55 protein-coding genes and 1 pseudogene (2 of these 56 cut by a window edge) are annotated in these 57671 nt (G+C 40.9%); 16 read left to right on the plus strand and 40 right to left on the minus strand.

Features of this window, described 5'->3' with window-relative positions:
• Both ACWF5P_RS07890 and ald read left to right on the plus strand, forming a co-directional pair.
• Positions 1-132, plus strand: partial view of an EcsC family protein gene (locus tag ACWF5P_RS07890; protein WP_434168710.1) — the end only. It extends 690 nt beyond the left edge of the window; only the last 132 of its 822 coding nucleotides appear in the window; its start codon lies beyond the left edge, outside the window; it ends in the stop codon at positions 130-132.
• A 171-nt stretch (positions 133-303) separates the two neighbouring features.
• Positions 304-1437, plus strand: a complete 1134-nt coding sequence (gene ald, locus ACWF5P_RS07895) for an alanine dehydrogenase (protein WP_053533925.1) — start codon at positions 304-306, stop codon at positions 1435-1437.
• 174 nt (positions 1438-1611) lie between these two features.
• Here the strand turns inward: ald and ACWF5P_RS07900 are convergent, their stop codons facing one another.
• Both ACWF5P_RS07900 and proC read right to left on the minus strand, forming a co-directional pair.
• A complete protein-coding gene (locus ACWF5P_RS07900; protein ID WP_452444762.1) occupies positions 1612-2979 on the minus strand; it encodes an FAD-binding oxidoreductase in 1368 nt (455 codons plus the stop codon).
• An 83-nt stretch (positions 2980-3062) separates the two neighbouring features.
• On the minus strand, positions 3063-3869 hold the full coding sequence (gene proC / locus ACWF5P_RS07905; protein ID WP_452444763.1) for a pyrroline-5-carboxylate reductase: 807 nt from the start codon (positions 3867-3869) through the stop codon (positions 3063-3065).
• A 291-nt stretch (positions 3870-4160) separates the two neighbouring features.
• Here proC and ACWF5P_RS07910 point away from each other — a divergent pair, with 291 nt between their 5' ends.
• The 4 genes from ACWF5P_RS07910 to ACWF5P_RS07925 all read left to right on the plus strand — a co-directional run bounded on the left by ACWF5P_RS07910 (position 4161) and on the right by ACWF5P_RS07925 (position 8727).
• On the plus strand, positions 4161-5726 hold the full coding sequence (locus tag ACWF5P_RS07910) for an MDR family MFS transporter (protein WP_101224331.1): 1566 nt from the start codon (positions 4161-4163) through the stop codon (positions 5724-5726).
• Positions 5727-5828: 102 nt separating this feature from the next.
• The gene (locus ACWF5P_RS07915; protein ID WP_434168708.1) at positions 5829-6458 is read left to right on the plus strand and encodes a DNA-3-methyladenine glycosylase; all 630 of its coding nucleotides are present in this window, start codon (positions 5829-5831) and stop codon (positions 6456-6458) included.
• Positions 6459-6588: 130 nt separating this feature from the next.
• The gene (locus ACWF5P_RS07920) at positions 6589-7305 is read left to right on the plus strand and encodes a TIGR03943 family putative permease subunit (RefSeq protein ID WP_434168707.1); all 717 of its coding nucleotides are present in this window, start codon (positions 6589-6591) and stop codon (positions 7303-7305) included.
• A 264-nt stretch (positions 7306-7569) separates the two neighbouring features.
• Positions 7570-8727: a LysM peptidoglycan-binding domain-containing protein gene (locus tag ACWF5P_RS07925; protein WP_434168706.1), complete on the plus strand. Its 1158-nt coding sequence runs from the start codon at positions 7570-7572 to the stop codon at positions 8725-8727.
• Between the two features lie 664 nt (positions 8728-9391).
• On the opposite strand, the gene ACWF5P_RS07930 is transcribed toward ACWF5P_RS07925, so the two are convergent.
• The gene (locus tag ACWF5P_RS07930) at positions 9392-9595 is read right to left on the minus strand and encodes a hypothetical protein (protein WP_434168705.1); all 204 of its coding nucleotides are present in this window, start codon (positions 9593-9595) and stop codon (positions 9392-9394) included.
• A 950-nt stretch (positions 9596-10545) separates the two neighbouring features.
• Positions 10546-12219, minus strand: a complete 1674-nt coding sequence (locus tag ACWF5P_RS07935) for a thiamine pyrophosphate-binding protein (RefSeq protein WP_434168704.1) — start codon at positions 12217-12219, stop codon at positions 10546-10548.
• A gap of 244 nt (positions 12220-12463) precedes the next feature.
• Between ACWF5P_RS07935 and ACWF5P_RS07940 the strand changes: the two genes are divergently transcribed.
• On the plus strand, positions 12464-13864 hold the full coding sequence (locus ACWF5P_RS07940; protein ID WP_434168703.1) for a sigma 54-interacting transcriptional regulator: 1401 nt from the start codon (positions 12464-12466) through the stop codon (positions 13862-13864).
• Positions 13865-13951: 87 nt separating this feature from the next.
• Here ACWF5P_RS07940 and cobT read toward each other — a convergent pair whose 3' ends face one another.
• The 4 genes from cobT to ACWF5P_RS07960 all read right to left on the minus strand — a co-directional run bounded on the left by cobT (position 13952) and on the right by ACWF5P_RS07960 (position 17165).
• Positions 13952-14998 (minus strand): nicotinate-nucleotide--dimethylbenzimidazole phosphoribosyltransferase, encoded by a 1047-nt coding sequence (gene cobT, locus ACWF5P_RS07945; protein WP_402940870.1) that lies wholly within the window; start codon positions 14996-14998, stop codon positions 13952-13954.
• A 131-nt stretch (positions 14999-15129) separates the two neighbouring features.
• The gene (gene lepB, locus ACWF5P_RS07950; RefSeq protein ID WP_434168702.1) at positions 15130-15675 is read right to left on the minus strand and encodes a signal peptidase I; all 546 of its coding nucleotides are present in this window, start codon (positions 15673-15675) and stop codon (positions 15130-15132) included.
• 251 nt (positions 15676-15926) lie between these two features.
• Positions 15927-16634, minus strand: a complete 708-nt coding sequence (locus tag ACWF5P_RS07955; protein ID WP_434168701.1) for a nitroreductase family protein — start codon at positions 16632-16634, stop codon at positions 15927-15929.
• A 114-nt stretch (positions 16635-16748) separates the two neighbouring features.
• Complete coding sequence (locus ACWF5P_RS07960) at positions 16749-17165, minus strand: Rrf2 family transcriptional regulator (protein ID WP_434168700.1); 417 nt, start codon at positions 17163-17165, stop codon at positions 16749-16751.
• 278 nt (positions 17166-17443) lie between these two features.
• On the opposite strand from ACWF5P_RS07960, the gene ACWF5P_RS07965 reads away from it, so the two are divergent.
• Entirely contained in the window at positions 17444-18397 is a 954-nt protein-coding gene (locus ACWF5P_RS07965; protein ID WP_101224343.1) for a bile acid:sodium symporter family protein, read from the plus strand.
• 51 nt (positions 18398-18448) lie between these two features.
• On the opposite strand, the gene ACWF5P_RS07970 is transcribed toward ACWF5P_RS07965, so the two are convergent.
• The 17 genes from ACWF5P_RS07970 to ACWF5P_RS08050 form a co-directional block, all read right to left on the minus strand.
• Complete coding sequence (locus ACWF5P_RS07970) at positions 18449-18715, minus strand: hypothetical protein (RefSeq protein ID WP_230177182.1); 267 nt, start codon at positions 18713-18715, stop codon at positions 18449-18451.
• Positions 18716-18853: 138 nt separating this feature from the next.
• Positions 18854-20164, minus strand: a complete 1311-nt coding sequence (locus ACWF5P_RS07975) for an amidohydrolase family protein (RefSeq protein ID WP_434168699.1) — start codon at positions 20162-20164, stop codon at positions 18854-18856.
• 189 nt (positions 20165-20353) lie between these two features.
• Positions 20354-21331 carry a zinc-dependent alcohol dehydrogenase family protein gene (locus ACWF5P_RS07980; RefSeq protein ID WP_434168698.1) on the minus strand — a complete coding sequence of 326 codons (978 nt, stop codon included), beginning with the start codon at positions 21329-21331 and terminating at the stop codon, positions 20354-20356.
• Between the two features lie 170 nt (positions 21332-21501).
• Positions 21502-22293 (minus strand): ATP-binding cassette domain-containing protein, encoded by a 792-nt coding sequence (locus ACWF5P_RS07985; RefSeq protein WP_434168697.1) that lies wholly within the window; start codon positions 22291-22293, stop codon positions 21502-21504.
• A gap of 15 nt (positions 22294-22308) precedes the next feature.
• Positions 22309-23322 (minus strand): iron chelate uptake ABC transporter family permease subunit, encoded by a 1014-nt coding sequence (locus tag ACWF5P_RS07990; protein ID WP_434168696.1) that lies wholly within the window; start codon positions 23320-23322, stop codon positions 22309-22311.
• A complete protein-coding gene (locus ACWF5P_RS07995) occupies positions 23319-24323 on the minus strand; it encodes an iron chelate uptake ABC transporter family permease subunit (RefSeq protein WP_434168695.1) in 1005 nt (334 codons plus the stop codon). The genes ACWF5P_RS07990 and ACWF5P_RS07995 overlap by 4 nt, the downstream gene beginning before the upstream one ends.
• An 85-nt stretch (positions 24324-24408) precedes the next feature.
• Entirely contained in the window at positions 24409-25377 is a 969-nt protein-coding gene (locus ACWF5P_RS08000; protein ID WP_101224349.1) for an ABC transporter substrate-binding protein, read from the minus strand.
• 534 nt (positions 25378-25911) lie between these two features.
• Positions 25912-27135 (minus strand): MFS transporter, encoded by a 1224-nt coding sequence (locus ACWF5P_RS08005; RefSeq protein ID WP_434168694.1) that lies wholly within the window; start codon positions 27133-27135, stop codon positions 25912-25914.
• A gap of 221 nt (positions 27136-27356) precedes the next feature.
• Positions 27357-28625: a histidinol dehydrogenase gene (gene hisD / locus ACWF5P_RS08010; RefSeq protein WP_434168693.1), complete on the minus strand. Its 1269-nt coding sequence runs from the start codon at positions 28623-28625 to the stop codon at positions 27357-27359.
• Positions 28626-28689: 64 nt separating this feature from the next.
• A complete protein-coding gene (locus ACWF5P_RS08015; protein ID WP_434168692.1) occupies positions 28690-29928 on the minus strand; it encodes an ester cyclase in 1239 nt (412 codons plus the stop codon).
• Between the two features lie 56 nt (positions 29929-29984).
• Positions 29985-30761 (minus strand): aldolase/citrate lyase family protein, encoded by a 777-nt coding sequence (locus ACWF5P_RS08020; protein WP_434168691.1) that lies wholly within the window; start codon positions 30759-30761, stop codon positions 29985-29987.
• Between the two features lie 54 nt (positions 30762-30815).
• Positions 30816-31514, minus strand: coding sequence for an alpha/beta fold hydrolase (locus ACWF5P_RS08025; protein ID WP_434168690.1), 699 nt, complete (start codon positions 31512-31514; stop codon positions 30816-30818).
• A 2-nt stretch (positions 31515-31516) separates the two neighbouring features.
• A complete protein-coding gene (locus ACWF5P_RS08030; protein ID WP_063594732.1) occupies positions 31517-32140 on the minus strand; it encodes a cupin domain-containing protein in 624 nt (207 codons plus the stop codon).
• 62 nt (positions 32141-32202) lie between these two features.
• On the minus strand, positions 32203-33636 hold the full coding sequence (locus ACWF5P_RS08035; protein WP_434169613.1) for an aldehyde dehydrogenase family protein: 1434 nt from the start codon (positions 33634-33636) through the stop codon (positions 32203-32205).
• A gap of 4 nt (positions 33637-33640) precedes the next feature.
• A complete protein-coding gene (locus tag ACWF5P_RS08040) occupies positions 33641-34828 on the minus strand; it encodes an iron-containing alcohol dehydrogenase (RefSeq protein ID WP_101224354.1) in 1188 nt (395 codons plus the stop codon).
• A gap of 34 nt (positions 34829-34862) precedes the next feature.
• Positions 34863-35630, minus strand: a complete 768-nt coding sequence (locus ACWF5P_RS08045; RefSeq protein WP_434168689.1) for a glucose 1-dehydrogenase — start codon at positions 35628-35630, stop codon at positions 34863-34865.
• A 254-nt stretch (positions 35631-35884) separates the two neighbouring features.
• A complete protein-coding gene (locus ACWF5P_RS08050) occupies positions 35885-36910 on the minus strand; it encodes a LacI family DNA-binding transcriptional regulator (RefSeq protein WP_101224356.1) in 1026 nt (341 codons plus the stop codon).
• Between the two features lie 620 nt (positions 36911-37530).
• On the opposite strand from ACWF5P_RS08050, the gene ACWF5P_RS08055 reads away from it, so the two are divergent.
• Complete coding sequence (locus ACWF5P_RS08055; RefSeq protein WP_452444764.1) at positions 37531-37950, plus strand: hypothetical protein; 420 nt, start codon at positions 37531-37533, stop codon at positions 37948-37950.
• A gap of 296 nt (positions 37951-38246) precedes the next feature.
• On the opposite strand, the gene ACWF5P_RS08060 is transcribed toward ACWF5P_RS08055, so the two are convergent.
• The 8 genes from ACWF5P_RS08060 to ACWF5P_RS08095 all read right to left on the minus strand — a co-directional run bounded on the left by ACWF5P_RS08060 (position 38247) and on the right by ACWF5P_RS08095 (position 46045).
• Positions 38247-39092 carry a Cof-type HAD-IIB family hydrolase gene (locus ACWF5P_RS08060; protein WP_434168688.1) on the minus strand — a complete coding sequence of 282 codons (846 nt, stop codon included), beginning with the start codon at positions 39090-39092 and terminating at the stop codon, positions 38247-38249.
• 119 nt (positions 39093-39211) lie between these two features.
• Positions 39212-40480, minus strand: coding sequence for a PTS ascorbate transporter subunit IIC (locus ACWF5P_RS08065; protein ID WP_434168687.1), 1269 nt, complete (start codon positions 40478-40480; stop codon positions 39212-39214).
• A 31-nt stretch (positions 40481-40511) separates the two neighbouring features.
• A complete protein-coding gene (locus tag ACWF5P_RS08070) occupies positions 40512-40778 on the minus strand; it encodes a PTS sugar transporter subunit IIB (RefSeq protein ID WP_133350448.1) in 267 nt (88 codons plus the stop codon).
• 17 nt (positions 40779-40795) lie between these two features.
• Positions 40796-41062: a PTS sugar transporter subunit IIB gene (locus tag ACWF5P_RS08075; protein WP_048883162.1), complete on the minus strand. Its 267-nt coding sequence runs from the start codon at positions 41060-41062 to the stop codon at positions 40796-40798.
• Positions 41059-43125 carry a PTS sugar transporter subunit IIA gene (locus ACWF5P_RS08080; protein ID WP_434168686.1) on the minus strand — a complete coding sequence of 689 codons (2067 nt, stop codon included), beginning with the start codon at positions 43123-43125 and terminating at the stop codon, positions 41059-41061. The genes ACWF5P_RS08075 and ACWF5P_RS08080 overlap by 4 nt, the downstream gene beginning before the upstream one ends.
• 625 nt (positions 43126-43750) lie before the next feature.
• Positions 43751-44152 carry a hypothetical protein gene (locus ACWF5P_RS08085; protein WP_434168685.1) on the minus strand — a complete coding sequence of 134 codons (402 nt, stop codon included), beginning with the start codon at positions 44150-44152 and terminating at the stop codon, positions 43751-43753.
• Between the two features lie 520 nt (positions 44153-44672).
• Positions 44673-45314 carry an isochorismate family cysteine hydrolase YcaC gene (ycaC, locus tag ACWF5P_RS08090; protein ID WP_101224362.1) on the minus strand — a complete coding sequence of 214 codons (642 nt, stop codon included), beginning with the start codon at positions 45312-45314 and terminating at the stop codon, positions 44673-44675.
• Between the two features lie 170 nt (positions 45315-45484).
• Positions 45485-46045 (minus strand): NADPH-dependent FMN reductase, encoded by a 561-nt coding sequence (locus ACWF5P_RS08095; protein ID WP_101224363.1) that lies wholly within the window; start codon positions 46043-46045, stop codon positions 45485-45487.
• 245 nt (positions 46046-46290) lie between these two features.
• Between ACWF5P_RS08095 and ACWF5P_RS08100 the strand changes: the two are divergent.
• Positions 46291-47382, plus strand: a pseudogene (locus tag ACWF5P_RS08100) (low temperature requirement protein A).
• Positions 47383-47515: 133 nt separating this feature from the next.
• Positions 47516-47944: a MarR family winged helix-turn-helix transcriptional regulator gene (locus ACWF5P_RS08105; RefSeq protein WP_101224365.1), complete on the plus strand. Its 429-nt coding sequence runs from the start codon at positions 47516-47518 to the stop codon at positions 47942-47944.
• Between the two features lie 61 nt (positions 47945-48005).
• Here ACWF5P_RS08105 and ACWF5P_RS08110 read toward each other — a convergent pair whose 3' ends face one another.
• Entirely contained in the window at positions 48006-48152 is a 147-nt protein-coding gene (locus ACWF5P_RS08110; protein ID WP_434168682.1) for a hypothetical protein, read from the minus strand.
• Between the two features lie 224 nt (positions 48153-48376).
• On the opposite strand from ACWF5P_RS08110, the gene ACWF5P_RS08115 reads away from it, so the two are divergent.
• Positions 48377-48712 (plus strand): hypothetical protein, encoded by a 336-nt coding sequence (locus tag ACWF5P_RS08115; protein ID WP_452444765.1) that lies wholly within the window; start codon positions 48377-48379, stop codon positions 48710-48712.
• A complete protein-coding gene (locus ACWF5P_RS08120) occupies positions 48709-49350 on the plus strand; it encodes a class I SAM-dependent methyltransferase (protein ID WP_434168681.1) in 642 nt (213 codons plus the stop codon). Before ACWF5P_RS08115 ends, ACWF5P_RS08120 begins: the two co-directional genes overlap by 4 nt.
• 330 nt (positions 49351-49680) lie before the next feature.
• Here ACWF5P_RS08120 and ACWF5P_RS08125 read toward each other — a convergent pair whose 3' ends face one another.
• The 4 genes from ACWF5P_RS08125 to ACWF5P_RS08140 form a co-directional block, all read right to left on the minus strand.
• Positions 49681-49836, minus strand: coding sequence for a DUF1540 domain-containing protein (locus ACWF5P_RS08125; protein WP_065310844.1), 156 nt, complete (start codon positions 49834-49836; stop codon positions 49681-49683).
• Between the two features lie 165 nt (positions 49837-50001).
• Complete coding sequence (gene cstA / locus ACWF5P_RS08130; RefSeq protein WP_402940799.1) at positions 50002-51795, minus strand: carbon starvation protein CstA; 1794 nt, start codon at positions 51793-51795, stop codon at positions 50002-50004.
• Positions 51796-51936: 141 nt separating this feature from the next.
• A complete protein-coding gene (locus ACWF5P_RS08135) occupies positions 51937-52683 on the minus strand; it encodes a LytTR family transcriptional regulator DNA-binding domain-containing protein (RefSeq protein WP_434168680.1) in 747 nt (248 codons plus the stop codon).
• A complete protein-coding gene (locus tag ACWF5P_RS08140; protein ID WP_452444766.1) occupies positions 52680-54467 on the minus strand; it encodes a LytS/YhcK type 5TM receptor domain-containing protein in 1788 nt (595 codons plus the stop codon). Before ACWF5P_RS08140 ends, ACWF5P_RS08135 begins: the two co-directional genes overlap by 4 nt.
• A gap of 255 nt (positions 54468-54722) precedes the next feature.
• Here ACWF5P_RS08140 and ACWF5P_RS08145 point away from each other — a divergent pair, with 255 nt between their 5' ends.
• The 3 genes from ACWF5P_RS08145 to ACWF5P_RS08155 all read left to right on the plus strand — a co-directional run bounded on the left by ACWF5P_RS08145 (position 54723) and on the right by ACWF5P_RS08155 (position 56592).
• On the plus strand, positions 54723-55412 hold the full coding sequence (locus ACWF5P_RS08145; protein ID WP_452444767.1) for a response regulator transcription factor: 690 nt from the start codon (positions 54723-54725) through the stop codon (positions 55410-55412).
• A 632-nt stretch (positions 55413-56044) separates the two neighbouring features.
• Positions 56045-56365, plus strand: a complete 321-nt coding sequence (locus ACWF5P_RS08150) for a YbjQ family protein (RefSeq protein ID WP_034304199.1) — start codon at positions 56045-56047, stop codon at positions 56363-56365.
• Complete coding sequence (locus ACWF5P_RS08155; protein WP_034304201.1) at positions 56365-56592, plus strand: hypothetical protein; 228 nt, start codon at positions 56365-56367, stop codon at positions 56590-56592. Before ACWF5P_RS08150 ends, ACWF5P_RS08155 begins: the two co-directional genes overlap by 1 nt.
• A gap of 64 nt (positions 56593-56656) precedes the next feature.
• Here ACWF5P_RS08155 and ACWF5P_RS08160 read toward each other — a convergent pair whose 3' ends face one another.
• Together ACWF5P_RS08160 and ACWF5P_RS08165 are read right to left on the minus strand one after the other, a co-directional pair.
• The gene (locus tag ACWF5P_RS08160) at positions 56657-57118 is read right to left on the minus strand and encodes a carboxymuconolactone decarboxylase family protein (protein WP_434168677.1); all 462 of its coding nucleotides are present in this window, start codon (positions 57116-57118) and stop codon (positions 56657-56659) included.
• Positions 57119-57201: 83 nt separating this feature from the next.
• On the minus strand, positions 57202-57671 hold the 3' portion of the coding sequence (locus tag ACWF5P_RS08165; protein WP_434168676.1) for an RNA polymerase sigma-70 factor. 400 nt of this gene lie beyond the right edge of the window; the window shows 470 of its 870 coding nt (coding positions 401-870); the start codon falls outside the window, past its right edge; its stop codon occupies positions 57202-57204.

The following is a 57671-nucleotide window of genomic DNA, read 5'->3' on the forward strand; positions in this document are numbered from 1 at the left end:
CCTGTTGCCGGAATAATATTTGGCGCCCTTACAAATCGTTCCATGATTGCCGACATAGCCGATACGGGAATCATGCTTTATAAGAAAAGAAGGATTCTAGAGCGCATTCAAGAACCAATTGCAAAGAATTGAATTCAGCTTTAATTAGGTTTTGATCCTGGCAAGCCCATGTTTTTTGAAACTGCGTTTGTGGAATTCCACAAATACACCTTTTTCATTTTTCTGATTTCCACATACTAACTGTTTCTTTTTCCAACTATACTTGTGATACAAATAGTAAAACATATTATTGGAGGGATTAAGATGAGAATAGGAATTCCAAAAGAGATTAAGAACAATGAAAATCGTGTAGCTATCACTCCAGCTGGGGTCGTAGCATTAGTCAATGCAGGACATGAAGTATTAATCGAAATGAACGCAGGTCTAGGAAGCAGTTTTACAAATGAAGCATATCAAGAAGCTGGAGCTGTTATAGTCGAGGACGCTGCTAGCGTTTGGGCAAGCACAGAAATGATCATGAAAGTAAAAGAACCTATCTCATCTGAATATAAATATTTCCGAAAAGATTTAATCCTTTTCACATATTTACATCTTGCGGCAGAACCGGCACTAGCTCAGGCCCTAAAAGAAAGCGGTGTCTTGGCCATTGCTTATGAAACGGTTGCAGTAAACCGCACACTTCCTTTATTGACACCAATGAGTGAAGTTGCAGGACGCATGGCTGCACAAATCGGTGCTCAGTTCCTTGAAAAAAATAACGGCGGTAAAGGAATACTCTTAAGCGGAGTTCCTGGAGTTAAACGCGGTAAAGTCGCTGTTATCGGCGGAGGCATGGTTGGAACGAATGCTGCTAAAATCGCTATTGGATTAGGCGCAGATGTTACCATTCTTGACTTAAGCCCAGACCGCCTTCGTCAACTTGATGATATTTTCGGAAATGAACTGACTACACTCATCTCCAACCCTTATAATATTGCAGAAGCAGTCAAAGATGCCGATTTGGTTATCGGTGCTGTATTGATTCCAGGTGCTAAAGCTCCTAAGCTCGTTACTGAAGAAATGGTTAAATCGATGTCTCCAGGTTCAGTCATTGTCGATGTTGCAATCGACCAAGGCGGTATCTTTGAAACGGTCGACCACATAACAACACATGATAACCCTACTTATGTTAAACATGGAGTAGTGCATTATGCAGTGGCGAATATGCCAGGAGCAGTGCCTCAAACTTCTACAGTTGCTTTAACTAACGTAACTGTACCATTTGCACTTCAAATTGCAAACAAAGGTGCCATCAAAGCAATCCTTGAAAATGATGCCCTTGCAAAAGGCGTCAATGTGGCGAACGGTGAAATCACGTTCGAAGCAGTTGCCACAGACCTTGGCTACAACTACGTAAGTGTTGAAAACGCCTTAAACCCAAATAACATTAACGCTTAATAAAAAATAAGACTCCAGAATCTTGTCTGGAGTCTTATTTTTTTTGAACGAGAATCTCGATGAAGCTGTTAGATTGAATTATCTGCTATGACGAACTATTTTTCCGGAAAGGCCACTACTCTGCCCTTTCCCCAGTTGGTGTTATTACTAATCTATCAAAATAGAATATTCCTCTTAATCTATGAAGATCTTCCCGGGATTCATTATTCCTTTCGGATCCAATGCCTGTTTGATCGTTTTCATCACTTCGTAAGCTCCTCCATGCTCCCTTCGCTGATACTTCGATTTTCCAAGGCCCACTCCATGTTCACCCGTACATGTACCGCCTCTGGTTAATGCATATTCAACGATTTCTTCATTCAACCTTTTCGCTTCTTTAACTTCTTCAGGATTTTTCAGATCGATCATGAACAATACGTGATAATTCCCGTCACCTACATGACCTACAATCGCCCCCTCCACTTTGGATTGTTCGACTTTCTTCCTTGTATCCAGTATGGCATTCGATAATTCTTGAAGGGGCACACTAACGTCGGTCACCATCAGCTTCTTCCCCGGAGCGCTGTGAATGAATGCGTACGCGAGATTATGGCGCGCTTCCCATAAGGCATTCCGTGCTCTTGAATCGGTTTCAAACTGGATATCTCCACAGCTAAAATCACTTACGATTTCCTTGGCAAATTTGACGTCCTGTTCCAGTCCGGCAAAGTTCCCATGAAACTCGAGGAATAAAGTTGGTTTGACTTCATAGGATTTGTCCATGAATTGATTAACTTTTCTTATGGACTCGGCATCAACCAATTCAATTCGTGCAATCGGAATACCAGCAAGCATAATCCCATTAACCGCAGATACTGCCTGTTCGACGGTTGGAAATGATGCTCTCCCGGCCATTGTGACTTCAGGAATGCCATACACCTTTAATGTCAGTTCAGTAAATACACCCAGCGTACCTTCAGAGCCAACAAACAAGCCATTCAAATGGATGCCTGAAGATGATTTTGTCGCTAAGCTTCCGGAATGAATCACTTCACCGTTTGCTAAAACTATTTCCAAATCCCTTACTTGATCGCGCATTATCCCATATTTGACCGAGGTCGTCCCACTTGCATTCGTAGCTGCCATCCCTCCCAATGTAGCATCGGCACCAGGGTCGACGGAAAAGAACAAACCGTGTTTTTTTAATTCTTTATTGAGCTGCGTCCTAGTCACACCTGGTTGCACCTTCACAAGGAAGTCATTTTCCCTGACTTCCAATACTCGATTCATCAAGGACAGATCCAGGGAAATTCCCCCTTTGACTGGAACGACATGCCCCTCCAAACTTGATCCTAATCCAAAAGGAATGACCGGTATTTCATGCTCATTCGCATATCGCATGACTGAGCTTACTTCCGCAGTATCCCTTGGATATATGACCATATCCGGAAGGTGCGGAGTGTGATATGATTCATCATGGCTGTGCTGCTCCAATAATGTTTCATTCACCGTTACTTGTTCTTCCGTCAGAATCTTCCTTAATTCTTCTATATAACCATTCATTATGCATCCCCCTCTTTTTTCACAGAACATTCTGAAAATGGAAAACGGACAAGATTGCCCTCTAAAAGGCAATCCATCTTTCTTCATTTACTTAAACCTTTCGTTTTATCCGTGCATGCCTTCATTGCTTGCAGAATGCTGGATCTTAGCTGATTCTCTTCTAAAGACGCTACCGCAGCTATCGTTGAACCGCCCGGCGTGCAGACATCATCCTTTAAAGCAGCAGGATGTCTTTCCGTTTCCAGTACCATTTTAGCAGCTCCCATTACAGCTTGTGCTGCCATTCGGTATGCTTGTTTTCGTGGAATGCCGTCACGGACCCCTCCATCAGCCAGCGCCTCGATGAACATATATACATAAGCAGGCGACGAACCGCTGATGGCAGGTACTGCGTCCATCAAATCTTCATGCAGGATTTCCGTTTTACCGAAACTATTCAGCAGTGCAGTCACATCCTCTATATCAGCATCGGTAATTTGATCATTAATGCTCATGGCAGTCATGCCTTCACCGACAAGCGAAGGAGTGTTTGGCATCGTCCGGACAACCTTCACTTTTTTTCCGAAGCTGTTCTCAACTAGTGATACAGTGATGCCTGCTGCCATAGTAATGATCACAGCGTCTTCTTTAACATGATTCTTCACTTCTTCTAGCACTTGCTTATGCATGGCAGGTTGGATTCCTAGAAAGAGAAAATCAGCAAAACCGGCAACCTCTTTATTATCCAAAGTACCTTTAACCTTATATTTCGTGGTGATTTTAGTTTTGGTCTCCACACTCGCAGTACTGACCATGATCCCTTCAGGTGAAATGACCTCTGTAAGCAGCATGCCCTCAAGCATCGCCTCACCCATTTTGCCGCATCCAATAAATCCTATTTTTTTATTCATATCTTACACTTCCAATCATAAGTTTCATCTATATTCCTTCTTATTATATCGGATATGATAAATGGAAACACGTTGGAGACATTAATAAGGAAGGATTTGGTGGATTCTGGTCGAATTACTTTAGTTATATGGATGTATCTTTAAATCCACCTTTACGCAATATAGTCAGGCAATTGAATTTTTTTTCAAAAAAAAAAAAATTGTTGACTAAATGGTCATTAGGGATTTATAATTTTGACCTATTAGTCAAAAAGCGAATAAGGAATACAGTTATAGGAATGGAGAAATGCTATGCAAATGGAAAAAAAAGCGGTCAATACCAAGCTTGTCTTAACAGGATTGATCATTGGAATGTTTTTCAGTTCATTGGAACAGACGATCGTCGGTACGGCCATGCCGACAATTATCGGGGAATTGAATGGATTTACCATCTTTGCATGGGTAACGACTGCCTATTTAATAGCCTCAACGACTGTTGTACCCATTGTTGGAAAGCTATCTGATTTATATGGCAGACGTTCCCTTTATCTGCTTGGCACGATCATATTTACGATCGGTTCGTTTTTATGTGCCACAGCCACTTCGATGGAGCAATTGATCATCTACAGGGGCCTGCAGGGAATCGGCGGCGGGATGATCATGCCTTTATCCCAAACGATAATCGGTGATATATTCTCTGCGGAACAAAGAGCCAAATGGCAGGGTGTATTCGGAGCCCTTTTTGGTTTAAGTTCTGTCATCGGCCCTTTTCTGGGCGGCCTGATCGTTGACCATATCAGCTGGCATTGGATCTTTTTGATCAATGTACCGACGGGCTTACTATCTGCCATTTTGATTTATGTAGGATTGAAACATGAAGCGATAAGGAAAACAGAGAAAGTGAATATCGATTATCTAGGGATTTTCACCTTGATTCCTGGTATTGTCCTGTTACTGCTTGGCTTGACCTTCGGTGGTGATAAATTCGAATGGTTATCATTAGAATCTTTCTTGATTTTCGGCAGCACCATTGTCTTCATTGCCCTATTCATCTTTTTTGAAAGAAGAGCGGTCGAACCGATCCTTGATTTATCCCTTTTTAAAAATAGAGTTTTTTCCACAACGAATATTTTGGGATTCTTGCTTGGCCTTGGCATGTTCGGGGCAATCATGTTTGTCCCGCTGTTCATGCAAGGCGTATTGGGAGTTTCACCAACAAAAGCAGGGTCGACCATGACTCCGATGATGATCGGTATGATTCTTTCCAGCATCATTGGCGGGCGGTTACTTTTGAAATTCCGTTTTCGTACCGTGCTTACCTTTGGAATGGTCTTTGCGACGCTTGGCTTTTTCCTAATGAGCATGATGGACGGCAGTACGACTATATTCACTGCGTACTCATTCATGGCCATCCTTGGGATAGGCATGGGTCTTGTCATGCCGACATTGATGATTGCCGTTCAAAACGAATTTCCAAAATCGCAGCTCGGGTCGGTTACAGCGGCTTCGACATTCTTCAGATCAATAGGAGGAACGATGGGCATCACGATTTTGAATGCTGTCATGAATCACAATCTCCAGCAAAATATGGATGATGCGGTCGTAAGTCAAAAGGACCCTATATTGCATGAGGCACTGAAAGCATTAGCAGATAAAACGGATGCGTTATTCAACATCATGCTTTATCCTGAAAACCTTAAAATGCCCGCAGAAGTCAGCACTGTCCTTGTAAAAACGATTGAAAATGCTTGGATCGATGCATTCTCCAGTGTTTTCATCACCGGTATCTTTTTTGTTTCCGCGGGGATATTAGTGGCACTTTCCGTGGGTTCGGGCCGAATCAAAAAAGATCAAGAAACGGAGAAGGAATTAGGCTAAAAAAAGGTCGGCTGATATAATCAGCCGGTCTTTTTTTCCCTTCATGTTTCTTTTTCATCGATATGGGAATTTTACCTGTATGAGACTAAATGGAGTGATATCATGAAGATATACGATTCAATTTTACCTGCGGATTTTTATCAGCAGCCTACCCTTGAACTGGCAAAATCCCTTCTTGGCTGCCTGATTATAAAAGAAACAGCGGATGGAACCGCTTCTGGATTCATTGTTGAAACAGAGGCCTATATTGGACCTGGAGACAGGGCCGCACATAGCTTTGGAAATAGAAGGACAAAACGGACGGAAGTGATGTTCGGAAATTCAGGTTTGATCTATACATACGTCATGCACACACATACACTGGTCAATATCGTAAGCGGAGGGCCTGAAAATCCGGAAGCCATTTTAATCCGTGCGGTTGAACCCTATTCGGGGCTCGAGTTAATGCATGAAAGACGAGGAATTGCCGATATTCGTAAATGGACCGATGGACCAGGGAAGCTAACAAAGGCACTGGGCATCACCATGGATGATTATGGTCGATCTTTTACGGATCCCCCGCTATATCTAGCTGTCGGAAAACAGCCTGAACACATATCCAGCGGCCCCCGCGTCGGAATCGACAACTCCGGGGTAGCAAAAGATTACCCTTGGCGCTTCTGGGTTACCGACAATCAGTTTGTATCACGTAAAAACCTAATTAATAAAGCTGTACCGAAAAATAAACCATGATTTTATCCCCTCTATGTTGAATAGTGTAAATCCTTTGGATGTTACACAACTTTGAGGGGAGTTTACTTTATTCAATTTTCTTAATCCCCCTCCCTATTTAACTTCCAGCCTATACCCCAGTAATATTAAATTGACTTCCTTCCATTATTTTAAAGAAGATAATCAAGAAGAATGTGTTGATTGTCAGTGCGGACATGATCACTCCCAGGAAAACAAGAAATGGAAAAAGAACCTTACTTACTTCCTTTACGTCATTCCCATTTTAACCGGTCTCTTTTTGCCTGTTGCCACTATGGACTCGAATATCGTAGAAAAAAAAGGATTTCATTTCCCGGTATATGATGACTCAGATGATTATAGCCAGCATCAATTTCTGCAGCCGGATACGAGTCTTTATTATGGCAAGGATGACTATTTAACTTTAATGGATCACTCGCTCAAATACTTAGTTGAACGTGATAGTCTTCATTTAACCGATGAAAACTATCTAAACGACTTAGAGGCCATCTATTACTCTCCTGGAAAATTCACGGGCAAACAAATTACGTTAACCGGGTTTTCGTACAATTCAGATGAGCTAGCCAAAAACCAGGTATTCCTGTTTCGCTTTGGCGTCATTCACTGTGTCGCAGACTCTGGGGTATTCGGTATACTGATCGAATTTCCCGAAGGTATGCATCCAAAAAATGATGAGTGGTATTCCGTGACAGGAGAATTGGAATCCATTTATTATCAGCCATTCAAGAAAACCTTTCCCTGCTCAGAGTATCATCACATAGTAAAATCGCAGAACCTGACGATCCCTATGTTTATAGACAATATTAAAAAATTTATCATGGAAAGGTAAGGATATTATATTATTCTTACCTTTCTTTTTAATTACCTCAAAGCTTCCATTTATGAAATCTCTTTTAGCCTAGTTATCTCTTTATGCGATATTAAGGATCCTGCCCATCCACTTGAATCCACTCAATATGACAGATCTGCAAAATATCCTGATAAATGACGAAAAAGTTGAATTTTATTTAAATGGGTCATGTTTTTTATATGCCTTACCTTTATAATATAAATGCTACATATTTTTTTACCACATCAGGAGGAACTTTCCTAAATGAACAATTCGAAAAACTCTTTCATTCTTGCAGGAACCATTATAGGTACCCTTATCGCCGGCACTTCTGCCTATGCTGGTTCTTATCAAGTTAAATCAGGGGACACCCTTGATAAAATCTCTAAAGCTAATAATACAACTGTCCAACAATTAAAATCTCAAAACCATTTGACTAGTAACCTTATTTTTCCCGGCCAAATCTTGAAATTTAATACTCTTAACACTAAGAATATAGATAAAACCGAAAAACATGTAGTTAAACTGGGGGATACTTTATCTAAAATTGCTAAAAGATACAACCTTTCACTTAGTGCCCTGCTTAAATTAAACACTAATATTTCTAATTCGGATCGCATTTATATTGGCCAATCCATCCGTGTTTCCGGACAAGCTCCTGCATCCAGCTCTACGGCTAAAACAAATGCTACATATACAGTCAAATCCGGGGACACCCTGGACAAAATTGCAAGAGCCAACAATATGACTGTCCAACAATTAAAGTCTAAAAACCATTTGACTGGTAGCCTTATTTTTCCCGGTCAGGTCCTGAAGGTTAATACCCTTACCAGCACTCCGGATAATAATAAAAATACAACAGACGTTTATGTGGTTAAATTAGGGGATTCCTTATCAACCATCGCTAAAAGATATAACCTTTCCCTTAGTGCCTTACTTAAAATAAACCCTAATATTTCTAATTCAGATCGTATTCGTATAGGCCAAACCATCCGTGTTTCAGGGAAAGCCTCGGCTTCTTCAATTAATAAACCGTCCAAATCGACCAAAGCGGATCAAGTTCTGGCAGCTGGTGCTAAATACATGGGAGCCAAGTATGTTTACGGTGCGAGCACTTCGCGGACTGACATTTTTGATTGCTCTTCGTTCACATTAAGGGCATTCAAAAGTGCAGGTATTTCCTTGCCTAGAAATTCAGTGGCACAATCACACGTTGGTACAGCTGTATCTTCAAAAGCCCTTCAAAAAGGGGATTTAGTATTTTTTGATACCAATAATGATGGAGTAATCAACCATGTAGGAATTTATGCCGGTAATGGTCAAATGCTGAATGCTTCTACATCTAAAGGAGTATCCTACGCTAACATTAACAATTCTTACTGGGGACCTAGCTTTGTGAAGGCAGTCCGAGTTCTTAACTAAATGTGATGGCAGTAAACGATAAAGAGCAAAAAGCGTGTTTTGATAAAAAAGATCAAACACGCTTTTTTGTGTATGATAATGTCAAATAGCCGCCAACTGGTGTTATGGCTTATAACCCTTCTCATCCTCACTAGCGCATTAACCTTTGCATCGCATAATTAAATTGTTTATTGATACGGACTCCTTCCAAGCTGGATAATCCAAATGTGGTTTGTTATTTATAACTGGAAATGAAATGTTATTATTTTTTATTCGTTAAAGTATTAAGTCTTTTTTTATAATTGATTTTACGATTAAAAATACTCAACACACTTAAAAGTTATTGCAAGACATACAAAAACCTTCACTAGTAAACCCAAATTTATAAATAATTACAGCAATGATAAACACACCAGTTAAAAGCATTTTATAAGACCAATACTTACTAATTATCATCACCTCTTTTTTCATTTTAATAATCTGAATAGGTAGTTTTAGTTAAACCATTAAAATTCTTCACTTAATAATATACAAATTTAAGCTAACCTTTTTTATCCCCCTCTTTCCTCATACCTCGCGCATTAACCTTTGCATTTCCACAATCGCATAATTAAGTTGATTACTGATACGGACGCCTTCAAAGCTTGATAATTCCTTTCGTTGTGCTATTTCATCCTTCTTTTTTCTATGAAAGGTAATCGTTTGTTGTAATAACCAAGCCTTTCTTAATAACATTTTCCTCACCTGCCTGTTTTGTTAAATGCCTTTCCTGCATTTCAACTTGCTTTCTATGGACTTTTTCTTCTATAAGATCTATGAACGGCTGATTATTGTTGAGATTTTCTTTATTCGACTCTATTAACCGCGCTAATGATACACTTTTACGCATTTTTTGTGCCTCCTTCTCTACAGAAATTGCTAAAAAGAATGGTTTTCTCTACTTAGGAAAAATATTTTCCCTATTACTTAGTGACATTTTCATAATACTATTAGTTTAAAAATTCTTGGTTTCAATTTTGAAATGACAGGTACCATTACTGGTATTGTCACTCTGGAACTTGCCATTCTTGTCCTTGATCGGGCCGTGCAGTATCTAGATTACCAACAAAAAAAGGCCTTCATCACAGAAGACCTTTCAGACTGTATATTAATAAGAAGAGCAAGTTCTCCTACAGTTTCTACTAAAAAAACGTTCCAGCTTCATTTCAGAATCCGCTCCCTTTCCGCTGACTGTCTGCCAAGCTACATCTAAGCAAGCGCCTGTGGTGTCTCGACCAGTCATTTATTCGGCAGGAGTGTCGCATAATTCTTCTATCCAATAACGGTTACAGTAAAAACCATCAAGGCCGAAGCAAGGTATTCGAACAGCTGCACTGTCTTGGGCCGTTGACACAGTTTATCGACCTAAGCCTCACTGTATTCGGTCGTTCATGCACTGGATTCGACCTATCCCGGACAGCATTCGACCGTTGAGGCACTTTATTCGACCTACCCCGCACTTTATTCGACCGTTGAGGCACTTTATTCGACCGTTCACGAATTTTTTTCGACTTTCACCTCATTATTCGGACTCCGAAACCCATTTTGTCTCCACACTCGATGAAGAGCAAGTTCGCCTACAGTTTCTACTAAAAAAACGTTCCAGCTTCATTTCAGAAATCCGCTCCCTTTCCGCCGGCTGTCTGCCAAGCTACATCTAAGCAAACGCCTGTGGTGTCTCGGCCAGCAGTTATTCGGCAGGAGTGTCGCATAATTCTTCTATCTAGTGAGGTTCATAAACAAAACATAAAGTATATATTCTAGTGTTTTAATCAGGAGTGAGGGAATTTCGTACATGAATTACTTTAGTTTCTCTTGCTCTTCAAGGTACTGCCTTATTTTTTTCAAATAATCCGGTGCATCCATTTGATCTTTCACGACCAGCTCTATAAGGCAAAGTTTATCGGCGTTCATGTCCTGAGCATTTGTAATGGCATCATCCAGTTCACCATTAGTCTCGACTCTTGCTGTAAATGCCTCTTGACCAAACGCTTCAGCCAGTTTTGTATAATCCCACTCTGGTATTTCGTTGTATTTCTGTTTTTCTATATCGACTTTTACGTTTAAGAATTTTTCAATCGTATAGCCGTTATTGTTGAGGATGAACACGATGGGCTTGCAGCCGTTCTCCAGCATCGAGCTTATTTCCTGTACTGTCAGCTGAATCGAGCCGTCCCCGGTAAACAAAAGAACACGCCGGTTTCTATCCGCTATACAAGCTCCGAAAGCTGCGGGCGTCGCATAACCGATGCTTTGCCAGCCTCCCTGAGCAATATAAGTCGCCCCTTTCGGCAATCTGACCTGTGACATGCCATAAGAGAATGTTCCTGTTTCCGTGACCACAATGTCATTTTCCTTCAACATTTTCTGAATTCGAGGATAATAGGAAGCCGCTTTCAGTGGTGCTGACGGGTCTTCCACCATTGTGTCATACGGAAACGAGATGTTTCCGACAGATTCGTTCTGCCGGTAGCCAATGTCCTGGAGCGCACTTAGAATTTCCTCCGCCATGACATTCATATAACTGGCTTCCCCAACTTTTAAAGTGTCAGGTTGAATTTCCACCATTTTCAACGGGTTAAGCTTTGCTGTACCTTTGGAAGTATTGACGTCTGACCAAACAGCACCAACGGCTATGATGAAATCCGCTTCTTCAACAGTCTGAGTTACATCCTTACTTCCGAAAGCTCCACCGTATACACCAATATACTGGGGGTGGCTCTCATCAAACCCGCTTTTCCCCTGCATTAATGAAGCAACTGGAACATTTAATCTCTCAGCGAGCTGAAGTACAGGTTTCTGCAAGTTATAGCGAAGTGTTTTTACGTCGACAAGCAGAACCGCTTTATTTACATGTTCTAACATACCCTTTATATGCTTTACTGCTGACTGCAACGCATCGACATTCGGTTTGGCCGCATTCTCATAAGCCTCACTGTGGGAAATCAACGGTTTTTCAACGAGATCGATAGCCACTACCAAATAAACCGGCTTTTTCTTTTCTTTCGCAATTCGGATTGCAGCCGGTATCTCCCTAGCCGCGTTTTCCGGTGTAAGGATCGCCGTATAACCGGTGATATGCTCATAAACCTTACGGAAAACATCAAAATCTCCGTCCATTAACGTATGATGGGCAAGCTCCTTCTCCTGTTGCATCATGGACTTTGGCGAGCCGACAATATGTATGAGCGGCACATTTTCACTGTACGCACCAGCGATTGCATTACATGCGCTCATTTCACCGACACCAAAGGTGGTGATCAGTGCCGACATGCCCTTCACCCGGGCATAAGCGTCCGCTGCATATCCAGCATTGAGTTCATTTCGTCCATTAATAAACTCAATCCCATCGTAATCTTCCAAAGTATCTAGCAATGAGAAATTATAGTCTCCAGGCACACCAAAAATCTCTGTAATGCCTTCTGCTTTTAAGCAGTCGTATAAAAATTGTCCCAAGGTTCTGTTCAAAGTCAATCACTCCTTCAAATCGAATACTCTATACTTTATTTATACCCAAACATATGTAGGTTAACCGTAAGTAAAGCAGTTCGCTACTCTATTACTCTAGTTTTAGCTTTGATGTATGAAATGAGTGAGATTATCGCAGGCATGCTTTCATAAATGATTCAATTCCAAATCAAAATATCTGAAAATTCTTGATTCACCTCTGATTTTGATTTATATTTGAATCACTGGAAAGTGGATAAGGGGGAAAATGATGAGTGATAACAATGTTAAAAGAGTTTTGGAATGCATCATCAACACTTCCAATAACAATATTACCGTGACCGATGAAAAAGGATTCATTTTATTCACGAATCCTAACCATTGGTGGATATATGGAATCGAACCAGAACATTATCTTGGGAAATCCGTTTACCAGCTCGAAACGGAAGGAATCCTTTCACCGTCGATTTCCGCCATGGTATTGAAAGAGAAAACACCTGTCCAGATCATGCAGCAAACGAAGACGGGAAAAATCGTCATGTCGACTGCCTACCCCATCTTTGATGAGGATGGTGAATTGATTCGTGTCGTCAGCTATGCCCAAGATCAAACTGAAATAAGGAACCTCCAGGATCAGTACGGTCAATTGGAGAAAAAGATTCAAGAATACCAATCGGAGGTCGAGGAACTTAGGGAACAGGAGGAGCTGATCTATCGCAGTAAGGAAATGCGGCAAATCGCCAAAACGATACACCGTGTTTCCAAAACGGATGCGACAGTCATGCTTCTTGGGGAATCCGGTGTGGGAAAAAGCGTATTTGCCCGGCGGCTGCACAATCAGAGTTACCGCAGCAAAGAGCCATTCATCGAAGTCAACTGCAGTACCATCCCAGAAAGTCTCTTTGAATCCGAAATGTTTGGATATGAAGCGGGATCTTTCACCGGTGCGCAGAAGCAGGGGAAGCAGGGGCTGGTGGAACAAGCAGATAACGGAACCTTATTTCTGGATGAAATCGGGGAGCTTCCCCTGGATATGCAAGTGAAATTATTAAATGTCCTGCAAGAGAAGACCTTTAAAAGAGTGGGCGGGAAAAAAGAGTATAGGATAGATTTTCGGCTTGTGACTGCAACCAATCAAAACCTTGAAGAAATGGTGGAAAAGGGAACATTCAGGCTAGATTTGTATTACCGCTTAAATGTGATTCCGATCCAAATACCTCCATTACGCGAAAGAAAAGAAGACATTGCCATCTTAATCAATCATAATCTCGAAATTATCAACAATAAATACAAGACAGATAAGAAGTTGCACCCTTCCACTTATGAAATACTGATTCAGCATAAATGGTCAGGAAACGTTCGTGAATTGGAAAACCTGATTGAACGGCTCATTTTGACCTCGGAAGACTCCATCATTTTCCCAGGCTTTCTCCCCTCCCATTTCCATGGACAAGAATCTTTGGAGAAAATAGATGATACCCTAATGATCGACAATATGATGGTTGATGATAGTGATCTCAATACCGCCCTCGAACAAGTCGAAAAATGGATGATGATGAAAGCGAGTAAACAATGCAAGTCCACATATGAAATGGCTAAATTCTTAGGAATCAGCCAGCCTTCCGTCGTCAGGAAAATGAAGAAATATAAAGAACACCTGCCCATTAAGTAACAGCGGGATGAGTGTATATTTCAATGCAGTATCCACCTTTTTAACCTGTATAAATAGGAGACCAGCGTATCGAAGGTCTCCTGTTTCTTATTTATTTGACACGCCTGCAGATTCAAATGTTGCCATTTCTTTAATGACCAATGTCGCTGCCTTAAGGATGGGGTATGACAGGGCAGCCCCTGTTCCTTCCCCGATTCTCATTCCCAGGTCGAGGATCGGCTCCTTGCCAAGCAGTTCAATGGCCGTTCTATGACCAGGTTCTGCAGATCGATGTCCAACAAACATATAATCGACTGCACGTCCGGAAATCAGGTTTGCCAATACAGCAGCCGTGGTTGTAATGAAACCATCAACAAGAATCGGTATACGGTTATTCGCTGCAGCAAGCATGGCCCCTGCCATACCTGCAATTTCGAATCCACCGATATTCATCAAAATGTTGATTGGATCATCAGGATTGGGATTTCTTAATGAAATCGCTTCCTCAATTATTCTTCGCTTATGTAAAATGCCTTCTGAATTCAATCCTGTTCCCTGCCCCACTAGTGATTCGACGCTTTTCCCGCTTACGATGGAGATGATGGCGGTACTGGATGTCGTATTTCCGATTCCCATTTCACCAAGAATCAGGCAGTTCACACCATGGGCAATCATTTTCTCTGCACGCTCATATCCAATTTCAAGCGCTTGAATTACTTCTTCCTTTGTCATCGCCTCTTCCTTATAAAAGTTTCTAGTTCCATTGCGGACTTTTCTCGAAGTTAACCCTGGTGCCTCGATATCTGCATCGATCCCTATATCGACAATATCCAAGTAAGCGTCTATCGCCCGGCTTAATACATTGATTGCGGCACCGTCATTCAGGAAGTTGAGAGCCATTTGTTCCGTCACTTCTTTTGGATAAGCCGAAACCCCTTCTTCCGTAATTCCATGGTCGGCCGCAAACACGATAACCCCCGGTTTCGAAATGTCCGGAAATGCCTCTCCTGTCATCTTGGCCAGTTCGATTATCCATTCTTCAAGCCGGCCTAAGCTTCCCTTAGGAACCGTCAGCGAATCGACATGTCCTTTAACCTGCCGTCCCATTTCTTCATCCAGCATCGGGATGGAGATGGCAGCTAACCCATTCGTCATATTAATACCCCCACAATCCAAAATGAAAAACCTTAACCACAGGAAAAGGTTCTTATCCATCATCTGCTATAAATACAACTTAGTCCACATAATTATCCTCTAAGCTTTCACTTGTACTTACTGTGTTCAATTCACTTCGGCACTCCCATTTCATTAAGTGGGTAGATACGAAATTTCACTTTGCCCACAAGTGATTCTTCAGAAATAAAACCAAATCTTCTTCCATCCCAACTGTTCCTCCGATTATCCCCCATGACAAATAAATGACCCGCAGGTACCTTGGATTTCCCAAGTAAATCACTCAGGCTGAAATTCTCCGTCAGATTCTCTTCAGGAGGAATTTCCCCTTTTTTTGTTTTCAAATATGGTTCCTTATACTTTTTCCCATTAATATATAAGACATCATCTTTCATTTCGACACTGTCACCTGGTAAACCGATCACCCTTTTTATATAATTCTCTTCAGCGTCCGGAGCATAAAATACAACCATATCGAAGCGCTCCGGCTTTCCGATTTTAGCTACCACGATCCGGTCATCATTCTCATAAGTCGGCTCCATTGATTCACCTTTTACTGTGACTGGCGTAAATAAAAACTGTTGGCAAATGAACACGATCATTAAAGCGAATAAAATGGCTTTCAACCACGAAAACACTTCACTTTTCATATTCTTCATAAGGACTCCCTCCCATCCATTGTGAACGGCTAAACCAATTATTGGCTTTCAGCGCAATTCTTTAGCTCTGTTTATCCCCTTAAATATCCTTTTGCGGTCGGGGACTTTCGAGGTGACTTTCCAAAGAAATATATGGAAAAATTGTAACATATCCATTTATCGCTTGCGAGATTAAATCATTTTCAATGCCAATCTCAAACCATGAAAAAAAGGATAGCAAATTTCAGCTATCCTCTTACTACGTTTTTTCCTCAGTATTTATTCCAAGTCAATATAGTATCGAGTGGCAAACGAACTTTTTCAAACCCTGCTTTAGTTCCTTTTCCAATGGAAATTAACATGACAGGCTTGAAGTTTTCCGGTACATTGAATGCATCGACAAATTTGGCTTCATCAAAGCCTCCCATTGGTACTGTATCGTATCCTTTTGCTTTTGCAGCCAACATGATCTGCATGGAAACCAAGCCACCGTCAATCATGGCTACACTTAAAGCCTTTTCAGCAGAAAAGTTTCCGTAATTATGCAGAATAGAGGCTACATATGGCTCTTTGATTTCATTCTTCATGATCCCTTTATTGACTAATTCACCATAAATCCGCTCTGCATTTTTGTAACCTTCAATATCAGCTAAAACGGCAATGACAGCAGATGCGTCGACGATTTGTTGTTGGTTATTTGCGATGGGAAGCAATTCTTGCTGGGTTTGCTTATCTTGAATCACAAGGAATCTCCATGGCTGCAAGTTGGAAGAAGATGGTGCTTGAATCGCAATTTCCAGAATTTCACGAATTTCTTCTTCAGTCATCACGTATTCAGGATCGTACTGGCGAACAGATCTCCGTTCATTTGCTACCGTAATGAAATCCGTATCATTAAGGACTTTGGGCTTTTCAACCGGTATATTCAATTCTTTCGATTTATTTAGGTACTCTTCTTTACTCATTATATTTTTTGTCATTTATAATGACCTCCATTTAACTGTATTTAATACAGGAACAGTATATAATGCATACTGTTCTTTTGTCAAATACAGTTTAAGAAAAACGAAACCTTGTCAGTTTCGTTTTTTACATTAAGATTTTGATAGTAAGTCAGCAATCGTCTTTTGTTCCAAGCCGTGTATAATCCAGCTCTCCATCTCGTTTTTCAAACCGCATAACGCTTCTCTAGAAGATGGATGAAAGCATTTTTTATCATTCACATCAAGAAAACCTTTTGAGAAAGGTTCCGATTTAATTGCAGAGTATATGTCTGCAAGAATGATTTGTTCGGGATTTTTGGCAAGTGAATATCCCCCATCCCTGCCCTCCTTCGCTTGAATCAGCCCGGCCTTCACTAAATTACTTAATATTTTTCTAAGAAAACCTGACTCCGAATCAAGCTTAACGGCCAATTTATTACTATTACATAATCCATCATGATCAGCAAGAACAAGCAGGGCTTGTACGGCAAGACTAAACCACATAATACTGGAAACCTTTTCTGACATTTCTTTCACCTCTCTCCTCTACTTTAAACTATTTTTCAATGAATATACAACGATGCATCGAACAATCCTGCCTAAAACCTCTTCTTTTTAATGAACCCTCCCTCGTCGGGGAAAGCTTGAAGCCCTTTTGGAACGATGCGAGTTCCAGGGCAGTGATAGTAATCTTTTTTAAAAATCCAAAAAATAAATAGACAAATTGCTTGTCTTACAAATTATATTTTTAGGAATATGGTAAACTTACTTAATAGAATTTACTTTACTCAGGAAGTGGATGAATCATGCTGAAAACAATAAATGAACAAATGGATAAAATTATGCCCCTTATCACGCCGATAAGCGTGGTTATTGGGGTATTATTGGCCGAACATCTAATGGATTACACCTTTCTTGTCCCATGGATATTTGCCTTCATTACCTTTTCCGGAAGTTTAGGCTCCAACTTTGAATCTCTTAAACAGGCAGTCACCCACCCTTTACCTGTTTTCATCGTATTGATCATCCTTCATATGCTTATGCCTGTTTGGGCTTTTGGACTCGGCCATTTAGTGTTCCATGGTGATGCTTTCACGATAACCGGCCTAGTCCTGGCTGTAGTGATTCCAACCGGTGTCACCAGTATGATCTGGGTATCCATTTATAATGGGAATGCCGTACTTGCCCTAACGATCATCTTGATCGACACCCTACTCTCGCCATTCATCGTTCCATACAGTGTATCCCTTTTTGGAGGCGGTTCGATCGAAATGGATTTAGGTTCGATGGTGAAAGGATTAATCGGTATGGTCGTTCTTCCCTCCATGCTTGCCATGTTCTTGAATCAAGCTACAAAAGGGAAGATACAATATACACTATCCCCCCGCTTAGCTCCATTTTCCAAGATAAGCGTTGGAATCGTAGTCATATTGAACAGTTCAAAAATCGCGCCTTACTTAACCCATTTCGATAAGAAATTAATGATCATGGCCTTCTTGGTTTTGTTCATAGCTGCTTCTGGGTATGCCATTTCTTGGATGGTCGGGGCATATTTAAGATGGGATAAGGCGGATATCATCACTTTGACATTTACAGGTGGCATGCGAAACATCAGTGCGGGAGCCGTTCTTGCAACCGCCTATTTCCCTGCTGCCGTCGCGGTACCCGTTGTACTTGGGATGCTGTTTCAACAAATGCTTGCCTCCTTTTTTGGCTATGTCATGGAAAGGCATTTCCATCGTGATGTGAATGAAGGGTGAGCCGTCGAAACAACATGATTGGAAGATAGTGTATAATCATTACATAAATCTTCATACGGTGGTGAAATTCATGATCCATGCTGTCAAAGATTTTTTATCCAGCTGCTTGCTGATTACCAGTTGGTTAATATTTGCGGTCAGCAGCATTTTTTTCGTCTTTTCGTTTTTTACCGTTTTTGCCATACCTATTTTCTTATTAATATTTTTTATCGGCTTCCTTTGTTTCCATATTTCCAAGAAACTGGACTCACGACGGGTTTCTAAGTGTTGAGATCTATTTATTCTACAATACTGGCGGTAAATTTTTTTGAATGCCATTTGACACGAATTATCCCCTACAAATTTATTCCGACGTGCAACCAGATTAATTGACCTACAACCAATTTTCGTCGCTTAACTTAATCCATAAAAAAGGAGCTGCAAATGGCAGCTCCTTTTTTTGTTCTCACATCTGCATTATCGTGATAAGGTACCTTGCAGACGATTTGTTTCGGCGATTACTTTTTCTTCATCGATCGTTAAGCAGCGGCCATCTTTCACGACGTTTTTGCCATCAATGTATACATCACATACATCATTTCCGCGTGCTGCATAAAGCAGGTGCGAATAGGCTTCACTCAATGGCTGAAGATGTTCTTTGTCATATGGGTAAATGGTGATGAAATCTGCTTTTTTACCAGCTTCCAGTGATCCTGTATGACCCATTCCTACTGCTTCGGCACCCATTCTTGTGGCCATGGCGAGTGCCGTTTGGGCAGGGAATTTAGTAGCATCCTTATACATTCCTTTTTGCAGTAATGCAGCTGTCCTCATTTCTTCGAACATATCAAAGTTGTTATTGGAGGCAACGCCATCTGTTGCCACCCCCACTTTAATGCCTGCATCAAGAAGGCTGACGACATCTGCTATTCCAGATCCGAGCTTTAGGTTACTGATTGGATTATGGGCAACGCGAACATCATGCTGTTTTAGGATTGCCCGCTCTTCATCATTGAGAACCACTCCATGTGCCATCACGGTAGGCTGATCGAACAGCCCTAGACGGCGAAGGTGCTCGACAGGACGGGATCCGTAACGTTTTTCGATGTCGAGGATTTCAAAGTCCGTTTCCGATACGTGAATGTGCACCATCAAATCATTATCTTTTGCAATCCGTGCACTTTCCATAATCGCTTCAGGTGTGCAGGCATATGGGCTATGTGGTGCGACCATTGTAGTCAGGCGGCCATCGGCAAACGTTTTATAGTTTTTTGAAAACTGCTCAGCTCCCATGAGGTTCGCCTTTTGATCTTTTTCCGTACCCAAGCTGAAGATCGTGTAGGAAAAGGCTCCCCGCATTCCTGTTTCGCCTATCGTCTCCATGACAGCACCCGCATCTATTCCATTAGGATTAAACATATCCGAAAATGTCGTGGTTCCTGATTTCATCATTTCCATGATGCCAAGCTGTGAACTTACAGAGGCGATTTCCGTTGTAAACTGGCTTTCGATCGGCCATATTTTCGTTTCAAGCCATGGCTTCAGCAGCATATCGTCCCCGATACCGCGTAAAAGGGTCATTACAATATGCGAATGGGCATTCACAAGGCCTGGCATAATCCATTTCCCGCCAAGGTTGACCACTTGATCTGCATCTGCCAATTGTTGTTCATCATGCTGGCCAATGTAGGATATGGTATGATCTTGTACAATCATCATGCCGTTTTCAAAGATTTGATTTTCCTTGTCCATAGTAAAAAATGTAGCATTCACATATATTGTTTTCATAAGTATTTCCTCCAAAGTCTTCACATGTATTAACATGTTCTATTCCGCATTCTAAACTAGCACCTTACATGTAATCAAGTAATTCCATATTATCAAGGGACATTTCCATTTACCTTAGGAACCTATTGGAAGTGCTCCAAGATGAATGCTTCTTCAATTACCACCACATAGTGGATGCCTATTGCAAAATCAATTGCTTAAAAATATCTTCCCTCTATTGCCTGTGACAATCATGGCTTCTTTCACATCTTGAAGACCATAGTAGGAATCCGGCATCATGAATTTCACCCTTTTATCAGCGATGAACCCCATCAAAAGATTAAACGTTTCATGCCAGGTTTGAACGGAAGCCTGCTGATTCCAATGCCGAAGATGAAACATTTTAACATTCACTTTTGTCCTTTCGGAAATTTTTGCCCAATTCACAGGCTGTCCCGATAAAAGGCCAATCGTTAATAAGGTGCCATTTGGCCGAACGCAAAAAGCGAGTTCTGAGCCATCGATGCCGCCCACTGAATCTATGGCCGCTTTCGCTCCGCGCCCATCCGTCATTTCCATCACTGTATCATGCAATGATGATCGTGACGTATCGATCACATATGAAGCACCAAGTTTAAGCAGTTCTTCCGTATACTTATTGTTTCTCGTTACAGCAATCAGCTTAAATCCAAGAATTCTGGATAACTGGGCAAAGATGCGGCCAATGGAAGATCCGCAGGCATTTACTAGTAAAACATCATCCGGTTTCAATGTTAATACTTCTGTACAGATTAGCCATGCGGTTATCGGGTTTATATATAATTGCGCTGCTATATGGTCCTCAAGTGAATCTGGAATGACGATGGCCAGCTCCGCAGATGTTTTAACATAATCCTGCCAGGTCCCTTCACCGCGCAAAGGCAGAACACGCTTGCCTATCAGTTCTTTCGAAACCGAAGCACCCACCTCTTCGACAATGCCGACCCCTTCATAACCAGGTATGGAAGGCAAGGGAATTCGGTGAGAATATGCACCGCGAATGGGCAGCAAGTCAGACGGGTTAACGGGACGTGTGGTCATCCGAACGAGGACTTCCCCGTTTAAAGGTTTTTGAATAAGTTTATTTTCAACTTTTAAAACCTTTTCCGGATTCCCAAACTCATAGAATTTAACACATTTGGCTTCCAAGATACTAAGTCTCCTTTAATATATATGTCTATCTATTCTATCATTTATACTCTTGATCTAAAATATCTTAACTATCCCTCTCAACATCGTAAATAAGCAAAAAAGCCAACAATGAATATGTTGACTTCTGTAATTCGTTATTCCATCCGGCACGATCGTCGTTAGTTTTTCTAATACTCTTTAGATAAACCAATTGGAATGCATAGGGGCGTTTGATCTACTGGATTTTCAATAATACAGCATTCCAGTCTGAAGACGTCCTTGATCATCTCTTTTGTGAATACTGTTTCAGGAGGTCCCTCTTTATAGATTTTTCCCTTCTTAATGCTAATCAGGTGATCGGCATACTGTGCCGCTTGATTCAAATCATGCAGAACCATGACTATCGTACGTCCATAAGTTACGTTTAAATAGCGCAGTAATTCCAATATTTCAATTTGGTGCGCTAAGTCGAGATAGGTTGTCGGTTCATCTAACAGTAAAAGGTCGGTTTCTTGTACTAAAGCCATCGAAATCCATGCCCTTTGCCTTTGTCCTCCAGATAATGCATCCAATGTCCGATCAGCAAACTCCGTCATTTTTGTTGCTGATAATGCACGGTCGACAATCCTATGATCTTCCTGGGTTTGTCTAGAAAATAAGCCCTTGTGCGGATGCCTGCCATAATAGCATAGTTCTTTAACGGTTATATCTTCCGGAGCTTCCGGAGCTTGGGGTAAGATGGCCAATTTCTTCGCTACTTCCTTGGAAGACTGCTGATGAATTGCTTTTCCATCTAAATAGATCGTGCCTTGCTGAGGCATCAATAATCTAGCTAGAGACCTCAGAATGGTTGATTTGCCACAGCCATTGGAGCCAATGATTATACTGATCTTGCCTTCGGGAATTTCTAAATCAATATTTTCAATAATTTGAGTTGATCCATAAGAGAGAGAAAGATGCTCTGCTGATAATGTTGTCATGATATTCAGCCTTCCTTATGTTATTTTTCGTTCACGGCGTAATAGATATAAAAAATATGGTACACCAATCACCGCAGTGATGATTCCGGCGGGTATTTCTATTGGAGGGAATAATCCTCTTCCAAGACTATCGGCAACGAGGAGAAAGATAGAACCGAAAATAGCTGAAGCAGGAAGTAATACCTTGAATTTTGACCCTACCATCCTCCGTGCAATATGGGGGGCAATTAAACCAATGAACCCGATCGAACCAACCGCTGCTACACAGACTCCGATTAATATGACAGAAACACTTAACAATATATAACGCAGTGATTTTGATCTTTCACCGAGACCTGTAGCTATATCGTCTCCAAGACTCAGTACATCCATTTTAGACGTCAATGCAATCAATACAGGTACAAGCACAAGACATGGAAGCAAAATGAATACTTGATCCCATCCTCTTCCCCATAGACTGCCAGTCAACCACAGCAGTGTCGTGTTTACATCATCCGGGAACTTGACCATGAAATACTCTATGCCAGCTTGACATATGGCCCCTAAAGCGATTCCGACCAAAGCTATCGTATTTGGTTGAGCTCCTTTTTTATAAACAAATATCATCAAAATGGCCGCCATGACCGCAGCGCCGATAAAAGCTGAAAGAGGCAGTACGATAATGGGCGATTGCGGAAATAAAACAATGACGATAACTGCTGCCAATCCGGCCCCTTTTGTTACCCCAATCACATCTGGAGAAGCCAGCGGATTTCGAAGGACTCCTTGCAGAATGGCTCCGGCCGTTGCCAATCCGGCCCCCACTATCACGGCAATTAGAATGCGCGGTATGCGATAGTTGTGCAAAATGAATGTCTGACTTTGCATGCCATTTCCAAGGAAATTTTGGAGAATTTCTAAAGGTGAAATATAAATGGCCCCTAAGCCCAGGCTCACCATTGCTAAAATCAGCACGGTAACCGTCAGCAACAGGATAATAGAATACGGGGGCAAAGTTGATTTCAACCCAAATGTCCGTTTTAGTTTCATTGCTTAATATTCCTCCCTTTCTTAGCTAAATAAAGGAAGAATGGCGCACCGATCATAGCGGTTACGATGCCTACCGGCGACTCAAAAGGATAAGCGATGAAACGTGCGAGAATATCTGCGTAAACTAAGAGTAAAGCGCCGAATAATGCAGAAAAAGGGATGATCCTTCGATAATCCCCGCCCACCAGCCTCCTGACGATATGAGGAATGATCAATCCCACAAATCCCACTGGGCCTGCGACGGCAACCGAAGATCCTGCCAAAATGATCACCAATATTCCTGCTAAAATACGGATTCGATGCACCCGCTGCCCAAGTCCCTGCGCCATATTTTCTCCTAAGACAAGGATCGAAACAGATCGAGAGAACATGGCAGCAACAAGCAGCCCGAAAAGAGACCAAGGAAGGATCATGTTCACGTGAGCCCATGTTTTTCCATTAATAGACCCGACTAACCAATAGAGCACATCTTTCGCTTGTTCATTAAAGATGATCATGCCTTGCGTTAAGGAAGATAAAAAAAAGTGAACAGCCATTCCAGCCAATGCCAGCTTCACTTGGGTCATTCCTCCCCCCGAAGCAAAAGAATAGACTGCCATCCCTCCCACTGCTGCACCAATGAATGCAACGCAAACTAGAGACACGGAAGAAAGGTTAGGAAAGAAAACAAAAGCTGACACAATAAAAAATGAGGCACCGGCATTAACACCAAACACTTGTGGAGAAGCTAATGAATTCCGGGTAATAGCCTGCATGAGAGCACCCGCTACCGCTAAATTGGCACCGACCAACGCTCCAACTAAAGCTCGTGGCAATCGAAGAGTCCTTATAATAGTCTGTTCCTTGGACGAGTCGGCCTCAAAAAAGGACTTCAAAACCATTGATGCATCAATATCGGACGCTCCCACAGAAATACTCGTCAGGATACCTAAAATTAACAAAACGATCCCAGCTATAGCCGTACATAACACTTTCAGTTTACTTCTACCTACAGTTTCCATTTTCTATACAACACACTTCCTGACAAAATTTAAACCTAATGGAAAGCGAAGTAAGAATGGGATCTCTTACTTCGCTTTTGTTCGTCTATTCTTCTCCAAGCATTTTTAAAGTGTCTTTAGCAATGGCCTCTGCGGATACAACACCGCGGTATCTCGTCCATAAATCTCGATCAACACTATACACTTGTCCGTTTTTTACAGCCTTCAAGTCTTTCCAAAGAGGATTGTCTTTCCACTCATCAGTAAGTAACTTACCCTCATTGTTCGCTAAAAGCAGCACATCCGGATCAATCTCGACAAGCTGCTCCAGATTCATTTCGGCATGTGGTAGTTCCTGCTGAATGGCATTTTTCAATCCCATGCGCTCAAGCAATTCTCCATCATACGAAGATGAAGTATGGGCTTGGAATGAAGTATCTCGTACAACTGCTGGTAAAACCGTCATATTTGAATCAACAGTAAGCTTTGATTTAAGTTCCTTAATCGTTTTTTCATGCTCGCTCAATCTTTTTTCTGCAGCATCTTCCTGGTTTACTGCCTTTGCAATCGTTTTAAAAGAATCCAGATTTTCTTGATATGTAGATTCCCGACTTTTTAAGACAACGGTAGGAGCAATCTGCTGTAAATCTTTATAAATCCCTTTATGTCGCTCAGCATCTGCAATGATTAAATCCGGCTGTAAAGAACTGATAACCTCTAAATTAGGCTGCTCACGTGTTCCTACGGAAGTATAATCCATTTCTTGACCAACAAGTTTTGTAATCATATCTTTTTTGTTGTCATCTGAAATCCCGATAGGTTTTATCCCTAGGGCATTTAAAGAATCAACGAAAGATAACTCAAGCGTAACTATTTTTTTAGGAGTGTTTTTAATTTCCGTTTCTCCCATTTCATGCTTAATCGTCCTTACTTCTTGATTCTTTGTTGCGGCAGATGTCTTCTCTGCCTCCGTTGTTTTTTGAGAATTATTACATCCTGTTAACACCATCATAATCGTAAATAACAGGATGAATGCTCCTCCCCCAAATGTTCTTACTTTTCTAGATTCTCTCATTTTTTGCACCCTTTCCGTCATCTATAACTACTTAACTTCTTATCCGACGAATACATTCATAATTGAAAATGATTATCATTATCCTGTTGTTATGATAAAGTCATAGATTGATGCGGTCAATATTAATGAAATTTTGTGAATAAAAATCATTATGGCCATTAAGACAATCTGCATGCATTTTATTGATAACGTGAAGTAAATTGGACCCTATGATAGTCTTAGCTTATCAAGATTTACCAGTTAACAAAAAATGAACTAATATTGAGATTGTGGACCAAATTCGTTGAAAATCAAGTTTGTCTCAGTTTTTATGTGGGTTTATAAAACTTCTAACGTCCCTTTCCACTACAGGCACTCGCTCCCATCAACTTTGTTTTGAAATTTTAGGTAATACCTTTTTTGTCTACAAACTCAAATATTAACTAATATTGGTTTGACGCTCAGCCTTAAATGACAGATAGTTGTTTTATTTAATATAGGATCCGACTCAAAAGAGCAAACCCGTTAAGGTCTGCTCTTGCCTGTTTCAATGAATCATTTTCTATTTATCAGCATCTCTTCAAGAGGAAATTCTTCATTAGAAGCTTCTTTTTTTGAGCGTTTTATGGAGGTTTTGATAAGAATGGTTGAAGCAATTGATAATGCCCCCATGATCAGGTAACCTGTGGATCTTGAAAACACTTCAATCAAGATGCCAATTAGGACGGGTCCCAAAAACATTCCAGCCGAATATAAACTTTGGAACAAGCCCATTCTCGTAGATTGTTTAATCTCCGGGATATTTTCAACAGCCCAGGAAGTGACGACCGTAAAGATCAGCCCGTAACCAAAACCTTGGAATGCCTGCAATAGAAAAAGCATCGTTAAATTTTCAGCATAAGGAATCAATATGATGATGACCCCTTGTAATACCGCTCCCAAAATCGCCGTATTCATTAAACCGATTTTTTTATAAAAAAGGGCTCCGCATAATCCTGCGGCTAAGCCATATATGATCAGGTGTGTGTTTGCCAGCATGCCAATCAATAGCGGATTTGCTCCAAGGTCGGTAGCAACTAAAGGTGTGAACGTATCCCTTGTTCCAATGGTGACCATCAAAGCAATCGTTGCCAAAACGGAAATGACCCAGATTTTTTTATCGGTGATTTGCTCAACAAGTATTTTCTTATCGTATTTTACTTTTAACCCTTTAATGCTGAGGTCTTTTGTGAAAAATGTTAAAACAAACGCAAGTATGGCGGCGGCCACCGCTACTAAAAAGCTATACCGATACCCATAACTATTGGCCACTAATGCACCGATGGTTGTCCCTAGTATGGAGCCAACCGGCGATGCAACACCCAATATCGCCACTGCTTTTGCAGCTTCCTTCACACCAAAATAAGAGGCGAACATAACATTGTAAATAACCCAGGTGGAACCAGTTAAACCATCCGAAATTTTCCCAAGGTACAATGTGGTAGCATTTGGTATGAAAAAGGCTAGCGTCCACATTACAATGGTTATCAGCAACCCCATTTGGATAAACAATCTTCGTTTATGCAGCATATCCGAAAATACACCTATCGGAAGTCGTGTCAATAGGGCCACAATCCCTGAAATTCCGATTATACTGCCTATAATAACTGAATCGAACCCAAGATCCTTAGCATAAGAGGAGATAAATGGATCAAATGCGGTAATGGTGACAAAGAACAACAAGCTAATGATAAAGAATAAGATGGTTTCTTTCCGATTATTAATTTTAGTTTTGTCCATATATTCCACCCTTTCATTCCCCTCCCTTTCGTCCCACTGGACAGAAAGGCGATGCTATTAGTATTTACACATATTCTCATATATTTTTCAGGGTTAGGATCTAATCTGCAGATACTGCCCATCCACCTGAAACTATTTCAGGCAGAATGGTAGTATCCATTTCTTCAAGGGGCTGCACCAGAAGCATGCTCCTTAATTGAATGCGTTTTCAGCAATCATAATCATTTAGAAGCACACTCTGTCAACCTGACTGTGGCCGATAATTTATGGCCTTCCAAGCCTTCGAGTTCAGATTGATCTTCCGCATGGGATGCCAGGAATTGAATGCCCTGACCTGTGATTTCCTGGTGTGTCATGACCTTCACATAACTTCCTGCCCAAAGTCCCCCTGTATATCTTGCTGCCTTTTGAGTCGGCAATGTATGGTTCGTTCCAGATACTTTGTCAGAGAAGACGACGGAACTTCCTTCATCAAGGAATAATGATCCATAATTATTTAGTTTATCCATCAATTCGCGGCTATTTTTGATATGCAAATGTAGATGTTCAATGGCATAATCATTGCAAATATCCAGTCCTTCTTGTAATGAATCTGCATAAATGATTTCCCCTCTTTTTTCCCATGATTCGTGTGCAGGGGAAGATGGTGAGAATGTTTTCAAAAATCCTTCGATTGCTTTTTCTGTTTCTTCGGCAACCGTTCTGGACGTTGTGACAAGAATGGCCCGTGCGTACGGATCGTGTTCAGCCTGGGCAAGTAAATCGGCCGCTATTTTCTGAGGTGAAGCCGAATCATCAGCAAATACCATCACTTCACTCGGTCCGGCAATAAGGTCTATGCCCACTTTACCGAACACCTGACGTTTTGCTTCTGCGACAAACCGGTTACCTGGTCCAGCGATGATATCCACTTCCGGGATGGATTCGGTTCCATATGCCATGGCAGCAATGGCCTGCGCCCCGCCAATTGCAAAAATGTCTGTTGCACCGGAGCGGATCAAGCCATATAAAACGGCCGGATGGATGCCGCCTTCATAATTGGCCGGGCTTGCTGCAACGATCCTTTTTGCTCCTGCTACCTTTGCCGGGGCAACGACCATGGGTCCTGATGATAATAACGGGAATCTCCCGCCTGGAACATAAGCCCCCACCTTTTCGATCGGTACGATTCTATGCCCCATTTTAATACCCTCGCCAAAGTCCTTTTCGAATGGAGTTAGGCAGTTCAACTGTGCTTTAGCAAAATCGGATACTCTTTCCACGACTCGATCGATCAGCACCTTTACCTCTTCTGGAAGAGTCCTGATACAATGCTCGATCTCTTCTTCACTAACCCGGACAGGACGATCGGAATCACCGAATTTTTTTTCATATTCCCGTACGGCATCATCCCCGCCTGCTTTTACATTTTCAATAATGGACTTCACCGTTTGTTCCACTTCATGTGAAGAGGTCTGTTCAACTACGTCCGCTTTTTTCATATATTCCATCCTATTTTCCCCCTAATCGTTGTTTAGTAAAGTGACGGCTGCAGAACAGCCGTCAACTGGCCAATCATGATACGCCGGTAAAATTCCCGTCATCGATTGTGGATTCTCCATCTTGTTGTGATTCGTTTTCATCAGGCAAATAAATCTGACGCAAAACTTCCATTCCATCAAACAATAGCCATTCCTCCGAAATTTTTTGATTGCGGATTTTATAGTGGCTGATGCCGGCAATATCAATGGCTTTTCCGCTAGGGGCTCCGAAGTATCCCGTTCCTTCGTGCACTCCTTGTATTCTCCAGCGAACAGCTACATCCCAATCACTGTCAGAGCCGCGTCTATTACAAGTTACCCTCTCAAGAATCACTTTCCCATTCGGTATGGAGGCAAAGAGGCTCATGAACATTCCTTGAATTTCACTTACTCCGATTACATCCTTGTTGCAGACATAATGAACGACTGCATTTTCCTCATAATATTCCCGAACAAAATTAAATGACCGCCGAGCCCAAATTCGATTGAATACAAGCTGCATGAACTCCCCTATCTCAAACTCATCAGAAGATGGAGTGAATAGTTTGGGAGGAAGCCCCGTTTCTGCTGTCTCTTTAAATCCAAACTGTATCGAAGGAGCAAGCTTCTGCGTACTTCTAGCCATTTTTTTAGCAAACTCGACCGGATCCAAGCCAAGTTGCAGGACAAGATGATATGTATCCATCACAAGCCATTCTTCGTAAATCTTATTATTTAAAATCATACAATCAGCGCTTGTTCTGAACATCACTTTCTTTCCAGTGGCAGGACCGTATAAACTATCTCCAAGGTTCGTTGCAACTGAACGCCCCCGGTGTGAAGTGAAAAATCCTGCTTCATCATCCCCTGACCAGATTACACTCCATCCCAGCCCTTTCCGATCCGGAAAAGCATGCAAGGTTTGCAGCGTACCTGAGATGACTTCGTTAACCCCATGGCTATTGATCAACCCTTTATGAACGGATATGCTTGTGCTATACGTATCGTAAATAAGTCCGATGTCTTTCTCTTTCCAGATTTGACGTGTGATTTTCACAATATAATCAACGATGTTATTGTATTCCGGGTCAAAGCCGTTCATCCTCTGTTTCTTTTGATTCGTTTCTTCTATATTAATGTAATCATAATCATCTTTTGTATCGAGCATATTAACGTCTTCAGCATCCGCATAGAAGATGAAGTTTGGTGCTTTCTTGACCGGTTGGCTTGCATTCGTTGCTGTTTTTTCTTCTTTTGGAGCTACTTGCACTGAACCTGTCTTTTTGTCTGCCATTATAACCATCCTTTTCGTTTAAATAGTTTCGTTGAAATGCTGTACTTCTTGTAAAGTCATTTAACAGATTGAGTGGCCTTGCTTACAGAGACAACATCATTTAACGCAGACGTAATCACATTATTCAATATGACCCCGACATATTGGGCGCCTTTGTCAAAAGCCGCATTAGCGGCAGCGCTGTTACTGGCAACGGTACCAATTGGCATATCGAGCTCTTTCCCTTTTATGAACAGTTCATCGATGACCTTTTGCACTTCAGGATGACTTGCCCCTTCTAGTTGGTATCCCATGTTCACCGAGAGGTCTGTAGAACCGATAAATGCCAAATCAATACCAGGAACTGTTGCAATGTCTTCAAAATTGTTTGCTGCAGCTAGCGTTTCAATATGCACAATTATCATAACATTTTCATTACTCTCATCTAAATAGGGTTTTCCGCCATCTTTTCCGTAACGCGCCGGTCTGGTGGAATACGACACTCCTCTATTTCCATATGGAGGGAATTTAGCCCGCTTAACAACCTCAAGTGCCTCTTCTTTTGTATTGACCATTGGTACTTGTACACCTTTTGCTCCGCGATCTAAAGCCTTTTGAATACTGGAAGGGTCATATGAAACCCGGACGATCGGGACAAGCCCAATAGAATCTGCCGTACGGATAATGTTTTCAAGCTCTGATGCACTGAATGCACCATGCTCGTCATCAATTACGACGAAATCAAAGTCGGCATAACCGAGCATTTCGACTAATGGCGGCGAATTTATCCCTAAAAATGCACCAAGAACTTGTTCCCCGCGTTTGATTTTTTCCTTTATGGCATTATTCTTCATCTTCTTCCCTCTCTTTCTACAGACTGTATCTTGTTCAATCCAGTTCCCAGCATTTCAATTACATGACAGCCATTCCCTCAATGCAGCGCTTACTTTTTCAGGCTGTTCCAAAGGGCTTAAATGGCCTGAATGACTTATGATTTCAAGATTCGCCGCCGGGATGTTTTCCGTTAAAAACTCGGACATGTGCAGGGGGCACACCCTGTCTTCCCTTCCTACCAAAATCATGGACGGGCATGAAATAGTAGAAAGGATGGGACGTTGGTCAGAGCGCGTCATCACTGCTTTTAACTGATTGATATATCTTTCGATCCCGACTTTTTCAGCCATATCGATGATCGTTGAAACTAATCCTTCATCATTTCTTCGGTCTGGGTGGATTAACACCGGCAGAAGGTGATTGATAGTAATATCCAGAAATTGACCGTTATTCGCCATATCGATGAACCTCTCCCAACCTTCGATTTGTTCAAGGCTTGGAGGGTTTGGATTCGTATCAAGCAACGCTAGCTTTATGACCCGTTCTGGTGCTATTCGCATGATTTCCAGAGAAATGATGCCACCCAGGGATAAACCTGCAAGTGCAAACTTATCAGGTGCCTCTTCCAATACCGACTTTGCGATTCCTTCTATAGTATCAGCCTTCGATACATCACAGACTTTTACATCAGCAAGATCTGATAGGTTCACCGTTTCCCATAGACGCTCATCACAAAGCGTACCAGGAAGCAAAATGAGCGGGACTTTAGCCATTCTTATTTTTCACCCATTTTCAATTTATCGGCAATTTCCTTTTCAAGTTCTTCAAAGTTATCCGGTTTAATCATTTTGCCTAAATCATTGGCAAAGAATCCATATTCAGCTGCATCCTTGATCACTTTTGGTGACCAGTAAGGGTCTTTTCCATCAAATACTTTATGTTGTTCAAGAACGGCGAAGATCCAAGCATCTTCTTCACTGATGTTTTCGAAACCTCTCCATAAGCCTGGCGGTAATGAAATTAAGTCCCATTGATCGATGATCGTTTCGCCATCAATTTCATCAGGGCCCTTCCCCCAGTAAAAACGCCATTTTCCTGAGAGAGGAAGAAAGGATTCAATGTAATCATGCGTATGGTAAGCAGGACCGTTCCCTTTTTGGGCTTTCACCATTCCGATTTGAAAACCATGCGGCTCGGTAATTTCAGGAGTGAAATTATCATTTTCGCTTGCTGTATCACCAATTAATGTATAGTTGATACGTTGATGACCCGGAATGATACTATCAATGAACATTAACGGTATTCCTTTTGATTTCATTTGATCAAAACGGACGATCCAATTGTTTTCCATTTCCTCATTCGTAACCGCTTTTTTTACTTTAGGCTCTTGTACTGACATTTTAATTTCCCCTTCCCTGTTCGTTGATTTTTTTCATTTCTCAATTTTCATGACATATCTATTTAGAGGGTAAAGACGGCTAGTTTTAATTCAGTCATTTCCTCGACTGAATACTTAATACCTTCCCTGCCAGTCCCGCTGTTTTTCACACCGCCATATGGCATGTGGTCGACCCTGAATGATGGGATGTCATTCACGATGACACCTCCGACCTCAAGCCGATCAACAGCATCAAAAGCTTTAGGCATCGAAGTTGTATAGACGCCTGCTTGGAGGCCGTATAAAGAATCATTCACAAGATCGATGGCTTCATCCCATGTGCTATAGGAATTCACTGAAACGATGGGGGCAAATGCTTCTTGGCAGCTTACCTCCTGTGTTGACCCCGCATTTTTGATAATGGTTGGATGAAGGATTGCACCTGTTCTTTGACCGCCATATGCAATTTCCGTTCCAGCGTTTCTAGCCGATTCGATCCACCCTTCCACTCGTTTTGCTTCATTTATACTGATCAACGCGGAAAGATCTGTATCTTCTGATTCCGGATCTCCAAATTTAAGCCGCTTCGTCTTTTCGGTAAACTTTTGCAAAAAGGACTCATATAAATCTTCCTGTACATAAATTCGTTGGACAGAGATGCAAACCTGACCTGAATAGGCAAAGGAACCTTCGACACAGCGCTGTGCAACGGCATCTAGGTCAGCAGCACTGTCGATAATGACAGCAGAATTGGAACCAAGCTCCAATGTCACCTTTTTCAAGCCAGCTCTTTCTTTGATCCCCAAGCCGACTTCGACACTTCCTGTAAATGTGACCATTTTAATTCTCGGATCAGTGACCAATACATCGCCGACGTCACTTCCTTTACCTGTAACAACATTCAGGGCGCCTTTAGGTAAACCTGCTTCTTCAAAAATTTCGGCTGCGGCCAATGCACTTAGCGGTGTTTGTGAAGCCGGTTTTAAAATGACTGAGTTGCCTGCAGCAAACGCAGGACCAAGCTTATGTGCCGCTAAATTAAATGGAAAGTTAAAAGGTGTGATGGCAGCAATGACGCCGAGCGGTTCACGCTTTGTATAAGCAAAACGGCCCTTGCCATTTTTAGCGGCATCCATCGGAATCGTTTCACCATGAATCCGTTTTGCCTCTTCTGCTGCAAACTTGTATGTTTCAATCGTGCGTAAAATTTCGCCTCTTGCCGCCTTCAATGGCTTAGCATTTTCCTTAGCGAGTATTAATGCACACTCCTCAAGCCTTTCCTTAAAAATTCCTGCTGCACGTTCCAAGATATTGGAGCGCTCAAGTGCTGTTAGCTTTTTCATTTCTTTTGCACCTTGTTCTGCACATTCTATCGCTTTTAGAACGGTTTCCTTCTCTGCCATAGGCACTTGCGCGATCACTTTGCCGGAATAAGGAGACCGAAGATCGTAATGATTCTTTCCTTCCAGCCACTCGCCGCCAATATATAATCTCTTTTTATCGGAATTTGTCTTGATCAAGTCAGTTTCCCACCCTTCCTTTAAAGGCGCTTTGATAGATTCCGAGAATCTTTTGTTCATTTAGCTTATAAGGAGTGTTCGATAGCAAGCGATCAATTTTGGCCGCCTGTTCCGCCAGCATCGGTAATGAGTCCTCTTCAATCCCAAGTTCTGATAACGATGTAGGTAAATCAAGATCCTCCAGAAGCTGATACATATAATCAACAACTGCCTTCAATGCTTCGCTTGGCTGTGATTTGAAATCACCCAGCTGTAAAAAGGACGCTACCTCCATCATTTCTTCCGTGCATGTTTTCCCAATCACTTCGAAAACGAATGGCATTAAAAGGGCATTTGCGACACCATGCTCAATATGATATTTACCGCCTAGCGGATAGGCCAGTGCATGAACCGCCCCAACCCCTGCATTTGCTAGAGCCACACCCGCTAATGAACTTACCCAGCTCATTCCTGTCCGTGCAGCCAAATCATTTCCGTTATGGACAGCTTTCGTAATGTTCGAAGGAAATAGTTTCATTGCTTTCTCTGAATAAACTTTCGTAAGCGGTGTAGCCTTGATGGCAATATAAGATTCGATGGCATGTGTAAAGGCGTCCACTCCTGATGCCGCAGTAACTCGTGCCGGGCAGGAAATGGTCAATTCCGGATCGATGATCGCTACATCCGGAAGGAATACCGGGCTTACGATCCCTCTTTTTACTTGCTGCTCTTCATCACCGAAAATGGCATTCATCGTCACTTCCGAACCTGTTCCTGAAGTTGTCGGCAAAAGAATGCATTTAACCGTTCTCGATTTCACCACTTTTTCACCGTTTAGATAACTTGTTATATCGTCTTTCCCGCATAAAGCTGCTGTTGCTTTTGCTACATCCAGCGCACTTCCCCCGCCGATTCCGATGATTACATCACATTTTTCGGCATCCAGCGTTAGTACGGCCTCCTTCAATAGCTGAAACGTCGGCTCTCCCGAAATCTCCGTATATGTAATGGTTGGTACGGATAGAGGCTTAATATGATCCAACACTTTTTGAACAACGCCAACTTTTTCCAGACCCTTGTCACTTACAATCGCAACCTTCTTGGCTCCCAGCTCTTCGATTTCCTTTACTAACGTCGTAAATGCCCCAACACCAACCCGGAAAACTGTCGGCATTCGAAAATCTTGGATTATATTTTGAGCAATAGACATGATTACCCCTCCTTTGAATACGTATTCAAAAAACTCACCAGACAGTCCAACCGCCATCAACCACCAATGTTTGACCTGTCATCATATCTGAACAATCCGATGCCAGATAGACCACGCCGCCAAATAAATCCTCCGTTTTAGCAAGTCTGCCAAGCGGAATTCTGCTCAATACTTCAGTTTTGAACGTTTCATCTTCAAACATCGGCTTGGTCATCGGTGTTTCAATGAAAGTTGGAGCAATGGCATTGACATTGACCTGATATGGTGCCCATTCTATCGCAAGCGCTTTTGTCAGCTGTGTAATTCCGCCTTTACTGGAGGAGTATGCAGCCCTTTTGTAATAACCGACGAATGCCATTTGCGAAGACATATTTATGATTTTGCCTTTTTTTTGGTCGATCATATACTTCCCTGCAGCTTGGCTCGTAAAAAATACACTTTTTAAATTAATGTCCAGTACTGTATCCCAATCTTGCGATGTCAGCACTTCAGCTGGCTTTGCCACGTTAATTCCTGCATTATTTATTAAAATATCAATCTTACCGAAGTGTTTGTATATCCCTTCCATTACATCCGCCGTTTCCTCAACCTTTGTTAAGTCAAATGAAACGGGTAAAACATTTGCACCGGTTTGCCCAATTTCATGTGCAGCTTCTTCGAGTTGCTCTTTATTGCGGGCAACTATCGCTATATCGGCTCCGGCCTGCGCAAGCAAATGGGCTAAGTCTTTACCGATTCCTTTACTTGCGCCTGTTATGATAGCCACTTTACCGCTTAAATTAAATAAATGATTTATATCCAATCTATCACCTATCTTTACCTCATCGAGGCGATTTTTTATTTTGCATTTTGATTTTGAATACGTATTCAAAATGATGCAAAATACTTGTTAGCGATTACAAATTACAATATAAACAACTTTCTGACTTTTGTAAATAGTAAAAATAATATTAAGTCTAAAAAACTTTAATTTATATATTAAAAGTGACCGATTTCTTTATAAGGAGTGTTAATAAAAAATACACTTAAGGCCCAACCCAAAACCTGCCTTTACCCTTAGTCTTGCATGGGGGCAGGCCCTGTTGTTTTACGGACCATCAATTCAGGCTTAAGAAAAATTTGTATAGATGAAGATGATGTTTCTTTATTTTCGATGAGAAAGATTAGTTTTTCCAAAGCTGTTAAGGACATTTGATCCATTTGTTGAGATACTGTGGTCAGCCCTATAAATTCATTAGAGGACAATCTTATATTATCAAACCCAACAACGGATAAATCAGCAGGGATTTTCAAATTCAGACTTGAAGCTGCATCTAAGACTGCGAGAGCCATCTGATCGGATGCGGCAATGATTGCAGTCGGCCTGTCCTTCTTTTTCAGCAGTTTTTTTGTAAATGAATAAATCTTGTCATAGGAAAATTCGCTATTGAAAATCAAACCTTCATCAATCTCATATCCGTTCTCCATCAGCTCTTCTTTATAACCTACCGTTCGCTCATATGTTGCCAAGTATTTGGATGGACCGGATATTTTCGCAATTTTTTTATGTCCTAATTTTATTAGATGCTGAACAGCGAGCCTGGCACCTTTATTATTGTCCATTACGATAAAATTAACGTCCTTGATATCGAGGAAACTATTATATAATAATACGGGAAATCCATTATCATGTAACTTCTTAATTTTTTCAGTATAATTTTTACTAACGCTTGTAAGAATGATTCCCTCTACCCTTTTACCAATCAGCAAATTAATGGCTTGTTCCAAGTTTTCATCTTTATGCCCCGTGTTGTAAACGATGACATCATATTTTAATTCTTGTGCCCTTTCTATGATGACTTCCGCCGTTTCGGCAAAGAATGGATTTGAAATGCTACCCAATATCAACCCTATTGATTTGGTTCTTTTTTCAACGAGGCTTCTCGCTATTTCATCCCTTGTAAATCCCAGTTCATTAATGACAGCAAGAACCTTGTCACGCGTGTTTTTCTTAATATAGGGGTAATCATTCAACACCCTGGAAACGGTCGATTGCGAAACACCCGCTATTTTTGCCACATCTTCTGTCGTCACTCTCTTCATGCTTCATTAATCCTTTCTACGTCTAGTAATTGTTATCCTAGGAAACTAAAATAACGTATTTATACAAAATAAACATTATGATTTCCCTTTAATATATCATAATATTTAAAATTTTACTTCCAGTTATGGAACAGTTTTGGGTTTTGGATTGTGTGAGGTTAAAATTTTCGGAAAATAAAGTGAATGAAGCAGCTTTTGTAGCTTTTCTTATCCTATAGGAAAAAGAGCCGATCTTTAAGATTGGCTTCAGACTGGAGACAAGCTCGATATTAATTAAGTGGAACGTAGGGTACTCGCTTTCCACGGGAGTCTCGTACCTACCGTTCCAATCAACTTTGCTTAAAAACTTAGATGGATCTCCTGTTGTCTACAAACTGCTGTAACTTCTAGAATATAGACAAATTAAAACACGTTCCAGTTGATTTTAGAAATCCGCTCCCTTTCCGCCTACTTTCTGCCAAGCGACCTTGGCTAGCCATTTATTCGGCAGGGATGTCGCAAATTTCTTCAATCCATTGAATTCATATGTGTAAACAAGTAAGCAAAATGATTTGTATAATAAATCTTATTTTTTCCGTAATATGTTAAAATATAGATAAAACAAGTATTTGGAGGAAGCATTGGGTTATATGATTAGAAATAAATATTTGAAAATTATAATACCGTTAGCTCTCATTGTAGCCTGCGTTTATTGGTATTACTCAAGTATCGTAATATCGGGAACTTCAGACAATGGGATGTGGAAGGTAACTTATTCGAAAAATATAGATCCCAGCGAACCATATGGATGGGAAGGTCATTTAAAACAAAGAAATAACGATAATGCAACTGTAAAAGCCCTTGTAGTTGAAGTAAATGATAAAGTTAAAACACGTATCGATAGTTTTGAAGAAGGAAGGGCGGAAGATGGCGAAATTACTGTTCTGCATCCTTTTTCAGATGATTTTTCCTTAGGACCTAAGCCATCAAAAGGCACAGTTGTGTCCGTAGTTTGGGAACATAATGGTAAAACTCATACCGATACTGTTAAAATTAGGTAGAAGTAAATAAAAAACGTTCGGCGTTGATTTCAGAAATCCGCTTCCTTTCCGCCGACTGTCTGCCAAGCTTCCTCGACGCAAGCGTCTGTGGGGTCTCGGCTAGCCAGTTATTCGGCAGGAGTGTCGCAAATTTCTTCCATCCTTTGAGGGTTTCATAAAACAGTTTTAAACCATTAAGGAATCTTGTTTAATATCAAGGTCCGGAATGATACCATTCCGAACCCCTTTTGTAGACATAATTAAGTTGTCAAAACTTACACGTTGTTTGGAACGTAAGGCACTCGCCCTTCCAGGTTTCAGTGAAACTTAGCCTTTAAAAAGCGATACAGTCCATCTTCTCGATATGAATACTCCGTCACTTCATCGGCTTGTTCTTTGACAAGGTCAGTGGCGTTTTTCATGGCAACGCAATGTCCGGCGAGTTTAAATAGCGGGAGGTCATTTTCGCCATCGCCTACTGCCAGGATATTTTCGGGTGCTAGCTGAAAATGTTTCAGCAGCAGTTGAACGCCTGTTGCTTTTGTGATGCCTTCCACGGTCACTTCTACATTATGATGGGTCGAGGAAGCTGTGGTAAAGGCATTGTACTGCTTGATTTCCCCCAACTCCGCTTTCCATTTTCGAATCGTATTCATTTCATTGCTGAAAAAGTAGATCTTGGCGACGCTCTTTATATCCAGTTGTTCTGACCATCTTATTTTGTCTTCGACTGCATCCTGTCTTGATAGCCATTCATTTTCATCGACTGTCTCAGGTTTTGGTATCAAACCTTGTTTAACCATATAGTCTTTATCTTTAAGTAATGCCATCCGTGTGCCTTCGTTCGGATGAACTTCGTAAAAAATCTCTTCCGCTCCTGCTTTGGCGACCAATTCTTCGACAAGTTCCGTCGACAGGGCGTGTTCGACAATCTGTTCCTTTCCGATGAATACGGACATTCCATTGGCGGTGACCATTCCATCAGCCTCCATGCCGGCCGGCAAAACGTCCCTCACCTCTTCCAGCGTTCTTCCTGTTGCAATGAAAATCAGCTTACCGCTTTCCCTAAGTTCGCCTATGTATTGTTCCAGCGTCTCATTCACAGTATTTCTTTCGTTCAATGTCGTGCCATCCAAATCGAGCACAATTGCTTTGTTCGCCATGCCAATCACCTCAAAAATCAGAATGATGATGAAAATGCCAACAGCCCATTATCTATAAGATCTTAGGCTGTTGGTTTCATTCATATATTTTTATTTCTGTACCTTATCAGTATAACAGTTTAGGATAATCCTAAAAGTTTCATGACACTCAGGATCAAGAGACCTACCACACCGAAGTCCGAATCACCAAATGTGGTGCCTTCAAACCCTACATCCCCCAAGAAGACCAGGAGTATTGCCGGCAGGAAACTGATGATGAGTCCGTTGGCAAACGATCCAAGCATCGCTCCGCGTCTGCCGCCCGTGGCATTTCCGAAAACACCAGCTGCAGCTCCGGTGAAGAAATGCGGTACGAGCCCTGGAACGATTACTTTCAATCCAAGTACCGGAAGGAGGAACATGGATAATAGTCCAGCCAAGAAACTGAATAGAAACCCGATGATCACTGCATTTGGAGCGAATGGAAAGATGGTCGGACAGTCCAATGCAGGTTTTGTATTCGGTGCCACTTTATCGGCAATCCCTTTAAATGCAGGGACGATTTCAGCAATTAACATCCGTACTCCTGCAAGGATGATGTAGACTCCTGCAGCAAATGTTATCGCCTGGATGAAAGAGAATACGATGAAGTTCGAACCGCCGGATAATTCCGTTTCAATATAGTTCTGCCCGGCAAACAATGCGACGATCACGAAGAACATCGTCATCGTAAGCGATACAGCGACCGATGTGTCCCTCAGGAATCCTAAAGACTTGGGAACCTTGATTTGTTCTGTCGTTTTTTCCTTATTTCCAAACCATTTTCCCACAGTCGCGGATACGAAATATCCGATTGTCCCGAAATGGCCGATGGCAAAATCATCGCTGCCGGTAATGTTCCGTACGTATGGCTGAAGGAGGGCTGGGAACAACACCATGCATACTCCTAATAGAATGGAGCCGACCAAGATAAGCGGAAATCCGCTGAGCCCGCCGACGGATAGGGTGACTGCAAGTAAACAAGCCATGAATAAGGTATGGTGTCCCGTTAAAAATATATATTTAAATGGCGTGAAACGAGCAAGTAAAACATTGACAACCATCCCAAATACCATAATAAGTGCAGTCGAAGTCCCAAAATCACTTTGGGCGGCTGCGACAATGGCTTCGTTATTCGGTATGACGCCTTGTACGTTGAATGCATGATCGAACATTTTACTGAATATATCAAGGGCGCCAATGAGCACTGCCGCTCCCGCTCCGATGATAATGAAGCCCATGACGGTTTTTAGCGTTCCAGATACGACATCCGCACTGGATTTCCGCTGTAACAGCAGTCCAATGAGGGCAAACAGCCCCACAAGTATGGAAGGTGTACCCAAGATGTCATTCATGATAAGTTCCAGCATTGCCTCTCCCCCTCTTCTTTATGTTTTCTTCTTATAGATGTGAAGCCAATTTCGATGTGATTTCAGGAATGCTCATCATGTTTTCCAGAGTAACGATCGTCCGGGTTCCATCATCCAGCTGACCGACAATATCCGCCGCTCCCAGGAAAATATCAGCCTGAACCGTTTTTGCGGATGCCAGATCCGTATGATCCACCTCGGCTGCCTTCCCCATTTCCGTCAATGCTTTCTTCACATTCATCTCCATGATGAAACTGCTTCCCAATCCATTACCGCATACTACCATGATTTTCTTCATATCAATCTCTCCTTTTTTTATCCTACGTGCATTTCCAATTTAGATTTGATTTCAGGGATGCTCATCATGTTCTCCAGTGTGACGATCGTCCGGGTTCCATCATCCAGCTGACCGACAATATCTGCCGCTCCCAGGAAAATATCAGCCTGAACCGTTTTTGCGGATGCCAGATCCGTATGATCCACCTCGGCCGTCTTCCCCATTTCCGTCAATGCTTTCTTCACATTCATCTCCATGATGAAGCTGCTTCCCAATCCGTTTCCGCATACTACCATGATTTTCATTCCGCTTCCTCCTTCGAATATTTATGAACGTACTCCATAAGGACCGATTTATCTGAAGTGCTTAAGATTTCTTCTATATTGGCCGGCTCATTCAATAATTGAGTGAGCTGGATCAATGCCCGCAGATGCGAATCGTTATCTACGGCCGCCAAAATGATAATCAGGCGGACCGGTTTATCCGGCGCAAAGTCCACGGCTTGCTCCAATTTCAGCAAACTCATGGATAAAGACCTGACCCCCTGCTCCGGACGTGCATGGGGAATCGCCACTCCAGGCGTTATCACTACATATGGTCCATTCGTTTCTATGGCCTCGATCATGGCATCCACATATCGTTCTTCGACGGTACCTAAGTCCACGAGAGGCTTGGCCGCGACTTGAATGGCTCCTTTCCAATCGGAAACTTGCTGCTGTAATTGGATTGTTTGCATATTGAGCAGTTCTTCTAACACAGGCTTCTCTGCCTCCTTTAAAGAAAATTGGGTTATTTTTGGTGTATGGGTATACACATTCGACTTCAAAGCCTTTTCAAGCTGATCCTGTTCATGGATGGTTGCATACTTGGAAATGATCTTTAATAAAGCTGCAACATCCACAGTTTCACTCGTATATCCATACAATTCCTGCATGACCTGCTGGCGCAATGTATGTTTGTCCTGCATTTCCAAAATCGGCGGTACAACGAATAATGCCGCTTTTGTTCTCATATGCACCGTCGAGAAAACAAGATCGTACGACAGCGGGTATTCAGCCGCATTCCTAACGGACAAAACATCCAGGAACAAAATATCAGGAAATAATTCCCTCAATGTATAAATGAGGATATTGCTGATGCCGATACCATTCGGGCATACGACAATCGCCCGTTTTCGATCATCCAATGTTGTTCCTTGCCTGCGCAGCCAGCCGCCAAAATAGATCGTGAAATAGGCCACTTCTTCTTCCGATACTGGACAGCCAACCTCTTTCTCCAACACCCACAGGGATTTTTTTGTCAAATGATGCAGTTCGGGATATACCTTCTGCACCCGTCCCGCCATCGGATTCATTTGCGGGAGACCATACCGCAGGCGATAATATGCAGGTTTAAAATGAACGTATAATTGCTGGCATAGCTGCTCTTTGTCTTTCAGGTGAACAAATGCCAGCCTCTCGAACTCTTCCACGATTTCCTGCAATAAGTGTTGAATGACTTCATCATCCTTAAGAGGGGAAATATCCTTCGTTCGATTCATGCTCAATAAATGTAAGGCTGCGTATAAGTTTTCCGTTTCGCTCCATACTGATTGAAAGGCATTCGTCCTGGTCATCTCCTCAACCAGTTTGTATTCTTCCGTCGCAACAAACGGCGCCCAGCTCTGGTCGGCCTGTAACTCTTCCCCTTTTCCTATGAGCTGATCTGTACATAGAAATAAATAGCTCAGTTCATGAAGCCGTTCATCCGTAAAGGTGATGCCCAATTTAAGTTCAGCCCTTTCAAGCTGTAACCGGATCGAGCTGATTTGCTTTTCATGATTTCCCCATATGCACTCCATGATCCAATCACTATTGGAACTGTTCAGTACATCATGCACGAGACGTTCAATGATATATCTCTTTGTTCGGCTTTCCCCAATCACCACGTAGCCATCTTGTTTGGAATACTGTATCTTGAGCGATATGTCCCTGTTTTTCTCTTTAAGTCTTTTTAAATCCTTCAGCACCGTATTTCGCGAAACCCCGGTGATCGTCTGGAAATGATAGACGGATAATTCTTCTTGGCTTAACAGGATCATGAGGTAAAAAACCTTTTCCCTATCTGTCTCTGAAAATATATAATTGCGTTTTGTCAGTTTTACATTCAATTCTTCATCCCTGATTGTTTCAGAAAAGGAGTAGCCCATTTCACGATTATATTGAATCGGTTGATATCCATGAAATTGGAGCCAGTCATTCGCTTTGCTCAATCCATATTGGATTTGCCTTCTCGTCAGACCTGTTTGGGCTTCAAGCTCTTTCATTTTTGAAATGGGCGAATGCTGTAATAGTTTTAGTAAATTGGCGCTTCTTTCATCTAAAAACATTCTCAATCCCTCTCCCTGCTTCTACGATATCTCACTTCTTATTAAAAATGTAGCGTTTCTCAGTCCGAATGTTGTCATCGGTACTGCACAATAATATACTCTTTAAACATTTGTGCACAATACTGCATCCTTGTTAGGTCAATTACCATTCTGCCTTGTAGAAAAGCGGGTGAATTAAAAGTGCATTATGCAGTATTAAAATGAAATTGCACACACTCTTTAAAACAAACAAAAAAAGTGGTGAAAGTTTTGAGATTAAACGTCCACCACTTTTTTATAACTATTAAGAAATATGCCAACAGGACCTGTTTATAAATCACAAGTAATGTTTCAGATTACTATTTTACTTAGCTCTTTTTTGATAACTCACACTTGTTTTTCCTACTTGTATTTTACGTGCCTTGTCTTTAAAGAATTTCACTGTTCTTTTGTTGTATAAGTACTTACCAGATGTGCATTGAGCATCATTCAAAGAGTAATATATATTTGGAACAGCTCCAACAACAACACTTGCAGCTGCTAAAGCTGAATTGTAAGGAGCTTTCGTAATAGTAGATAGATATGCTGCAAATGCTGAAACACCTATTTTAGGTACAGCTGAACTTCCATAATACGTCCCCAGACTTTAATACTTGCACGCATTAGCTGAGGCCATTTCTATAATTGGAACTTCATTTTCTGCTGAGACAAAGTATTCACTATCGGAAATATATTCATTATTAACATATTCAACATAATTATTAAGTTCTATCTGTTCTTCTTTAGACAAATTCACACCATCAATTTCCAACTGATTTGTTAATTTATTAATCTTTACTTCAGTAATCTGATTCCCTTCTGCATCTGTAACTGTTGAAATGATGAAGTTATCGTTCTCAACACTATTAAAGTGAAGCTCCTCGCTAGTTCCTTCAAACAATATTTCTTCATTTTCATGTTCTTGAGAAGCAAATGCTATAGTACTACTTGAAAATAATGAAAAAGTAATAGCAAAGGTAACAAATAGACTTAAAATCTTTTTTACCATAGGTAAAACCTCCTCATTTTATTTGTAAATTCAAAACATTTTGACTATAATATGTAATATACAAACTAAAAAAGTGAGGAATTGTATTTTCATGTTTAATTACCTAAGGTTTAGATATAAATCATATATTATTATTCTTTTAGGGGTTTTTATTGGTACAATACTTGCAGACATTTTATTTGAAAATCCAGATTATTTTATAGGCATTACTTGTGTTCTAGTAGGTTTATTAATTGGAGAATGCATAATGATAAAAAAATGGTTCAAAAAACGATAAACAAAAAGAAGACTTTACAAAGGGTATCCTCTAACTATTCAAATGAATAAGGTTTTGAAAAATAATCATGGTACATTCTTTTTTTGTTTGAAAGCTGCAGCTTATAAAACGCGTTTAAGAACGCTTCAAATCCGGTAAAAAATAAAAAAGGTTTCGGAATGAGAACATTCCGAAACCTTTTTGTTTACAAACTGGGAAGGACATAATGTCCCCTCCCTTATTCAACTTGGATAAAGACACAATCTAAATCTGCTTGCTGAAGTCGCGCTGAGCTCCCCTATAGCTTCCGATGATATTTTGATAACCAGGAAGCTGGCTGGAAAGTAAAGCACCAAAACCTTCGACATCGTTGCGCCAATCACGTTGTAATTCGCACGCTACGCTAAACCAGTTCATAAGCTGCACACCGCCATGGGCCATACGCGCTAAAGCCGCATCAGCTACCTGTTTGCTTACTGTTCCAGAAGCATCAGTGACAGCGAATACTTCATAACCAGCTTTTAAAGCGGAAAGTGCCGGGAAAGCAACACAGACATCTGTAACCACTCCCGCGATAATAAGTTGTTTTTTTCCAGTTTCTTCGATTGCTTTAACAAAATCTTCATTATCCCATGCGTTAATTTGTCCAGGCCGAGCTATTTTTGGTGCGTGAGGAAAGAGTTCTTCCAATTCTTGCATGAGCGGTCCGTTTGGTCCGTTTTCAAAGCTTGTCGTTAAAATGACTGGTAAATCAAAAAACTTAGCTGTATTGGCCAGAGCCATAACATTGTTCTTGAATTCATCAACACCATAATCACGCACTAGCCCGGAAATAAGACCGGTTTGATGATCCACCAGAAGAACGGCAGCATCATCTTTGGAAAGACGGGAATAGAGATCAGACATTTTTAAAGTCCTCCTTTTATTAAAAGCTATCGAAGAAAGTTCATATGTAGGGAAATCCCCCCAACTCCTTCGTTGGTCCCAGTCAGTTTATAACTTAACTGACTGTTGCTATTAGTTTATCTATAAACTCATAGCCTGTCAATCATATATAGATTAAGAATCATTGATTGTTAATCTATAATTGGAGTGTGATCGATCCAATGTATGAATTGTTGTAAATAACGCTCAAGATAACGTTTTGTTTGATCGTCAGTAAGCACTTTCCGATCAGGATCAATCTTTTTATGTACTTGCGAAATCAGCATTTTTTGAAATGGAAGAACATGAACTTGCATGGCTTCTAATACTTGCCTGATTTGCATTTGAGCAAATGCAGTTCCCATTCCACCAGGAGTAGCTCCAATCAGGCCAACTGGTTTTTTGGTAAGAACAGCGAACTCCCGAGGTCTTGATGCCCAGTCCAATGCATTTTTTAATACGCCTGGTATTCCAGAATTGTACTCTGGACTCACGATAATGATACCGTCGACGCCCTGGATGGCGGATTTAAATGATGCCACTGTTTCTGGAACCCCACTTATTTCTAAGTCTTCGTTAAACAACGGAAGATCATTAATTTCGATCCAGCGAAATTGATACGAATCAACCATATCTGTCAATGATTGAGCAATGATTCGATTATAAGAATTTTCCCGTAAACTGCCACAAATAAGGCCGATGGTTCTGGTCATCTACTTCCCTCCCCGTTTGAAATCATATCCTATAGTACCATAAAATACCAAAACTTAAAAAGTGACGTTATTCCTAATTACATATTTACTGAATTTGGCTTAACTTAATATTGGGTAAATAGAACTTCTTATAATGGATCATGAATTCTAAATTGCTTTCCCCAAAGTTATATTGAACCCCCCTTCCATTTTCTGAATATTTCCAACATACTATAAACTATAAGGCGATTGGGAGGAGTGCAGAGATGGATGAAAAAAAAGTTACATGGTTAGAGCTCTTTTATGATTTGTTATTTGTGGCGGCCGTTGCGGGCGCAACTCATGTTTTACTGCATGTTGAAGATGGTTATATCCATCTAGAGTATTAATTAAAGTTCGTATTGATTTTTATTCCTATCTGGTGGGCTTGGGTAGGGCAAACCATATTTATTAACCGGTTTGGAAAGGATGTATTTCATCAACGGCTATTTTTGATATTGCAAATGTTTTTTGTCCTGATCATGACATCAAGCTTATCTGCTGATTTTGATCCTTATTATGTTTCTTTTTTAATTGGTTATATTGGATTGAGAGCCGTGACTGCTATCCAATATCTTGTTGTACAGCGGATTGAAAAGGGATTTAGAAAAAAGGCAGCACTTTTTTTGGGAAGGTATTTTTGGATTGGAATCGCCATTTCATTATTCTCCGTCCTTTTTGATTCTTGGCTTCGGTATGCTGTGTTGTATCTGGGTATTCTGATTGATATCATTGTCCCGATCCTTGGAAGAAAGTGCTTAGAAAAGGTTCCTACAAATACGGCCCACTTGTTAGAGCGCTTTGGTCTATTTACCATCATTCTCTTTGGGGAAGCTCTTGTCAGCACTCTTGCGGTAATTCAACCTAAACAAGGAAATTGGGATTCGATAGCCTTTTCCATCATATCATTTGCCCTGATAATAGCTATGTGGTGGCAATATTTTGATAACATGGAGAAGAAAGTCGACAAGTCTGTACAATCTTCCGGCCAGATCATCATTTACGGACATCTGTTTATTTTAATGTCTATAAGCATGATTGCAGCAGCCATCAGATTATTGTTTTTACATGAGGTCCATTATTCATTCATCCTCTATTTTGTTTTTGGTTCCGTATTGCTCTATTTCATTTCAACCACTTTTGTTTTCCACCAATATAGACACAAACACCAGCGGTTGCAAATATATCATTTAGGGCTATTTTTAGGGATTTTAGCACTCTTTTTTATTTTTAATTTGTTTGTCGGTGTACCAAATATTGTGATTATAGCAGAATTAACACTGTTTTTTATTATCTTTGCTAAACTAACGACTACATAATAAAGAAATCAAAGAAACCAGTAACGTAAGATTATACTGGTTTCTTTGTATAGAAGTTGGAAATTTTTGCATTTGACACCTAATTAGTTTATTCATAAACTGATTGGGACAAAGAAAGTATGAGGTGACATTCATGCATCCCTTCACATCTAATAATGAGGAAAGACTAGGTTTAATGTTATGGTTCCGAATCACACGAATATATAATCAGAGTATCCGGGAATCCAATCAACATTTAAAGAAATGGAATCTATCGGCAGCCCAATTCGATATCTTGGTTCAAGTGGGTTCCCATGAACGATTGTCTCAGCAAGAACTGGCAAACAAGCTTTTTGTGACGAAAGGCAATATCACTCAACTATTAAGGAAAATGGAAGAAATGGGATTGATTAAACGGGAGCAGGAATGGAAAACAAAATACCTTTCATTGACTGATGAAGGAAAAGAGTTTTTTCATGAAGTCGTTCCAAAACAAGAGCATTTTCAGGCATCACAGTTTTCCAACTTGAATGAGACGGAAAAACAACAGCTTTTAGATTTACTTAGTAAAGTTCAAAAATAATAAAAACAGATCACCCGTTTGAATGGTGATCTGTTTTTTTATCTTTGTTACTTCGGTTTTTTCATGAACAATGAAGCACCACATTCACGATGGCGAAAATCAAACAAATTTTAAATACAAGTGATGAACCTGAGGCGGCAGCTGCCGGTAAATCATTTGCCACATCAGTCAAGTAGCCATTTTGCTTCGCAGAGAATAGGGAAACCATGACCGGTATCCCAATTGCCCTTGGTTATACAAACCGGTCTATTTTCAAAAAAATCTTTGAATGTAAGTCTCTTTTTTCCTCTCTAAATAACAATTTAGACAAACTTTTTATTAACTGCATTTTGATTATTCTATTCGATTATCAGTTGACTTTTTGTATACAAATGTATACATTAAACAAAAGAGAAAGTGTATACATTTGTATACACAGAAAGAGGTTATAACATGAGAGATGAAAAATTCAAAAAAGATGGACATCACGGTGGCAGGCATAAAGACCATGGTTCACACCATCGTGGCCCCAAAACGTTTCGCCGCGGAAGGGCAATTGCTTTTTTAGAGATGATGAATCTTAAACGTTCAACCATTATGGAACAGTTAGATAAACCAGAGTTTCAATCCATCAATCAAATCTTAGTCGGTGAATTGAAAGCAATTGATATGTTAATCAACGAGTTCATTCAATTATTTGAAATACAAGAAAATGAAGCAGCCGATAAGAAAAGTGAAGAAAAGGAAACTTCCAATGAGAAAGGAATGGAAAGGAATGGAAACGAATGAAACAAATTAACAGTTATATCGACTCAGTGTTTTATTCCGGAGATGCCCTTTTGGAAGAAGTCATTTCGTCCATACAAGAAAACGGAATGCCGTCCATATCGGTATCCCCCTCATCCGGAAAACTTCTTACTATGCTTATATCCATTTCAGGAGCTAAAAATGTATTGGAAATAGGCGCTCTTGGGGGGTATAGCGGAATCTGCCTTGCCAGAGGATTCGGCAGCGAAGGAAAATTAACCTCCCTTGAATTAAAGGAGGAATACGCAAAGTTAGCTTATCGCAATCTATCCAAAGCTGGCTTTGGCGACCAAGTATCATATATGACCGGAGCAGCTCTGCAAAGCCTTGAACAACTTGAGCGTGATAACAGGAAATTTGATTTTTTCTTTATAGATGCTGACAAGGACAATTATGAAAATTACCTGCAATATTGCATTAAACTGGCAGAACCGGGTGCTTTAATCGTCATGGATAACGTACTTGCGAGGGGCAGTGTCGCAGATCCGGATGCTGAACCTAAACATTACACTGCATTTATGAAGGCATTCAATGAAAAGGTGGCCAATCACCCTCAATTGGAATCCATGCTAATTCCAATCGGTGATGGACTGACTATTTCAAAAGTAATTCTCGGGTAAGTGCAAACTCACGAGTAAAACTTCTTAATTCACGAGTAAACTGCCCAAACTCACGAGTATAGTGCGAATTCTTGAGTATTTCGTTCAAATTCACGTATATATCAATCAAATTCTCGATATATCGCTCAATCTCAAGTATATATCGACCAAACTTTCGATTTTATTGATCAATTTCACGATTTTATCGATCAAACTCTCAAATATATCGCCCAAATATCCATTCCATGAAGAAAAAATAATATGAATTTCTATAATCTTGAATGAAAATGATTTTTATTATCAATAATAAATATGAAAGAAGGTAACCAGTTGATGGTTACCCCCGATTGTTTAAATTTCTGGATCAAATGTTTTGCAATCCGTTTCTTTGCTATTTGATGCTTGGTTCCCTTTATGGCTGACAACATAAATAGCATCTGCACTGCATTTGTTTCCAGAATCCCAATATTTACAATTATTCACTTCACATAGAACATCTTTTGCCATCTTATCACACCTCCTCATTTGCTATCATTAACAAAGTTGGGGTTATTGATACTTTCCTTTTTCAGGTTTTGGTGTCTTAATTTTAAGGAAACGGTATTGAGGGCATTTTCTACCGTTCGCAACGAACAAAAATCCGGGCAGTTTTCCGCCCGGATTTTTTTATGCTCATGCTGATCTTTTCAATAGTTCTGCTTGAGGTATTTTCCAAAGCTCCCGCCATTTTTTCAAGGCGGCAACCAGAATGATCAAGCCCAGGATTAACATGGTGATCGATAATACTCCGTTCAAGATGCTGAATCCTGCAGAGTCCGGGTTCAGGTATACGTTTTTCACCATCCAGTACCCTGCTACATTAACCGTTACATATAAGTACGCAAGGGGTACTAGGCATGTCCAGATATACCAGCGTTTGTCTGCGATTTTCAATACGACGGTCGCACCGATGATGAGTCCAATCGAAGCCATGAGCTGGTTGGATACGCCAAAGAGTGCCCAGATCGAACCGATGTCCCCAGAGTAAAGCAGGTATCCCCAGATAAAGCAGGCTAACGCGCTGGCGAAGATGTTCCCCGGCAGCCAGTCGACTCGTTTTAATGGTTTATAGAACTCCCCGAAGAAGTCCTGGATCAAGTAACGGGCAACACGTGTCCCTGAATCGATTGCGGTTAATATGAACACCGCCTCGAACATGATGACGAATTGGAAGAAAAACGAAGCCAGTTTGTCAAAGAAGGGTATTTCGGTAAAAATATAGGTCATGCCGACAGCAAGTGTAACTGCCCCGCCTGTCCGTCCCTCCAGATTAATGCCGATTTCTTCACTGAGCTCGTCAAGGTGTACGGTTTCCATGCCTAATGTTTGAAATACTTCAGGTGTGGAGTTAATCGCAAAATAATCTCCTGGCTGCAGCGAAACCGCAGCAATCAATGCCATGATGGCGACCACACATTCGACAAGCATCGCTCCGAAACCAACGGATTTGATATCACTCCAACGGTTTAACATTTTTGGAGTTGTGCCTGATCCGACAAATGCATGGAATCCTGAAATCGCCCCACAGGCGATTGTTATTGAAATGAAAGGCCAAACTGGACCGGCTACGATCGGGCCCCCGCCATTAATGAATTCGGTAAACGCAGGAAACTGGATTTCTGGATTCACGACGAAAACACCGATAATCAATGCGGCAAATACACCGATTTTCATAAATGTACTCAAGTAATCACGTGGTGCCAGCAGCAGCCAAACAGGCAATGCGGCAGCGAAGAAAGCATAGATCGGCAAAATGATGGCAAGTGTACTCGCTTCAAGTGTCAATAATTCACCAAGTGCCGTTCCTTGAATGTTCGGACCAAGTAAAATTCCGGCCATGATGAGCGCGAACCCGACGATGGTCGCCCCTTTCAGGTTGCCGGTTTTTTTATGGTAAAGCCCTACACCCATGGCGATCGGAATGGTGATCCCGACAGCAAACGTCCCCCATGGATTATTTTCCAAAGCATGCAGAACGACCATTGAAAGTCCTGCCATCGTGATCGTAATGATAAAAAGCATCGCGAGTCCTGTACAGAAGCCTGCTACAGGTCCAAGTTCCTCTTTCGCAACTTCCGAAAGGGATTTGCCGTCTTTACGCATCGACGCGAAGAGCACGACGGCATCATGAACGGCCCCCCCGATTACAGCCCCGATCAAAAGCCATAATAAACTTGGCAAATAGCCGAATTGTGCTGCAAGGATCGGACCCACCAAAGGACCAGCCGCAGCAATGGCTGCAAAATGGTGGCCGAATGCCACCCATTTATTTGTTGGAACATAATCTTTTCCATCTTCTAATTTATGGGCCGGAGTCGGCTTGGAATCATCAAGTTTTAATACTTTGAGTGCTATGAATGTCCCGTATAAACGGTAGGCAATCATTAATATACAAATGGAGCCTATGACAATTGTAACCGCATTCATATTTGAACCCCCTCTATTACTTACATCGTAAAAAAATGATATCACAATGAAAGCGAATTCAATGGGTTTTCAAGTTATAATGCAGATATCGAGGGATAGATTGCATTATCAAGAAGATAAAATGCAGAATTATGAAAATTTTTAAAAACCGATGAGCTGCTTTAGCTCCTTCACATACGTCCGGCTTACCGGGATGTTTGATCCATCACTCATAATGAGATTATAAGTCGAGTTGAACCAAGGCTGTATTTCAGAAATATGGATGACATTCACGATAAAACCACGATGCACCCGTAAAAATGAGCGCTTATCGAGCTTCTTTTCAAGCACGATGAGAGGGTCACCGATTTTATATTCATTTTCCTCTGTTTTAATGATCGTCTTTCCTTCCATGAGTCCTATGAACAAAATATGATCTCGGTCGATCAAAACGATCCGATCATCTATCACTACAGCCAATTTACCTGTCTGTTCCACCGCGGTTCGGCTGGCGGAAGCTGCTGTCCTGGATTCGTCTTTCCCAATTTGACGCTGCTTCATGAGCTTATCCAATGTTTGCCGAATCCTTTTTTCATTAAATGGCTTTAATAGATAATCAAATGCATATAACTCGAAGGCTTGGAGGGCAAACTCATCATAAGCGGTCGCAAAAATAAGCGATGGTGCGGGGTCAAGTTCCGCCAATTGCTTAGCCAAATGCAAGCCATTTCCATCTGCAAGCTCAATGTCCAAAAAGACAAGTTCAGGTTTAAGTCGGGAGATATCCCTTATGGCATCTTCTATCTCCTCAGCCTCACCCACGACTTCAACTTGCCTGCTTCTCTTCAATAGATATTTCAATTCATCTCTTGCCAGTGGTTCATCCTCTACGATAAATGCTTTCATCATCGTTGCCATATGCTCCTTTCGAGTGGTATTGATATTTTCACTTTTGTTCCGTGTCCCGTCTTACTTTCTATCGAGAGGCTGGCCTGTCCTTTATAGATCCCTTCCAGCCGTTCACTGATATTATGAAGGGCCGTTCCTGTACCCTTAGCCGATTCTACAGCATGCTTACCCAATTCATCTATTCTCCCGCTTGAAATCCCTTTTCCGTTATCTTCCACAACAATGCGCATCGCATCGTCTTTAAAGTATGCGTGAAGGATGATTTGACCTTTGCTTTTCACATGTGGAAATGCGTGGTGTACCGCATTCTCAACAAGTGGCTGCAACGTGAATGGAGGGATAAGAACTTCATTCAGCCTTGGCTCAATGCGATAGTCGATATGAAATTTATTTGGAAAACGCGCCTGCTCCAGTGATAAATAAGCATTAACATGCTCTAATTCCTTTTCTAGCGGCACCAGGATTTGTCGGGCTCCTTGTAAATTAGAGCGAAAGAAAGCACTGAGCTCCTGCAATAAACTTCTTGCCTTCTCGACATCCGTCCTGCATAGAACAGATATCGTATTGATTGCATTGAATAAAAAATGCGGATGGACCTGTGCTTGCAATGCCTTAATTTCAGCATCTTTCAATAATTTCGTTTGCATTTCCGCTTTAGCGAGTTCCAATTGAGTGGAAAATAGTTTGGCCAATCCTTCAGCTAACTCTTGTTCCACTTGGCCTAATTTATCCGGATGCTTGAAATACATCTTCAAAGTCCCGACCGTTTTCTGTTGGACCTGCAACGGCAGGACTACGGCCGCTTGCAATGGGCATTGATCATGAAAACAATAAATGTCCTTTTTTGTTTTGGCCACGATTATTTTCCCTTGTTCAAGGGCTTTTTTCGTTAAGCCTGTCGCTATTCCCACCTTAGGGACATGGTGATCTGACGCAGCGCCAACATGGGCAAGTACGCTATGATCATTGGTAATGGCCACGGCATCGGCTTCAGTCAGCCCCAAGATGATTTGGGCTATTCTTTTGCATGAAGTTTGATTAAGACCTTGCCGGAAAAAGGGTAAAGTCTGATCTGCAATCAAAAACGCAAGATTCGTTTGTACGGCCCGTGTCCGTGCTTCGTCCCTTGTAATCGATTGAATGATGAGCATGAATAGTAAAGTCCCGAACCCGTTGATGATGATCATCGGAAGTCCGATTACCTGTACGAGCTCCCACGCCCTTTCAAATGGTTTGGTAGTCAACAGGATAATGCCCATTTGAATCGCTTCCAAAGCCATGCAAATGGGCAGCGCAAACCAAGGAGTGATCATCCCATGCTCTCGTCGCCTTTTTCCCAAAAAACCCGATAAGACCCCAGCTAATATCGCGGCGATCGCACATGCCCCCGCTGTAAAACCCCCGAGAAAATAACGGTGAAGCCCTGCAATCAAACCTACTCCCAACCCAACAAATGGTCCCCCCAGTAAACCGCCGATTGCCACGCCCATAATCCTTGTATTGGCAATCGCGTTATCGGGAGCAATCTCAGCATGCCAATCACCCTCCGGCATGGCATGGTTCCCGATTTCGATTCCTGTATAGTTACTTATGATGCCGAATGTTCCAAAAAGCGCGATAAACATGATTTTCTTCGACATTTCATGTTCATTACCTATCATTTGCCGAAAGGGTTTCATATAAGAAAGCAGGAATGCAGCAATTACGATGATCCCCACTTTTTCAAACAGCGACGGTAATAAATCAACCAAAGCATCCACCCCATTTCTGGCTTTTTCATTCATCTTACACCAGCCATGAAATCCTTGTCGAATTTTGTTTTAGGTTTAGGAGATGGGTGTATAAGCATTTTTTTCAGAATTTCATCAATACTCTGTGTAAATAAGTTAGCAATTGAATAAAATCCAAACCCGACGTGCCGTATCATTTCTGAAATAGCAATCATCATTTTTGGAACCCATCACAAGGTAAAATAGTTTATTGTGAAACGAGGAGAGTAAACAGGTATTTCATTTTAGGAACAAGTATGAGGTATGAATATGGAATTGAAAAATCAAATCATTTATATCAGTAAAAAAGTATTGAATAGTATAAAGAATTTCAAGTTTAATTTTGAAACTACTATATTTATCTTTGATAAAGAGCTAAATGTTTTATACTCTAAGAGTAATTTTGAACATAAAGATATATGTAATTTGGTTATAAAAGAATCTGTTGAAAATAATGCATTTGTTTTAAGTTCATTGCAAAATACTACTGTAAAAACTAAAAGTCAAATCTCCGGGAAGTATTTTAGTGTTTTATCTTCCCCGATCCATGAAATTAAAAATAAAGAATTGCAAGGGTATGTTGGTATAATCACAAAGGATGATAATGGAAATTTCGAAATGATTTCTGAAATGCTCGCTAATCAAATCTCCTACGAGTTACATGTGTATCGTGAGAAATTATTAATAGAAGAGATAATAAAAACAGATACATCATCCTTAATCACCAGGGAACAACAACATGAAGTTGAATTGCGAATATTAAAAAATATAACTCAAGGTCTCAAAGATAAAGAAATAGCTGATAATCTGAATATAAGTGTTTCTACAGTTCGTAACTATGTAAATAAAATGTTTGAAGAACTAGATGTTACATCCAGATCACAATTAATCAGCTTGCACTATGAAAATAAATTGTATGAAATTCTTAATGAAATAAAGATAAATAACCGCTATTTTTAGTATTTATAGGAGGAGTTATGATTAGTAGAGTCAGAACTTTTTATACACTAGGGGTTATATCATTAATTGGTGCTGCACTATTCCCAGTAGGATATGTAAAATCTTTCAATATATTTATCTCGTTGTTTATTTTAGGTATATTACTTATCTTAATCGCTCAAATTCAAAAAAAGAAAAATAAATGATGAAGGCCCTTTAAGTCTAAACTCTTGAGAGACCTTCATTATCTACCTATAAGTTGATACTATTTACTACTTGATGTAATCCTACAAAACACTAATATTATAGAGCTAGCCCATATAAGAGCTTATATGGGCATTCACAGTAGCATCATGAGCATCATAAATCTACACACATATATAACAATCAAAAATCAGCAGTAAAAACACCAATAAATTTAATCCCATTTCTTTTCTGCGAAATGGGATTTTTTATGCTTACCCGAAATATGTTATCTATTGTTAAGGGGGGGATAAAGCTTATATTATGGTAAAATTTAAAGGAATGATTATTGCGCTTGATAAAAAAGGAACTAAAGGGAATGTTTAAACTTCATCGAACTTGGATCATTTGTTTATGCTTTCAGTTCAGGAAAATTTCATAATAAAGTAAATAAGTCGGAGGCGATTAATGTGTTGGTAGTTACCACAGAAAAAATTGAAGGGTACAAAATTGTAGAGGTAAAAGGGCCTGCCTTCGGTCTAATTGTAAGAAGTAGAGGGATTGGCGGCGATATCATGGCAGGGTTAAAATCCCTGGTAGGCGGAGAAATCAAGCAATATACAGCGATGCTTGAAGATTCAAGAAAAGAAGCTATGGACCGTATGATAAAAAATGCCAATGAAATGGGTGCAAACGCAATTATAATGATGAGATATGATTCTGGGGAAATCGGCACGAATATGAGCGAAATTGTTGCATATGGAACCGCCGTCATTGTGGAGAAAATATAATGAAGTTCATCATAGGGTACTATATATTACAAATTATTATAGTTATCTTATGCATTTTACTTGGATACTTTATCTATGATAAACGGTTTAAACGCAATCACGGTGTAAAAGTTCCTGATGGATTTCAATCGACAGATGAAATAAATATTGACCCCGTGACAGGAGAAAAAACAAGGGTGTATTATAATCCTGATACGGGTGAACGCTTTTATAAAAAAGAAAAATAATTAAAAAGCCACGTTTTTACAATTAAAACCCCTTGTAACCATACAAGGGGTTTTGATAACAACATTATTTTTGCATTACAGGCTTATAGTGCCCTGGTATGTTTTGGGCTGAAATGGCCAATCGGTTCCAGCCATTGATCGTGATGATTATGGTAACGAGATCGATATATTGTTTTTCATCAAAATGAAGGCGGACCCTCTCATACAGTTCATCAGGTACACCGTTTGCAGAAATGGCCGTGACCGCTTCCGTCAATTCCAGCGCTGCCCTTTCCGAATCAGAATAGAATGGTGTTTCACGCCAAGCACTCAAACAATAAATTCTTTGTTCCGTTTCACCCATTGCCCGGGCATCCTTTGTATGCATATCCAAGCAGTACGCACAGCCATTGATTTGAGACGCGCGAATTTTAATCAATTCGATTAATGTGCTATCGATTTCCGTTGTTTTCTTGTACTCCTCCAAACCCATCATTAATTTGACCACTTCACGATTTGTCTTCATGTAGTTAATCCGTTGTTCCATGTCTATCTCCTCCATAATCTTTTTAGGTTCCACTTATAAGACAAAATAGAGGTTTGATTTGTGACATCCAAAAAAAAGACCCCTCAATCTATCACAGGAATATGATTTAATTTATCGGGATTGGTGACAATGAAGATTTTGCGGATATTTTTTTGTTTTGGATCTAATTCAAAGCAGATGACTTTGATAGGCTTTCCTTCTTTCATTTGCAAAATTCCCTCCTGGCCATTGACCATCACCGGAAGAAGTTCTCCTATGAAGCCTCCTTTAGCAGAAACGCCTTTAAGAAAGGAGGATACGCGCTGTTTGGTTACAATTGGATTTAATGCAGAAAGCACTTTTCCTCCGCCGTCAGTAACAAGGACAACATCTTCTGTAAGAAGATCCAAAAACTCCTCAAAGTTTCCTGTCGCAGATGCTTTTATGAATTTTTTTGCCAAAAGATCGACATGTTTCGTATCCTCCGGATGGACAGGCCTATCATTCTGTAATTTCCGCTTAGCCCGGCTGTAGATCTTTCTGCAGTTCACTTCATTCTTTTCCAGCATCTCGG

This window comes from Peribacillus sp. NPDC055009, from assembly GCF_053608705.1.

What these genes read in the sequence shown, in the direction of transcription:
- ACWF5P_RS07990 (WP_434168696.1), bottom strand. Translation starts at nt 23,322, where the DNA reads ATGAAACTAAAACGGACATTTGGGTTGAAATCAACTTTGCCCCCGTAT.
- lepB (WP_434168702.1), bottom strand. Translation starts at nt 15,675, where the DNA reads ATGAAGAATATGAAAAGTGAAGTGTTTTCGTGGTTGAAAGCCATTTTA.
- ACWF5P_RS08110 (WP_434168682.1), bottom strand. Translation starts at nt 48,152, where the DNA reads ATGGTTTCCCTATTCTCTGCGAAGCAAAATGGCTACTTGACTGATGTG.
- ACWF5P_RS08000 (WP_101224349.1), bottom strand. Translation starts at nt 25,377, where the DNA reads ATGAGAGAATCTAGAAAAGTAAGAACATTTGGGGGAGGAGCATTCATC.
- ACWF5P_RS08085 (WP_434168685.1), bottom strand. Translation starts at nt 44,152, where the DNA reads ATGGTAAAAAAGATTTTAAGTCTATTTGTTACCTTTGCTATTACTTTT.
- ACWF5P_RS08020 (WP_434168691.1), bottom strand. Translation starts at nt 30,761, where the DNA reads ATGAAGAATAATGCCATAAAGGAAAAAATCAAACGCGGGGAACAAGTT.
- cobT (WP_402940870.1), bottom strand. Translation starts at nt 14,998, where the DNA reads ATGACGAATGGGTTAGCTGCCATCTCCATCCCGATGCTGGATGAAGAA.
- ACWF5P_RS08145 (WP_452444767.1), top strand. Translation starts at nt 54,723, where the DNA reads ATGGAATTGAAAAATCAAATCATTTATATCAGTAAAAAAGTATTGAAT.
- ACWF5P_RS08015 (WP_434168692.1), bottom strand. Translation starts at nt 29,928, where the DNA reads ATGGCAGACAAAAAGACAGGTTCAGTGCAAGTAGCTCCAAAAGAAGAA.
- ACWF5P_RS08060 (WP_434168688.1), bottom strand. Translation starts at nt 39,092, where the DNA reads ATGGCGAACAAAGCAATTGTGCTCGATTTGGATGGCACGACATTGAAC.
- cstA (WP_402940799.1), bottom strand. Translation starts at nt 51,795, where the DNA reads ATGAATGCGGTTACAATTGTCATAGGCTCCATTTGTATATTAATGATT.
- ACWF5P_RS08065 (WP_434168687.1), bottom strand. Translation starts at nt 40,480, where the DNA reads ATGCTGGAACTTATCATGAATGACATCTTGGGTACACCTTCCATACTT.
- ACWF5P_RS07940 (WP_434168703.1), top strand. Translation starts at nt 12,464, where the DNA reads ATGAGTGATAACAATGTTAAAAGAGTTTTGGAATGCATCATCAACACT.
- ACWF5P_RS07965 (WP_101224343.1), top strand. Translation starts at nt 17,444, where the DNA reads ATGCTGAAAACAATAAATGAACAAATGGATAAAATTATGCCCCTTATC.
- ACWF5P_RS07960 (WP_434168700.1), bottom strand. Translation starts at nt 17,165, where the DNA reads ATGTCAGAAAAGGTTTCCAGTATTATGTGGTTTAGTCTTGCCGTACAA.
- ACWF5P_RS07970 (WP_230177182.1), bottom strand. Translation starts at nt 18,715, where the DNA reads ATGGCATTCAAAAAAATTTACCGCCAGTATTGTAGAATAAATAGATCT.
- ACWF5P_RS08105 (WP_101224365.1), top strand. Translation starts at nt 47,516, where the DNA reads ATGCATCCCTTCACATCTAATAATGAGGAAAGACTAGGTTTAATGTTA.
- ACWF5P_RS08025 (WP_434168690.1), bottom strand. Translation starts at nt 31,514, where the DNA reads ATGGCTAAAGTCCCGCTCATTTTGCTTCCTGGTACGCTTTGTGATGAG.
- ACWF5P_RS07900 (WP_452444762.1), bottom strand. Translation starts at nt 2,979, where the DNA reads ATGAATGGTTATATAGAAGAATTAAGGAAGATTCTGACGGAAGAACAA.
- ald (WP_053533925.1), top strand. Translation starts at nt 304, where the DNA reads ATGAGAATAGGAATTCCAAAAGAGATTAAGAACAATGAAAATCGTGTA.
- ACWF5P_RS08140 (WP_452444766.1), bottom strand. Translation starts at nt 54,467, where the DNA reads ATGAATGAAAAAGCCAGAAATGGGGTGGATGCTTTGGTTGATTTATTA.
- ACWF5P_RS07985 (WP_434168697.1), bottom strand. Translation starts at nt 22,293, where the DNA reads ATGACAACATTATCAGCAGAGCATCTTTCTCTCTCTTATGGATCAACT.
- ACWF5P_RS08070 (WP_133350448.1), bottom strand. Translation starts at nt 40,778, where the DNA reads ATGAAGAAAATCATGGTAGTATGCGGTAATGGATTGGGAAGCAGTTTC.
- ACWF5P_RS07930 (WP_434168705.1), bottom strand. Translation starts at nt 9,595, where the DNA reads ATGCGTAAAAGTGTATCATTAGCGCGGTTAATAGAGTCGAATAAAGAA.
- ACWF5P_RS08160 (WP_434168677.1), bottom strand. Translation starts at nt 57,118, where the DNA reads ATGGAACAACGGATTAACTACATGAAGACAAATCGTGAAGTGGTCAAA.
- hisD (WP_434168693.1), bottom strand. Translation starts at nt 28,625, where the DNA reads ATGGAATATATGAAAAAAGCGGACGTAGTTGAACAGACCTCTTCACAT.
- ycaC (WP_101224362.1), bottom strand. Translation starts at nt 45,314, where the DNA reads ATGTCTGATCTCTATTCCCGTCTTTCCAAAGATGATGCTGCCGTTCTT.
- ACWF5P_RS07925 (WP_434168706.1), top strand. Translation starts at nt 7,570, where the DNA reads ATGAACAATTCGAAAAACTCTTTCATTCTTGCAGGAACCATTATAGGT.
- ACWF5P_RS08135 (WP_434168680.1), bottom strand. Translation starts at nt 52,683, where the DNA reads ATGATGAAAGCATTTATCGTAGAGGATGAACCACTGGCAAGAGATGAA.
- ACWF5P_RS08115 (WP_452444765.1), top strand. Translation starts at nt 48,377, where the DNA reads ATGAGAGATGAAAAATTCAAAAAAGATGGACATCACGGTGGCAGGCAT.
- ACWF5P_RS08075 (WP_048883162.1), bottom strand. Translation starts at nt 41,062, where the DNA reads ATGAAAATCATGGTAGTATGCGGAAACGGATTGGGAAGCAGCTTCATC.
- ACWF5P_RS08120 (WP_434168681.1), top strand. Translation starts at nt 48,709, where the DNA reads ATGAAACAAATTAACAGTTATATCGACTCAGTGTTTTATTCCGGAGAT.
- ACWF5P_RS08155 (WP_034304201.1), top strand. Translation starts at nt 56,365, where the DNA reads ATGAAGTTCATCATAGGGTACTATATATTACAAATTATTATAGTTATC.
- ACWF5P_RS07955 (WP_434168701.1), bottom strand. Translation starts at nt 16,634, where the DNA reads ATGACAAAAAATATAATGAGTAAAGAAGAGTACCTAAATAAATCGAAA.
- ACWF5P_RS08095 (WP_101224363.1), bottom strand. Translation starts at nt 46,045, where the DNA reads ATGACCAGAACCATCGGCCTTATTTGTGGCAGTTTACGGGAAAATTCT.
- ACWF5P_RS07915 (WP_434168708.1), top strand. Translation starts at nt 5,829, where the DNA reads ATGAAGATATACGATTCAATTTTACCTGCGGATTTTTATCAGCAGCCT.
- ACWF5P_RS07975 (WP_434168699.1), bottom strand. Translation starts at nt 20,164, where the DNA reads ATGAAAACAATATATGTGAATGCTACATTTTTTACTATGGACAAGGAA.
- ACWF5P_RS07910 (WP_101224331.1), top strand. Translation starts at nt 4,161, where the DNA reads ATGCAAATGGAAAAAAAAGCGGTCAATACCAAGCTTGTCTTAACAGGA.
- ACWF5P_RS07995 (WP_434168695.1), bottom strand. Translation starts at nt 24,323, where the DNA reads ATGGAAACTGTAGGTAGAAGTAAACTGAAAGTGTTATGTACGGCTATA.
- ACWF5P_RS08125 (WP_065310844.1), bottom strand. Translation starts at nt 49,836, where the DNA reads ATGGCAAAAGATGTTCTATGTGAAGTGAATAATTGTAAATATTGGGAT.
- ACWF5P_RS08040 (WP_101224354.1), bottom strand. Translation starts at nt 34,828, where the DNA reads ATGTCTATTGCTCAAAATATAATCCAAGATTTTCGAATGCCGACAGTT.
- ACWF5P_RS08030 (WP_063594732.1), bottom strand. Translation starts at nt 32,140, where the DNA reads ATGTCAGTACAAGAGCCTAAAGTAAAAAAAGCGGTTACGAATGAGGAA.
- proC (WP_452444763.1), bottom strand. Translation starts at nt 3,869, where the DNA reads ATGAATAAAAAAATAGGATTTATTGGATGCGGCAAAATGGGTGAGGCG.
- ACWF5P_RS08080 (WP_434168686.1), bottom strand. Translation starts at nt 43,125, where the DNA reads ATGTTTTTAGATGAAAGAAGCGCCAATTTACTAAAACTATTACAGCAT.
- ACWF5P_RS08005 (WP_434168694.1), bottom strand. Translation starts at nt 27,135, where the DNA reads ATGGACAAAACTAAAATTAATAATCGGAAAGAAACCATCTTATTCTTT.
- ACWF5P_RS08050 (WP_101224356.1), bottom strand. Translation starts at nt 36,910, where the DNA reads ATGAAGAGAGTGACGACAGAAGATGTGGCAAAAATAGCGGGTGTTTCG.